Here is a 48,848-nt window from a genome sequence, read left to right on the forward strand (position 1 = left end):
CCCTCGCCGCGCAGCAGCTCGACCACCTGCGGGGAGACCCGCACCCGGCCGGCCGCCACCGCGGTGCGCGCGGTGGTGGCCTTCTCGGAGACGTCGACCATCCGGGCGGCGCCCTGGTCGTCGACGTGGGTGAGGCGGTCGCCGGGGGGAGGTGTCGTCACGGGGAACTCCAGGGGCGCGCAGGTCGAATACCGCGCTACCGTACCGTTCCCCGGTCCGGGGAGCCGATCAGGAGTCCAGCAACACCACGTCCACCTCACTGCCGGCCGGCAGCGCGGTGGTGTCCTCGGGAACGGTGATCAGGCAGTTCGCCCGGGCCAGCGCGCCGACCAGGTGCGACCCGGCGCCGCCCACCGGCTCCACCGTGCCGTCCGCCGACGAGTAGCGGCCGCGCAGGAACTGCCGGCGGCCGGCCGGGGAGCGCAGCGCCGCCGGGCAGAGCGCGCGGACGACCGGGCGGTGCACCTGCGCGGCACCGAGCATGGTGCGGATGACCGGACGGACGAAGAGCTCGAAGGAGATGTAGGCGCTCACCGGGTTGCCGGGCAGGGCGAGCAGCGGCACCCCGGCCGCGCCGCCGATCCGGCCGAAGCCCTGCGGCTTGCCGGGCTGCATCCGCAGGCGCCGGAAGTCGACGCCCCCGTAGGACTCGAAGACCTCCTTGACCACGTCGTACGCGCCGACGCTGACCCCGCCGCTGGTGACGATCAGGTCGGCCCGGCCGAGCTGGTCCTCCAGGACGGCGCGCAGCCGATCGGCCTCGTCCGGGACGGCGCCGACCCGGTAGGCGATGGCGCCGGCCTCCTGGGCGGCCGCGGTGAGGGTGAAGCTGTTGGAGTCGGCGATCTGCCCGGGGCCGACCGGCTCGCCGGGCTGGACCAGCTCGCTGCCGGTGGACAGCACCACGACCCGGGGCCGCGGGCGGACCTTCACGGTGGGCCGGCCGATCGCGGCGAGCAGGCCGAGTTGGGCGGGACCGAGCCGGGTGCCGGCCTCCAGCACCCGGGTGCCGGCCGTGACGTCGCTGCCGCGGCGGCGGATGTGCGCGCCCTCGGCGACCGGGCGCAGGACCCGGACCTCCTCGTCCGGGACCGGCGCGGTCATCGCGGCGGCGGCCACCCCGGTGCCGGTGCCGCCGTCGGTCCATTCGACCGGGGCGACGGCCCGGGCGCCGGGCGGCAGCGGGGCTCCGGTCATGATCCGGGCGGCCTGGCCGGGGCCGACCCTGGGCAGTTCGCCGGCGCCGGCCGCGATGTCGCCGACCACCGAGAGCACCGACGGGTAGGTGTCGGTGGCGCCCTCGGTGTCGGCGGTGCGGACCGCGTAACCGTCCATCGAGCTGTTGTCGAAGGGCGGCAGGTCGCCGTCGGCGATCACGTCCTCGTCGAGCCGGCAGCCCTGGGCCTCGAGCAGCTGGAGCTCGATCGCGGGCAGCGGGCCGACCGCGGCCAGCACGTCGGCGAGGTGCTCGTCCACCGTCCAGAGGCGGGGGGCCGCCGGGGCCGGGTCCGCTCCGGCGTCGCAGCAGGCGCTGGGCGTGGTGCTGGGCTCGGTGGACCCGGTCATCGGCGGCTCGCTCTCTGTCGTGGTCGGTCCTGCGTCAGGCCTGCATCTCGGAGCCGACGAACTCCCGCAGCCAGGAGCGGAACTCCGGGCCCAGGTCCTCGCGTTCGGCGGCCAGACGGACGATAGCGCGCAGGTAGTCGGCGCGGTCGCCGGTGTCGTAGCGACGGCCCTTGAAGAGCACGCCGTGCACCTGGCCGCCGTCCGCGGCCTCGCGGTTGGTCAGCTCGCGCAGGGCGTCGGTCAGCTGGATCTCGCCGCCGCGGCCGGGCGGGGTCTCCCGCAGCACGTCGAAGACCAGCGGGTCGAGGACGTAGCGGCCGATCACGGCGTAGGCGGACGGGGCCTCGCCGGGCTCCGGCTTCTCCACCAGGTCGGTCACCTGGAAGACGTCCTCGCCGAAGCCGTTCGCCTTGACGGCGGCGCAGCCGTAGAGGTGGATCTGGGAGGGGTCGACCTCCATCAGGGCGACGACCGAGCCGCCGAGCTGCTGCTGCACCTCGATCATCCGGGAGAGCAGCGGGTCGCGCGGGTCGATCAGGTCGTCGCCGAGCAGGACGGCGAAGGGCTGGCCGGCGACGTGCTGCTCGGCGACCGAGACGGCGTGGCCGAGGCCCTTCGGGTCGCCCTGGCGGACGTAGTGCATGTTGGCCAGCTCGACGGACTCGCGGACCCGGGCCAGCCGCTGCTCGTCGCCCTTGCGGACCAGCAGCTCCTCCAGCTCGTAGGCGCGGTCGAAGTGGTCCTCCAGGGCGCGCTTGTTGCGGCCGGTGACCATCAGTATGTCGGACAGGCCCGCGGCGGAGGCCTCCTCCACGACGTACTGGATCGCCGGCTTGTCGACGACCGGGAGCATCTCCTTCGGGGTGGCCTTGGTCGCCGGGAGGAAGCGGGTGCCCAGTCCGGCCGCGGGTACCACGGCCTTGGTTACCGGAACTCGGGAGTTGGTCGTCGTCATGCGTTTACCTTACTCAGGCACGTTTTCGCCCCGGCCGATCACCGGCGGCGGCTAGGACAGCACGTCGCGGGGCCCGGCCACAGTGGCTGGCGTATGGGTCGCGACCGGCTGGGCGAGGGGGTCCCGGCCGACACAGGCCGACAGACTACCCGCCTTTCCCGAACGGTCACGCTCGGCATCCGGTCCGTGATCGGACGGGCAACCGGCCTGCTCGGAGCGGTCGGTTCGGGGGCCATCGGTTCCCGGGCGGCCGGATTCCCCGGGCTGCCGGGACGAGAGCCGCCAGCAGTCGCCGCCGGCCGCCCGGGCCGCGGCGAGCGCCGCGTCGGCGGCGCGCAGCAGGACGGCCGCGTGGGTGCCGTCCTCGGGCAGCACGGCGATGCCGGCGGCGGCGGTCAGGCCGTTGCCGGCGGCGGGGCGGGACTCGCGCGGGCCGGAGGACCAGTCCAGCAGCAGGTGCCGGCGGACCGACCAGACCAGCCGCTCGGCGACCTGCGCGGCGCCCTCGGCCCCGGTGTCCGGCAGCACCACCAGGAACTCCTCGCCGCCGTAGCGGCCGAGGGTGTCGGCCCGGCGGATCTCCATCGCGAGCCGCTGGGCGAGGTCGCGCAGCACGGCGCCCGCCCGGGCCCGGCCGTGCTCGGCGACGACCGCGTCGAAGCCGGTGATGGCCAGCATCAGCACGGCGAGCGGGCGCGGGCCGTCGGCCTGCTCGGTGTGCTCGGCGCGGCGGGCCCGTTCGATCTCCCGGTCCAGGGTGAGCTGGAGGTGGCGGTAGTTCCACACACCGGTGAGCGGGTCGCAGGAGGCGGTGCGTTCCAGCTCGGCGCAGCGCTCCTCCAGTTCGGCGATCCGCCCGCGCAGCCGCTGGGCCCCGGCGGCGGCCCCGGCCCGCTCCCGCCGTCCGCGCAGTCCGAGGGCGGTGGCGCCGGCCAGTGCGGGGACGCTCAGTGCGGCCAGGGCCTGGACCAGCAGCGGGGTGGTCAATGGGGGGTGCCCTTTCGCGTGTCAGGCTCTGCGCGTCGACGGTGCGCAGGCCAGGAGGATCGGATGAACGAGGATCGGATGCCCAACGAGAAGAGCGACCTCAGGACACGGCTGTTGACGCAACGGCGCGAACTGGCCGCCGAGGAGCGCGCGGCGGCCGCCGGCGCGCTGGCCGCGCACGCCGGGGAGCTGGCCGCCGCGGGCGCCACGGTGGCCGCCTACGTCTCGGTGGGCGCCGAACCCGGGACGCGGCCGCTGCTGGACGCGCTGCGGGCGCGCGGGGTGCGGGTGCTGCTGCCGGTGCTGCTGGCGGACAACGACCTGGACTGGGCCGAGTACGCGGGGCCCGACGCGCTGGCCCCGGCCGGACGCGGGCTGCTGGAGCCGGTCGGCCCGCGGCTCGGGCCGCAGGCGGTGACCGGGGCCGCGGTGGTGCTGCTGCCGGGCCTGGCGGTGGACCGCTCCGGGCTGCGGCTGGGCCGGGGCGGCGGCAGCTACGACCGGGTGCTGGCCCGGCTGGCGCGGGCGGGCGCGCGGCCGGTGCTGGCGGTGCTGCTGTACGAGCACGAGCTGCTGGAGCGGGTGCCGGCCGAGCCGCACGACCGGCCGGTGGACCTGGCGGTGCTGCCCTCGGGGGTGCGCAGGCTGGGGTGAGAACGGCGGAGGCCCCGCTCCCTCGGGGGGAACGGGGCCTCCGGTGGCCGGGCCGTACGGGCGTCAGCCGGTGGTGAGCACCAGCTTGTGCTTGGTGGCCTTCTCGACCGCGTCCGGCGAGTAGGACCAGGTCAGCAGCTTGCCCTTGAGCCAGAGGTCGGTCTGGTCGTTGTAGTTGTCGTGGAAGGCGTGGCCGGAGGCGCCGCCGACGTTGATCCAGCGCGAGGAGTCGAGGTCGTTCAGGTCGACCACCATGCGCATCGACGGGATCCAGTCCACCTGGTAGCCGGCCGCCGCGTTCCAGCCGGCCGCGTCGACCGCCGCCGAGCCGCCGGAGAGCCGGTACGGGCCGCGGTTGAGCAGCTTGTGCACCGCGCCGGAGGCGATCGAGGAGTTGTCGGTGCCGAGAGTCTGCTCACGCAGCTCCAGCTTGTGCAGGCGGCCCCAGCTCCAGGTGGAGACGTCCTTGCTGAGCAGCGAGGTCAGCTCCTGGCGGGCGTTCTTCATCGCCTCCTGGAGCAGGTTGTTCAGGCCCTTCTGCTCCTTGTGCTGGTCGTCGATGTACGTCCACCACGAGCTGTCGGGCTTCTCCAGCTGCTGGCGGACCACCTCGGTCCAGCGGTCGCCGCCGTCCGGCTGGGCCTTGCCCGGCTCGCGGGTGCCGCACTCGGTGACGATCTTGGTGGAGCTGTCCGGCTTGGTCGGGTCGTCCTGCTGGCGGACCAGCAGGCAGTTGTCCTTGGCCCGCAGGTCGGCCGGGAACTTCTGGCCGAAGGCCAGGATCAGCAGCTGGCGCCAGACGCCGTTGTAGTAGGCGGCGGCGGCCGAGTCGGCGTCCTGGTGGAAGTTCCAGTCCTTCAGCAGGTCCTGGGCCTCGCGCACGTACGGGTCGCTGACCGGCTGCTTGAGCAGCAGCGGGACGAGCGTCTTGGCCATCACGCTGGTGTTGTCCAGCTGGAGGGTCTGCATGTCGTCCGGCGAGATCTTGCCGTTGTTCTTGAGCAGGCCCTCGATCTGGTCGGTGATCTCCTTGGCGCGGGTGCCGTACTCCCAGTCCTTGGTCAGGTTGTACTTGTAGCTCGGGTCCACCACGGCCTGGTTGGCGGTGACGATGTAGCCGGCCGAGGGGTTGAGGCTCCAGGGCAGCGCGGTGAAGGGGATCGGGTCCTTCCACTGGTACGCGGAGTCCCAGCCCGGCGAGGGGAGGGTGCCGTCGCCCTTGCCGCGGACCGGGATGCTGCCCGGGGCCTGGTAGCCGATGTTCTTGGCGTCGGCGTAGATCAGGTTCTGCGCGGGGACGGTGAAGTCCTTGGCGGCGGCGCGGAACTCGTCCCAGTTCTTCGCCTTGTCCAGTTCGAAGACGGCGTCCATGGTCTTGCCGGGGCTGAGCGCCGTCCACTGCAGGGCGACGCCGTAGCCGCTGGTGCCGCGGTCCGGGGCGGACTGGCCGTTGGGGGCGTACTTGCCGACGTTCTGCTGCTCGCTGCTCTGGTCGGAGATCAGCGGGGCGCCGGTCTGGGTGGTGCGGACGGTGATGGTGCGGTCCTCCCCGCCGGCGACCTTGATGGTCTCCTTGCGGAGGTCGAACTTCACGTCCTTGCCGTCCACCTGGTAGGTCTCCGGGCCGGTGACCTTCTCCAGGTAGAGGTCGGTGACGTCGGCGCCGAGGTTGGTGAAGCCCCAGGCGATGTCCTTGTTGTGTCCGATGATCACGCCGGGCATGCCCGCGAAGGTGAAGCCGGAGACGTCGAACTGGCAGGCCGGGGAGGCGGTCCGGCAGTGCAGGCCCATCTGGTACCAGACCGAGGGCAGGCCGGGGCCGAGGTGCGGGTCGTTGGCCAGCAGCGGCTTGCCGGTGGTGGTGTGCGAGCCCGCGACCACCCAGGAGTTGGAGCCGATGCCCTGGCCGGGGCGGCCGAGCAGCTGCGGCATCGAGTCGACCTGGTCGGTCAGGCCCTGCAGCATCGCCTTGGTGGCCGCCGCGCCCTGGGCGGTGGCGGCCGTTCCGGCGGCCGTCCCGGACTGCGGGGAGCCGTCGGCGGGGCGGTAGTTGTCGCCGGTCACGGCGCCGGTCTTCACGATGGTGCCGTTGCGGGCGTACGGATAGTCCGGGTACAGCTCGGCGATCTTGTCGGGGCCGAAGTCCTGGGCCAGCAGCGAGCGGTCGATCTCCTCCTGGAGGTTCCCCGAGAGGTTCCAGGCCATCGCCTTGAGCCAGGCCACCGAGTCGACCGGGGACCACTGCTCGGGCTGGTAGCCGCTGTTGACGACGCCGAGCAGGCCGTACTCCAGCGAGGCCTTCGAGCCGCCGGGGTGCTCGGCGAGCCAGGCGTTCACGCCGTCCGAGTAGGCCTGGAGGTGCTTCTTGGTCTCCGGCGACAGCTTGGTGTCGAACTCCTTCTGCGCCACCTGCCGCCAGCCCATGGTGCGGATGAACGCGTCGGTGTCGACCTGGCCGTCGCCGAACATCTCGGAGAGCCGGCCGGCCGTGATGTGCCGGCGGACGTCCATCTCCCAGAAGCGGTCCTGCGCCTGGACGTAGCCCTGGGCGCGGAAAAGGTCCTCGTCGGTGTCGGCGTACAGCTGCGGGATGCCGTTGGCGTCCCGCTTGACGTCGACGGGCGCGCTCAGGCCCGGCACCTTGACGCTGCCGTCGACCTCCGGGAAGGAGGCGCGGACCGCGGAGACCCCGCGGTAGCCGCCGTAGCCGGTGCCGGCCACCAGCAGCACGACCAGCACGATCACGATCAGACGGGCGCGCCGGAACTTCTTCGAGCGGGGCATCTGGGTCCTTGCGGTCCTGACTTCGGGGCGGGCGGGCGTGTCCAGGGCCTGCGGCCGTGACAGGGCACCACATTAGGCCGAGTCGGCCGGGCACCGTGAACGGGGGACCAAGCTAAAGATATGGCAAAATGTTAGACTGCGTAACGATCCGCAAGAGGAGCATTGACGACTTCTTAACGGGTCACCCCACAGCACCACCAGACACCCCGCCCGCCCATGCCTGCCCGAGGTGCCCCTGCGTGAACGTCTCCCACCTGAACCAGCTCCTGCTCGAGTCCTCCGTGATCCTGCTGTTCGCGGTGGGCGCCGTCCGCCTCTCCACCCGATCAGGGCTGCCGAGCCTGCTGATCTATCTCGGGATCGGCGTGGCGCTGGGACAGAACGGGATCGGCGTCACGTTCAACAACGCCGAGCTCACCCAGGTGCTCGGCTACGCGGCACTCGTGGTGATCCTCGCCGAGGGCGGCCTCAAGACCAGCTGGCGGGAGATCAAGCCGGTCATGCCGGCCGCGACCGTGCTCGCCACCGTCGGCGTCGGCATCAGCGTCTTCGCCACCGCCGCCGGCGCGCACTGGCTGGTCGGCCTGGACTGGCGCACCTCACTGCTGCTGGGCGCCATCGTCTCCTCGACCGACGCGGCCGCCGTCTTCTCCGTCCTGCGGATGGTCCCGCTGCCGCACCGGCTCACCGGCCTGCTGGAGGCCGAGTCCGGCTTCAACGACGCGCCCGTGGTCATCCTGGTCGTCGCCTTCGCCACCACCGGGGAACTGGACACCTGGTACGTCCTGATCGGCACGATCGCCGCCGAACTGGCGATCGGCGCCGCGGTGGGCCTCGCCGTCGGAAAGATAGGCGCCTACGGGCTCAAGCACGTCGCACTGCCCTCCTCGGGCCTCTACCCGATCGCCGTGATGGCGCTCACCGTGCTCGCGTACGCCGGCGGCGCGCTGCTGCACGGCTCCGGCTTCCTCGCCGTCTACATCAGCGCGGTGATACTCGGGAACTCCAAGCTGCCGCACGGCCCCGCCGTCCGGGGCTTCGCCGACGGACTGGCGTGGATCGGGCAGATCGGCATGTTCGTGCTGCTCGGACTGCTCGTCACGCCCGAGACCATGGGCGACGCGGTGGTGCCCGCGCTGGTGATCGGCGGAGTGCTGGTGTTCCTGGCCCGGCCGCTGTCGGTGATGGTCTCGCTCACCCCGTTCAAGGTGCCGGCCCGCGAGCAGGCACTGCTCAGCTGGGCCGGACTGCGCGGGGCGGTGCCCATCGTGCTGGCCACCATCCCGGTGGTGTCCGGCGCGCACCGGGCCGAGGACGTCTTCAACATCGTCTTCATCCTCGTCGTCGTCTTCACCCTCCTCCAGGGGCCGACCCTGCCGTGGGTGGCCAAGCGGCTGCGGATCGACGAGGGCGACATGGGCCAGGACCTGGGCATCGAGTCCGCCCCGCTGGAGAAGCTGCACGGGCACCTGCTGTCGGTCGCGCTCTCCCCCAGCTCGAAGATGTCGGGCGTGGAGATCAGCGAGCTGCGGCTGCCCAAGGGGGCCGCGGTCACCCTGGTCGTGCGGGAGGGGAACTCCTTCGTGCCGGACAAGGCGACGGTGCTGCGCGGCGGGGACGAGCTGCTGGTGGTCACCACGGACGAGGTCGGCGAGGCGGCGGAGCGGCGGCTGCGGGCCGTGGACAAGGGCGGCAAGCTCGCGGGGTGGCTGAACGGGCGGTGAGCGCGGGGGCCGGGCCGACTCGGCCCCCTTCACTGCTCGAACCGGCTGCTCCTGCTCGCCACGGCCGCTCCGGCTCGTCCGGCTCCTCCGGCCCGTCACGGCTGGGGCGGGCCGGAGGAGCCGGGGTCGGCCCAGGGTATCTACGCGCGTAACTGATACGATGGTTCGATCATCCGTATAACCACCGCTAGACCACCCCCAATATCTGCCTGACGCAGAGTTGGCGCGACCGCTCGGCGGCCGCGGTCCGGCTCCCGGCCACCACGCCGGACCGGCCCGGTATCTACCCCGGTCGACGCGCGAGAGGACGACTCTCGGCGCCGTCGGGGCCACACCATGCCCTGCCGCGCTACCAGGCAGCAGGAAGGACCGACCGTGACGGCGCGCCGAACGGTCGACACCGCCGCGGACCACGCGGCCACCCCCGCAGCTCCGGCCCCCGCCCGCGTCGGGTACGGCGAGCTGCTGCGCACGCCCGGGGCCTGGACGTTCCTGTCCCCCGCCCTGGTCGCGCGGCTGCCGTACGCGATGCTCAGCATGGGCATCCTGCTGCTCGTCACCCGGACCCACGGCTCGTACGGCACCGCCGGTACGGTCACCGCGGTCGCCGCCGTCGCCCAGGCCCTGGTCGGGCCGCAGACCGGGCGGCTCGCGGACCGCTACGGCCAGGCCGCGGTGCTCGTCCCGACCGTCCTGGTGCACGCGGCCTCGGTCGGCGCGCTGATCGCGCTCGCGCTCGGCCACGCGCCCGCCTGGAGCCTGTTCCTGGCCGCCGTCCCGGCCGGTGCGAGCGTTCCGCAGGTCGGCGCGATGGTCCGGGCCCGCTGGGTGGCCACGTTCACCGCGAACGGCGCCTCCGACGCCTCCGCGGCCCGGGTGAGCACCGCCTTCGCCTTCGAGTCCGTGACGGACGAGTTCACCTTCGTGATCGGCCCGATCCTGGCCTCCGGCATCGCCGCCCTCGCCAACCCGGCCACCGCCCTGGTCGCCGAGGCCGCGCTGACCCTCGTCGGCGGCCTGGCCTTCGCCGCCCAGCGGCGCACCGCCCCGGCCCGGATCGTGCCGCAGCCCGGCACCAAGCGCGCCTCGGCGCTCGCCTCCCCCGGCGTCCGCCTGCTGGCAGGGACCTTCCTCGGGGTCGGCGCGGTGTTCGGCGGCATGCAGGTGTCGGTGAACGCCTTCGCCGACTCGGTCGGACAGCACGACGCCGGCGGCACCGTGTACGGGATCTTCGCCGGCGGCTCGATGCTGGCCGGCGTGCTGTACGGCGTGATCGCCTGGCGGCGGCCGGTGCAGCAGCGGATGCTGATCAGCTACGCGCTGCTGGTGCTGGGCTGCTCGGTGCTGTGGGCGATGCCCAACCTGGTCGCGCTGACCGCCGCCGGGCTGGTCTGCGGACTGGCCATCGCGCCGACCCTGATCAGCGGCTACACCCTGGTCGAGACGCTGGTCGCGGACGGGGCCAAGACGGAGGCCTTCACCTGGCTGACCGGCGCCATCGGGCTGGGGCTGGCCGTCGGCTCGATGGCGGCGGGCCGGCTGATCGACGGGCACGGGCCCTCGACCGGGTTCCTGGTGCCGGTGGCCGGGGCCGGACTGGGGCTGATCGTGCTGCTCTCGCTGCGGCACCTGCTGGTGGCACCGGGACACGGGGCGGCCGTCGCGGGCACCGCTCCGGCCCGGGGTTCGGGCGACGTCCCGGCGGAGCACGGCGCTGCCGGGCGGCTGGTGGGCGCGGCCAAGGGCTGAGCGGGAGGCGGTCCGGCGGCCGGGCCCGGCCCATCTCACACCGGAGTCGCTGGACTGATCCCGCGGAATGCCGCATCATTGACCATCGTTAGCACTCATCAGGCGAGAGTGCCAGGAGGAAGACAAGTGCCCACGTACCAGTACCAGTGCACCGAGTGCGGCAACGGCCTGGAGGCGGTGCAGAAGTTCACCGACGAGGCGCTGACCACGTGCCCCGACTGCCAGGGACGACTCCGCAAGGTCTTCTCGGCCGTGGGCGTCGTGTTCAAGGGCTCCGGCTTCTACCGGACCGACAGCCGCTCGTCCTCCAGCAGCACGGTGGGCGCCGGTTCGTCGTCGACCCCCTCGACGTCGTCCGCCACGTCCACGTCCTCCTCGGCTTCGTCCTCGTCGTCGAGCTCCGGCTCCTCGTCGTCGTCCAGCCCGGCTCCGGCCGCGAGCTGACCTCGGCGCCGGGCCATCGGCCCGGGACGGCCCGCAGACCTCGGAGAGGCCCGTCGGCCCCGCTTCCACGCGGGGACGGCGGGCCTTTCCGCGTTTCCGCCGGCTCCGGCCGTCGGCCTCCCTCGCCTTCCCCTCTTTCCTCTCCTTCCCCGTTCTTCCCCCGCTGTGGCCCCGTGGGCTTTCCGTCATCCCGGACGGGCCGGGGCAACTCGTGCGGGTGAACGAAGTTGTCCACAGGGCCCGGTTTTCCACAGGCCTGGGGAAAGTGCTGTCCGAGTTCGCCGGAAACGCTCATCGTGTGGGCATCCGGTCCGCGAGGGGCCGGGCCGCCGACACTCCGGAGGTGCGTCGATGACGACCGCGAACTTCTCCCTGCCCCTGCCCCTCCCGCTGCCCGCGCCCGCCGTACCGCCCCGGCAGGAGCTGCCGGGCTTCCCGCCGATCCGGCGCGGGTGCGGCGGGTGGCACCGCTGGCGCAGTGCGGTGCGACGGCGGGCCGGGGTGCCCGTCCTGGTGCTGCTCGCGGTGGCGGCGGCGCTGGCGCTGGGGCCCGCGCGGGCCGGTCTGCCGCCGCCCCAGGGGGGCGCGCTGGGCCGGACGGGTTGTCAATCCGGGGCTGCGGAAGATCACCCGTAACCGGGGGGCGACTTCGTCGTTCGAGGCGGCATGAAGGGCTTCAAGGAATTCCTGCTGCGTGGAAATGTCATCGACCTCGCCGTGGCCGTGGTCATCGGCGCGGCTTTCACCAACATCGTCAACGCCTTCGTCAAGGGCGTGATCAATCCACTCGTCGGCGTCTTCGGGACGAAGGACCTCGCGTCCTACAGTTCCTGCCTCAAGGGGCCCTGCGAGGTGAGCCCGACCGGCGAGGTCACGTCCGGAATCCTCATCCTGTGGGGATCGGTGCTCAGCGCCGCGCTCCAGTTCCTGATCACCGCGGCGGTCGTCTACTTCGTACTGATCGTGCCCATGAACAAGCTGGCGGCCCACCGCAAGACCCTCGCCGAGAAGACGGCGGACCTCGAAGCCAAGGAGGTCACCCTGCTGACCGAGATCCGCGACGCGCTGGTCGCGCCGCTGCGCTGACCGACGGGTGCCGGTCGGCGCCCGGTCCCCGTTCCTCAGCCCCCGTGGTGCGGCGGGCGCTGGCTCAGGTACCAGTCCAGCCCCCGTCCACCACCCTCCCCCGCCCCGGGGCGGGCACCCCAGCCCGCATCGGTGTCGTCGCTGGACTGCTGGTCCAACGGGTCCCGGAAGACCAGCCGGGCCTTGGCGGCCGCAGCCTCCCGGGGCTCCTGCGCCCGGGCCTGCTCCTGGCCCTTTTCCTGCCCCTGCTCGCTCACGCCGTCCACTCCGTCCACTCGTCCCTCCCCTCCAGCCTAAGAGCCCTGCGGCACGCCTCGGGCCCCGGTGCGGAACGCTCCGCGCCAGGGCCCGGGTGAGGGCTCGGCCCATCGGCCCGGCCGGTCCGTCGGGCGACCTGCCAGGAGCGTCGGGCGGGCTGTCGGGCGGCCTGCCAGGTGGAACTGCCGGGCAGCCTGTCGGGTGGCCTGTCAGGCGGCTTCGAAGCCCGCGTGGTCGGCGATCTTCTTCAGCTCGGCCAGCGCGTGCTTCTCGATCTGGCGGATCCGCTCGCGGGTGAGGCCGTGCTGCTTGCCCACCTCGGTGAGGGTGCGCTCGCGGCCGTCCTCCATCCCGTAGCGGGAGCGGATGATCGAGGCGGTGCGGTCGTCCAACCGCCCGATCAGGTCGTCCAGTTCCTCGCGGCGGAGCATGACCATCACGGCGTCCTCGGGGGACGTGGCCCCGGTGTCCTCGACGAGGTCACCGAACTGGGTCTCGCCCTCGTCGTCGACCGACATGTTGAGGCTGACCGGGTCGCGCGCCCAGTCCAGCACGTCCTTGATCCGGGCCTCGGTGGTGTCCAGCTCGGCCGCGATCTCGGCCGGCTCCGCCTCACGGCCCAGCTCCTTGGACTTCTCCCGCTGCACCCGCCGGATCCGCCCGAGCTCCTCCACCAGGTGCACGGGCAGCCGGATGGTGCGGGACTGGTCGGCGATGGACCGGGTGATCGCCTGCCGGATCCACCACGTCGCGTACGTGGAGAACTTGAAGCCCTTGGCGTAGTCGAACTTCTCGACGGCGCGCACCAGGCCCGCGTTGCCCTCCTGAATGAGGTCCAGCAGCGGCAAACCGCTGCGCGGGTAGCGACGGGCGACGGCGACCACGAGCCGGAGGTTGGACCGGATGAAGACGTCCTTGGCGCGCTCGGCGTCGGCGGCTATCGTCTCCAGCTCCTCGCGCGTGACGCCGTCGGGGAGTCCGCCCTCGTCCATCAGGTGCTGGGCGTACACGCCGGCCTCGATCCGCAGCGAGAGCTCGACCTCCTCGGCGGCATCGAGCAGGGGTGTCCTGGCGATCTCGTCGAGGTACATGCCGACCAGGTCGCGGTCGGCCTCAAGGTTGGTCGGGCGGGCCGCGCGACTCCGGTCGGCCCTGTCGCGAACGACGGCACGGGTGGCCATGCTTGCTCCCTTTGCTGGTATTGCCGAGGTCTGCCTGCCTGCCTCGTGAGGGCAAGAAGTGCGAGCCCCTGGAGGCACACACGTAACGATCCAACGAACAGAATCCGGACAACATTCCCAAGTCACTCAGATTCTTCCCGGCGATGCAGTATCCTGCCGGTTTTCACCCCGGCCTCGAACGCTGAGTGACCGGTCGGGCGCGTCCCGTGCCATCGGCCGACCGTTCCGGGAGCGATGTCTTCACTCGACCCACACGCTGCCGCCGCCCACTTGTTGAACCCGCGAACGGCCGCCGGCGTTCCCCGCGTTCCCCGCGTTCCGCCGCCGCACGCACCCCGGCACACGCAGGTCCTCCTCACAAACGATGCCGAATCGCTATCACTCCGGCTCTTGCCCGGCACGGGACACTGGGAAGGTGTCAGTCATGCACCTGACCAACAGCACGAACCGCCTCACTGCGCGTAACCGCAGTCTCCTTCGGGACACCGCGCTCGCGCTGGGCTGTGCCGCGCTGTTCGGCCTGCTGGCCGCTCCGGTGACCGGCCAGTGGCACCCGCTGGTCCGCTTCGACCAGGAGTGGATCGGCGAACTGCACACCTACGCCCGGGAACACCGGGTGTGGACCGCCTCCGTGCAGACGCTCTCGGACATCGGCGGCACCGTCACGATGCGGACGCTGCTCGGAATCGCCGCCGGGTGGCTCTGGTTGATCGGCGCACGGGTGCTGGCCGGCTGGGTGGCCGCCCAGGCCCTGGTCGGCTGGGGCGCCCAGTGGGCGCTGAAGCAGGCCTTCGACCGCGGCCGCCCCTCCTTCACCGATCCGGTCTCGCACGCCGACGGCCCGGCCTTCCCCTCCGGACACGCCATGGCCTCGGCGATCACCTGCGCCGTCCTGGTCGGCCTGCTCTGGTACCGGGTCCGCCGGCGCGGCCGCACCGCCGCCTGCCTGGTGGCGGCGGCCACCGTGCTGACCATCGGCTGGACCCGGATCGCGCTCGGGGTGCACTGGCCCAGCGACGTCCTGGCCGGCTGGCTGGCCGCCGGCATCGTGCTGGGCACCGTGACCGCCGTGATCCAGGTCTGGCGCCCCGGCGCCCTGGCCCGGGACGTACGGCGGGTCAACTGGCGCACCAGGGACCGGGTCCAGCGGGTCGTCGTGTCGGCCGGGCGCCCCTCGCGCACGGCCGCCCCGCTGGACGAGGACGGGCCGCACGGCCCGCCGGAAGAGGTCCCGGGTGACCCGTTCGGACGGGCCGACGAGACCGTCCACTGAGGCCTCGTCACCCCACGGCCCGCTCCCGGCCACCGCCGGCCACCGCCGGCCACCGCCGGCCACCGCCGGCCACCGCGCTAGCGTGGCGGCCATGCCCGACACCACCGCCCCCACCGCCCCCATCTCCCCCGCCGCGCCCGCCGGTTACCCCGAGCGCCCGCTGCGGATCGCCGCCGTCCAGGCCCAGGCCGTGGCCGGTGACATACCCGCCAACGTCGCCCAGGCCGCCGAACTGATCCGCGAGGCCGCCCGGGCCGGCGCCCGGCTGGTGCTGTTCGCGGAGAAGGTCCTCTCCGGGTACGAGCCCGAGCTGATCAGCGCCGACCCCGTCAAGTACGCCGTCCAGCCCGGCGATCCGCGCCTCGCGCCGATCGCCGAGGCCTGCCGCGAGACCGGCACCGCCGCCATCGTCGGCGCCGCCGTACGGGACGGCGCCGACCTGCGCGTCTCCGCCCTCGTCCTGGGCCCGGACGGCGAGTTCGTCACCCGCTACGACAAGCAGCACCTGTTCCACAGCGAACGCGAGCACTACCGCCCCGGGACGGCCGGCTGCACCCTGGAACTGGACGGCTGGCGGCTCGGGCTCGGCGTCTGCTACGACTCCGGTTTCCCCGAGCACGCCCGGGCCGCCGCACTCGACGGCTGCCACGCCTACCTGGTCGGCGCGCTGTTCAGCATGGGACACGGCCACCACGAGTCCCGCACCTGGTTCCCGGCCCGCGCGCTCGACAACACCCTCTACACGGTGCTCGCCAACCACATCGGCCGCACCGGCGGCTGGCACACCTGCGGCGGCAGCGCGGTCTGGGGCCCGGACGGCCGGCTGATCGCCGAGGCGAGCGAGGACCGGCGCGAACTCGTCGTCGTCGACCTCGACCCGGACGTCCTGCGCCGCACCCGCGAAACCGAGTCCCTCCTCGCCGACCTCGCCCTCGCCACCGCCCGCCCGCAGGCCCCCCGGGCCCGCTTCACCCTGGCCTGACGCACCTCGGCGGCCGCCCCGGCCGGGGGCGTCAGGGCACGGGGCACGCTCGGCTCCGGTGCACCGGCCGCGGCCCGGTCAGGAGGCGCGCATCGCCGCCACCGCGGTCATCCGTCCGACCCGGCGGGCCGGCAGCACCGCGGCGGCCAGGCCGACCAGGACGGTCAGGGTCAGGGCGGCCAGCACCGGCAGGACGGGCGGGGTGCCGACCGTTCCCAGCGTCGAGGTGATCGAGCGGGCGGCCGCCCAGCCGTAGGCGACGCCCAGGCCGGTGCCGACCAGCGCGCCGGCCAGGGAGAGCAGCAGCGCCTCCAGGGTGAGCATCCGGCGCAGTTGCTCGCGCGACATCCCGATCGCGCGCAGCATGCCGATCTCGCGGGAGCGTTCGCTGATGCTGAGCATCAGGGTGGCCGCGACGCCCAGGCCGGCGATGGCGACGGAGAAGGACAGCAGGACCATGCTGACGGTCTTCAACCGGTCCAGCAGCGAGCGCAGGGTGTCCGCCTGGGCAGCCGTGTCGGCGACGGTCACCTGCGGGTGGTCGGCGAGGGCGCGGTCCAGGGCCCGGCGGGCGGTCGGCCGGTCGTCGCCGGCGGCCGGGGAGATCCAGGCCGTGGTGACGGGCGCGCCGGGGGCGAGGCGGTCCAGGGTCGTGGGCGTCACCAGCAGGGTGGCGCCGCTCTGCAGGGTGAACGGCAGGCTGCTGCGGCCGGGTTGGAGTCTCAGCTCGACGCCGCCGGCCCGCCGCGCCCCGGTCTCGCCGAGTCCGCTCAGTGCGGTGCCCTCGGTGAGTGCGCGGGCCCGCTCCACGTCGTCCGTCGAGGAGTTGAGCCGGGTGGGGTCGACGGCGGCGACCACGGTGGGCCGGCCGTCGAGGTCGACGGTGGCCGAGCGGACCGGGGTGACGTTCAGCCCGTGGTCGGCGCCGAGGGCACCGAGTGCCCCGGCGGGCAGGGCGCCACCGCCGGTGGCGGCTGCCGAGAAGACGCCGGGCTGGCGCGCGGACACCACGGGCACCAGCGACTGCGAGGTGATGTCGAGCGCGGTGACCGCGCCGACCATCACGGTCACGCCGAGCAGCAGCGCCGAGCCGGTGGCCCCGGTGCGGCCGGGGTTGAGCCGCAGTTGCTGGGTGGCGAGCCGGCCGGCCGTCCCGCCGAGTCTGCGGGCGGGGCGGCCCAGTACGGCGACGACCGCGGGCAGCACCCGGTGGGACAGCCGCAGCACACCGAAGAAGTTGGCGATGGCACCGACGGTGACGGCGAGCAGCGACAGCGGCGGCGGGGTCAGCGCCCCGGCCACCAGCAGCGCCGTGCCCGCGAGCAGCAGGCCGGAGGTCCGGACCGCGGCCCGCGCCCTGGCCGCCCCGCCGGCCGGAGCGGGGGTGCCGCCGAGCGCGGCGATCGGCGGCACGGCCGCGGCGGCCTTCGCCGGACCGCGTACGGCCAGCAGGGTCAGCAGCACGCCGAACAGTCCGGCCAGCAGGCAGGTCAGCGGGGTGGGCATCAGCGACAGGTGCACCGGTCCGAGGTCGAGCCCGCCGACCACGGCCGTGCCGAGCGCGCCGAGGGCGACCCCCAGCAGCACGCCCGCCGCCGAGGCGCCCGCCCCGAGCAGCAGTCCCTGGCGGCGGATCAGCCGGCGCAGCTGCTGCCGGTCGGCGCCCACGCAGCGCAGCAGGGCGAGCTGGCGGGTCCGCTGGGCGAGCACCACCGTGAAGGTGTTGCCGACCACCATCCGCGCCACCGCGAGCGCGATCAGGACGAAGGAGAGCGCGGCGACCAGCACCACGCCGTACATGGTGTTGCTCTGCCGGGTCGCCTCGGTGACCGAGGCCGCGCGGGTGTGCACCTGGACGTCGGTGCCGAGGGCGGCGCGCAGGGCGTCGACGGTCCCGCTCCGGGAAGCGCCGGGGGTGGCCCTGACGTCGAGTCGGTCGGTGGTGACGCCGGTCGCGTAGCCGGCGACCGCGCTCGCCGGGACGCCGATGATCGGGGCTCCGGCGAGGCTCGGGGCGCCCCGCTCGTCCAGGGTGCCGACCAGCCGGGCGGTGGCGGCGGTGCCGTCGGCCCGGGTCAGGTGGACCTCGGCGCCCACGGCGGCGTCCAGCCGGTGCGCGGTCCCGGTGTCGAGCAGCACCTCGCCGGGGCCGGCGGGCCAGCGGCCGTCCTTGAGCAGCTGCCATCGCAGCGCCGGGTCCTCGGCGACGGCGCTGACCGTGGCGGTCCGGTCGAGCGGCCGCCCGTCGGCGGCCAGCACGGCGCTCCTGCCGGTCAGCCGCGGGGCCACCGCGGCCACCCCGGGGGTCTGCCGCACCTGCTCGGCGGCGGCCGCGTCCAGCCCGCCGGCCGCGGCCTTCCCGGTCGCCTGGATCGCCTTCCCGGTCACCTGGATGTCGCCGGGGCCGACCTCGGCGGCCGCGGTCTGGCTGTAGGAGTCCACCAGTGCCCCGCTGCCGCTGACGGAGGCGATCAGGAAGGCCACCCCCAGGGCGATCGCGGCGCCGCTCAGGAGCAGTTGGCGCAGTTGGCCGCGCAGCTCGGCCACGGCGTATCGGTAGGTCGTCATGGTTCCCCGGCTCGTCCGCCCTGACCTGGAACGGTGCTCCGGCAGGGGTCTCGACGAGCCTAGGAGCGCGGCGGCCACGCCCCGTCAGCACGAGGTCTGTTTCATGATCAAACCGTGGGCGCACGGCGGCCTCCGCCGCCTCCTCCCGGAGAGGTACGCCGCCCCTGACGCCGGCCGGTCCGCCCGCCGCCGGTCGCACCCGACGGTCGCACCCGGCGGGCGGCGACGGGCGGCGCCGGGCCCGGGAACGCCGCAGGCCCCCCGCCCGGAGTGGGCGGAGGGCCTGTGACCTGCGTGTTCGCTGTGCCCCAGGCAGGATTCGAACCTGCGACACCGGCTTTAGGAGAGCCGTGCTCTATCCCCTGAGCTACTGAGGCGCGGCCCGGGTGCTACCAGGCCGTTCACAGCGTACCGGATCAGGGGTGGGGCGCGGGGTGACGGAGGGGGTGCGGGCGGGGTGTGGGCGGCCGACGGGGTGTCAGGGCGGTTCAAGTAGCCTGCCGGGCAGGGTGGGATCCGCCCCGGCACGCCTCGCTAAGGAGACGAAGGACCTGATGAAACCTGCTGTGCACCCGGTGGGCCGGCTGTTGGGGCAGGTGTGGGTGTGGCCCTCGGTGGTCATGCTGGCGGTGGGCGGGTACCGGCTGGGGACGCCGGACCTGTGGCGGGACGAGATGGCGACCTGGACGGTGGCCACCCGCTCCCTGGGGGACCTGCTGCGGCTGCTCCAGCACGTCGACGCCAGCAACGGCGCGTACTACCTGCTGATGCACGGCTGGACGGCGGTGTTCGGCGACTCGACGGTCTCGCTGCGAATACCCTCCGTGCTGGCGATGGCCGGGGCGGCGGCGTTCGTGGCGCTCACCGCCGAGCGGCTGTTCGGCAGCAGGGTGGCGGCGGTCGGGGCCGGGCTGCTGTTCACCGTCCCCCCGGAGATCTCCCGCTACGCCCAGGAGGCGCGCTCCTACGCGCTGGTGACCTGCGCGATCGCGGCGGCCGCGTACTTCCTGCTGCGGGCGCTGGAGCGGCCGACCTGGCGGCGCTGGGCGCCGTACTGCGTGGCCATGGCGCTGGCCGGCGCCGGGCACCTGGTGTCCTTCAGCACGGTCGCCGGGCAGGTGGCGCTCCTGGCGCTGCACCTGTGGCGCACCCGCCCGGAGGCGGACCGGCGGCTGCTGTGGCAGTACCCGCTGGCGGTCGCCGTGGCGGCGCTGCCGGTGCTGCCGGTGGTGCTGCTGGGCAGCCGGCAGTCGGACCGGCAGCTGGGCTGGATACCGACCCCCTCCCTGCGCGGCCTCGCCCACTTCGGGGAGCGCCTCTTCGGCTCGGACGTCGTGTTCTACGCCTTCGTCCTGCTGGCGCTGCTGGCACTGGCGCTGCCCGGCCGGCGGATCCGGGCCTGGCAGGCGCTGCTGCTCGCGGAGCTGCCGGTGGTGGGCGTCTGGCTGGTGTCCCGCCTGACCGACACCTCGTACTTCCTCGGGCGGTACCTGCTGTTCACGGTGCCCGCCTGGGCGGTGCTGGCCGGCGGCGGCGCCGGGGCGGTGTACGGCGCGATGGCGGCTCTGGCCCGGCGACGCGGCCGGGCGCCCCGGGGGGCCGTCCCGGCGGCCGGGTTGCTGACGGTCGCCCTGCTCGCGGTACCGGCCGTGGCGTCGCTGCCGCAGCAGCCCGAGGTGCGGTACGTGGGCTCGCACAACGGCTCGGAGGAGCCGTTCAAGGCGGCGGCCCGGGAGATCTCGGCCGGATACCGCTCCGGGGACGGGATGGCGGCCCCGCTGGGCGACCAGTCCTGGGCGCTGGCCTGGCCCGGCGTCGACTACTACCTGCCCTCGGACGTACGCCCCTATCCGGTCTTCGTCGCGCAGAGCGCCGACGACGCCGGGGAGCTCTCGCCGATGCCCTGCCCGCAGCCGGCGGACTGCCTGGGCGGGGTGTCCCGGATCTGGCTGCTGGTCCTCGGTGACACCCAGGACCCGCTGGGCGCGATGCCCACGGACCAGGCGCAGGTGCTCCGCGCCCAGTACGGCGACCCGGACCGGGTGACGCCGCTCGGCGGTCTCACGCTCGCGCTGCTCGACCGGGACGCCTAGGCCCTCTCTTTCGGATCACGCCAGGCGGTCGCCGCCGGAGCACGCACCTCGTCGGCTTGTCGTCGGTCGCCGATGCTCCGCATGGACTCCCTCCTCCGCACCGCCGATGCACGCACTCCAACGACGCCCACTGGTCCGACGTGATCCGAAAGAGAGGGCCTCCGGCGGAGAAGGAGGAAGGGGAGCCGGTGCGGACCGGCTCCCCTTCTTCTTCTGCGTTCGATGCCTCAGCGGCTCAGTGGCCTGGCGGCCCGGCGGCTCACCTCAGCGGCTCACAGCGTGCGCAGCAGCCGGGACTGGATGGACGGCGGGTTCAGGTCGGACTGGAGGGCCACCGGGACCTCCGCCTTGCCGTCGCCCGCGCCCACCCGGAGCACGCCGACCTCCGTGCCGGCCGTCGCCCTGTGGTCGACCTTCGAGGTGTCCAGGGTGACCGTGCCGGTGATGCCGGGGAAGCCCGCCACCACCAGGTCCTTGGTCGCGACGACCGCGACCTTGCCGCCGAGCCCGTCCTCCACCGAGCCGACGACGTCGCCCTTCTTCACCACGGTCTGGCCGGTCACGCCGTTCTGCGCGGCCTGGATCTGCTTGCCGCTGACCTTCAGCACGGTCGGCAGGATGCCGTCGCCCGGGTTGGGCGAGGTGGCCTGCTGGCCCAGCGTGACGCCGAGGATCAGCCGCTGCACGCCGCCGATCTCCTTGTAGGCGGCCCACATCAGGCAGCCGCCGGCCGGGGTGCTGGAGCCGGTCTTGACGCCGATGACGCCGGCCTTCGGGTTGATCAGGTTGTTGGTGTTGGAGATCTTCACGTTGTTGAAGTTGGTCTCCGCGGTGGAGACGATCTGCCGGAAGATCTCGTCCTGCATGACCTGCTCGGCCAGCTTCAGCTGGTCCTTGGCGGTGGACTTGGTGTCCGCGCTGAAACCCGCCGGGTCGGCGTAGATGGTGTTGGCCATGCCGAACTTGGCCGAGGTGTCGTTCATCAGCTTGACGAACTCGGCCTCGGAGCCGGAGTGGAAGCGGGCGAGCAGCCGGGCCACGTTGTTGGCCGAGGGCAGCATCAGCAGTTCCAGTGCCTGGTACTCGGTGAGCACCTGGCCCTCGGTGAGCGTCACCCGGGACTCGTCGACGTTGCCGGACTCCTGCGCGGCCTGCTTGTCGACGGTGATCTTCGGGCCGCTCTCCCCCTTCTTCAGGGGGAACTTCTGGAGGATCAGGTAGGCGTTCATCACCTTGGTGACACTGGCGATCGAGGACGGCGTCTCCTGGCCCGAGCTGCCGAGGCTGCCGACGCCGACCACCTCGGCGGCGGACTGGCCCTTGGTCGGCCAGGCGAGGTCGAGCACGTCGCCGGAGAAGTTGTAGCTGCCCGCGGCGGTCATCTTCAGCTTGGGGTCCGGCAGCGGGCGCAGCAGCTGGGCCACCGCGAGCGCGCCGAGCACCACGGCGAGGAAGACCGTCCAGATGGTCACCCGCTTGAGGGCACGCCGCAGCGGCGACACCGGGCGGGCGTTGAGGGAGGCCAGGACCTCCATCGCCTCGGCGGTGTTCTCCGGCGACGGCAGCGGCTCCGGTGCGGGCAGCGGCTCGGGCTTGGGCAGCGGCGGGACCGGCGGCACCGGCCGCGGGTCGGGCTCCGGCAGCGGCTTCGGGGCCGGCACGGGCGCGGGCACGGGGGCCAGCTTCGGCAGCGGCTTCGGGCCGGGGGTCGGCTCCGGCTCGGGAACGGGCCCGGGCTCCGGACGCGGCTCGGGCTTCGGCTCCGGCACGGTGCCGGCCGGGGCGGCGGTGCCTGCGGCGGAGGCGCGCGGCGGCGCGGGCTTCTCCAGCTTCTCGGCCCGGTCCGGCCGCTGACCGGGCTGCCCGGTCCTGGTCAGCGCGAGGGTCATGGAGCCAATGGCGGGAGCGTCCTCGGCGTCGGCGTCCCCGGTGTCCTCCGGGTCGTCCTCGGTTCCGGCGTCCCCGGGCTGCCCGGTCTTCCCGGCCTTCTCGGCCGGGCCGGTCTGCTCGGCCTTCTCGGTCCGCTCCGCGCCGTCGGCCTCGTCGGTGCCGTCGGGCTTGCGCGCCTTGTCGGCCTTGCGGGCGTTGTCCGTGTTGCGGGCGTTGTCGGTGTTGTCGACGTTGTCGGCCGCTTCGCCGGCTGCCTTCTCCGCCTCGTCCGCCGTCCCGGCCGGTGCGGCCGAGGGCCCCGAGCCGCTCTCGGAGCCGGTCTCGGAGTCGTCCTCGGAGCCGGTCTCCCCGGACGGCTCGGCCGCCTTCTGCCCGGCCTTCCCCGACGCCGTGGCACCCGTCCGCATGGCGAGACGCGGGTCGGCGGCGACCGGACGCCCGGTGGGCTCGGTCTCCTCCGCGGTTTCCGGCGAAGTCGTCTTCTCCCCCTCCCCACCTTCGGAACTCCCCTTGCCGGCGGCCTTCACCAGCTCATCGGGCAGCCGCAGCGCGGTGGTGCTGTTGTCCACCGGCAGCCGCAGCATCGTCGTCCGGCTGTCCACATCCCGGACGCGGAGCTGTACGGTCGAGCCGCCCTTGGGCGCCGCCTCCGGAGCGTCGGCGGGCGCCTTCGGGGCCGCCTCGCCGGAGGCCTCCGCGGGGCTGTCCGAGGAGGTGTCGGAGGAGGTCTCGGCGGTCGCCTCGGCGGCGGCTGTCGCCGACGGCCCGTCAGCAGCCGTACCGGAGCCGCCCTCGGCCGGCCCGGCGGCGCCTGCCGCCGTACCGGTCCGTTCGCGCTCGCGGTCGCGCTGCCGCTCGTCGCCGTCCCTCAGCACCCTGTCGGGGGACTCGCCCACGTATCCCAGCCTCCTCAACGCCCGGCGGGGCACCGGCGAACCCGATTTCGGGAAGCCGACGCCCCGCCCCGTGTACCTGTACAGTCTCCGCCACCGGCGGCCGTTCCGGCCGCACACACCCCGCCCGACCGGCGCTTATTGTCGCCACCCGGTCGCGCCGCGGCCTGTTCACCGATCAGACGCAGGGCCCGCCGCCGCCGGTTCCGCACCTTCACCGCAAGGTCACGATTCGGAGGCGTACTCGACAAGCCCGTGTGAGAGGCGTCACCCTGTCTCTCATCCACGCGGGGAGGCTTGGATGGGCAAGAGCCGCAGAACTGTTCCCGAGGAACTCTTGCTGCTCGCTTTGGACCCGACCACGGGTACCACGGCGCAGCCGCAGACCCTCGACCTCGGACTCGCCGGGGCGCAGCTCGTCGAGCTGTCCCTGGCCGGACGGATCGTACCGGAGGGAGACCGGATCGCCGTCGTGCTCGCACGACCGACCGGCGACCCGACCCTTGACCACGCACTGGAACTGTTGCGCCGACGCGGCAGTCCGGTTCGCGCGGCGCACTGGATCGGCGGGCCCCGGTTGGGGCTGCGGCAGACCTATCTGGCGCACCTGGAGCGCTGCGGCATGGTCACGGCCGTGCCGGGCCAGGTGTGCGGGGTGCTGCCGACGACCCGGTACCAGGCGTCCGACGACTGCACCAACGCCGCGATCAAGCAGCGGCTGGACACCGCGATCCGCACCGGTGTTCCGCCGGATCCGCGGACGGCCGCGCTCGCCGCGCTCGCCCACTCGGTCGGGCTGGGCAAGCACCTGTACCCGGGCAACGAGGGCCGCTCCTCGCGGTCGCGGTTGCGCGACCTGATCCGGTACGACCCGCTGGGCGGGATGGTCGCGCACGCCGTGATGGATGTGCAGAACGGCCTTCCGGCGCAGCAGAACCGTTCTTCCCAGGGTCCCGGGGCCGCTGCCGGCCGCCCCGGCGCCCGTACGGCGGGCCGGGGTTCGGGCGGGCGGGTCCCCGCCTCCCGGGTCGGCGTCCGCTGACCCGGGAGGGCACCAGAACCCGGGAAGGCACCAGAACCGGGGAGGGCACGAGGGCCGGGGAGTCCTGGAGGGCTTCGCCGGTCGCAGCGGTCCGCACGGCCCGGCGGGCAGCCATCACGGCGCCCGACACCACCGGCCGCGCACCCGGCGGCGCACGCCGTCCCCCTCGCACCGCCCGAAGGCGCTGAGCGCCCCGACGCACCACCGGTGCCACCGGCACCACCGGCACCACCAACAGCACCGAGGGGCGGTCGCCCCGCGACGCGAGTCGCCCGGCGACCGCCCCTTCGCCGTCCCCGGACGCCCGGCAACCGCCCGCCCCCGCACCTGCCGGGGCAGGTGCGGGCCGGTCCGGGGGCGGCCTCCGCAGTACCTGTCCGAGTCGTCCGAGCCGCATTACCACCTGGGGGCTTTCGCTGTCTCGCGGAAGTGCTTTTCCGATGATCTGTGCTACCGCGCTGCTGTGATTCCCCGGCGCCGACCTGGCCCAAGGTGACATGCTGCTCCAAGTCAGGGGGGTTGGTCCCAATGTCCGAAGTGTTCCGAGGGCTGCCGCTCCAACGAGCACCAGAGGTCCGGCCGGAGGTCGAAGTGTCCGCCAACGTCAATCCCACCGTGCGCCGCCGGCGCCTCGGTTCGGAGCTGCGCAAGCTCCGCGAGGGCCTGGGCATGACGGCCGAGGAGGTCGCCGGCCGGCTGATGGTCTCCCAGTCGAAGATCAGCCGGCTGGAGAACGGCCGCCGCAGCATCAGCCAGCGCGATGTGCGCGACCTCTGCGACGTCTACAACGTGCCCGACGACCAGCTGCGCACCAGCCTGATGGAGATGGCCAAGGAGTCGCGCCAGCGCGGATGGTGGCACGACTTCAACGACATGCCGACCCCGTACAGCGTCTACATCGGACTGGAGGCCGAGGCCTCCTCGATCCGCGCGTACGAGTCCTCCTTCGTCCCCGGCCTGCTGCAGACCGAGCACTACGCCCAGGCCGTGGTCGAGGGCACCCAGCCGGACACCGACGCGGTCGCCGTGCAGCGCCGGGTGCAGGTCCGGATGAAGCGCCAGGAGCGCATCCACGGCGAGAACCAGCTGGGCAGCCTGTGGACCGTCATAGACGAGGCGGTGCTGCGCCGCGAGGTCGGCAGCAAGGCCGTGATGGCCCAGCAGTTGCAGCAGATGCTGGAGCTCAGCCAGCGCGCGAACATCACCATCCAGGTGATCCCGTTCTCGCACGGCGCCCATCCCGGCATGACCGGGACATTCTCGCTGCTGGAGTTCCCGGAGTCAGCCGATTCCACAGTTGTCTACTTCGAAGGTGTGACGAGCGATCTCTACCTGGAGAAGGAGGCGGACGTGCGCCGCTATACCGGTCTGTACGACTACCTGAGAGCGGCCGCACTCGGTGTCTCGGAGAGCCGGTCGCTGATAGCCGACATCGAGAAGGAATTCCACGAATGATCACCCCGTCCGAGTACGGAACCCGTTGGCGCAAGAGCAGTCACAGCGGGGGCCAAGGCGCCTGCGTGGAGATCGCCGTCCCAGGCGCGGGGGAGGTGGCCGTCCGGGACTCCAAGGACCCCCGGGGGCCCCAGCTGCGCTTCTCGGCCGATGCCTGGAACGCCTTCGCCTCGGCGGTGGGGGACGGCGCCTTCGGCGGCCTCCCGGACTGACCCTCCCCGCCCGGTTCCGCACTCGGACCAGTTGCCCGTAGCGGTGGCCGTCGCCCCTCGGCGGCGGCCGGCGCTACGGGCAACTCCCGTTCCTGGCTGCTTCCGTTCCGCCAGGCCCCGTTCCGCACGGCTCCCGGTCCTCCCGGGTCCGCCGGCTTCCGTTCCGGGAGCCCGGGTCGGTCAGCCCGTCACCGGGTAGCGGGTGGCCCAGTTGGCGCCCTCCGGGGTCCGCCGGTCGTGCAGTTCGGTGCCGTGCACCAGCTCCAGCACGAAGTCGTCGGCGAGTTCGAGGATCGCCCCGCGCCCTTCCAGTCCGGCCAGCAGGCCCGGCGGCAGCGCGGTGTCTCCGTGCAGCGCCCCGAGCAGGTTGCCGCAGATCGCGCCGGTGGAGTCGCTGTCCCCGGAGTGGTTGACCGCGAGCAGCAGGCCCGAGCGCACGTCGTGCGCGACCAGGGCGCAGTAGACGCCGATCGCCAGCGCCTCCTCGGCCACCCAGCCCTCCCCCAGCGCCTCGACCCGGTCGGCGGACGGCTCACCGGCCCGCACCGCGTCCAGGGCGGCCCGCAGCGCGGCGGTGGTCTCCTCGTGCGCCGGCCGCTCGGAGAGCAGGGCGAGCGCCAGGTGGACGCCCTCCTCCAGGGTGCCGCCGCGGGCGACGGACTGGACGATCACCGCGAACGCGCCCGCCGCGAGGTATCCGGTGGGGTGGCCGTGGGTGAGCACCGAGCACTCCACCGCGAGTTGGAACACCAGGCCCGGCTCCCAGGTGGTGAGCAGTCCGAAGGGCGCCGCCCGCACCACCGTGCCGCAGGCCTTGGAGTGCGGGTTCTTGGGGGCCTCCAGGGTGCCGAGCCGCTCGGCGTCGGCCCCGCCGAGGCCCGACAGGCAGCCCTGTCCGGGGGCGCGCTGGGCGTAGAGCCACTCCTCGCGGCCGAGCCAGCCGAGGTCGGGGCGGCGCTCGTCCGGGCCCCAGTCGCGCTGGGTGGCGGCCCAGCGCAGGTAGGCCAGGTGGAGGTCGGTGGGCGGGTGCCAGCTGCCGGTGTCGCGCCGGATGTGGGCGCGGATCAGCCCGTCGACGGTGAAGAGGCTGAGCTGGGTGTCGTCGGTGACGGCGCCGGTGCGCCCGTACGCGGGGACGTAGCCGGTGACGCCCTGCGGGCCGTGCTGGGCCCGGATCTTCTCCAGCGACTCGAACTCGACGCCGGCGCCGAGCGCGTCCCCGACGGCACCGCCGAGCAGACAGCCCCGCACCCGGCTGCGGTAGTCCTGCTGCTGGGCGCGTGACCACAGTGGCATCACGACGGGGCGCCTTTCCTCGGGTGTGGGGTCCGCGCGTCGCTCGGCCCGGAGCGCGCCCTGGCACTGTATTCGAAGAGCCGATCGAATCGGCTCCTCCCCAAGGGTTCGGTGCCCCCGTCCCGGCCGCCGTGCGGGCGGCGGCCGGGACGGCAGGGGTGTCAGTCCAGCACCGGCAGCAGCTCCGGCAGGTGCCCGTCCGAGGCCAGCGCCGCGGCCCGCCGCTCGGCCGGCACCTCGCCGTAGGTGGTGGTGCGCTGGCGGTGCGGGCGGCCCGCGGCCTCGGCGATCGCCTGGAGGTCGCGCACCGACTTGTAGCTGCCGTACGCCGAGCCGGCCATCCGCGAGATGGTCTCCTCCATCAGCGTGCCGCCGAGGTCGTTGGCGCCCGAGCGGAGCATCTCGGCCGCGCCCTCGGCGCCCAGCTTGACCCAGCTGGTCTGGATGTTGGGGATGTGCGGGTGCAGCAGCAGCCGGGCCATCGCGACCACCGCGCGGTTGTCCCGGGCGCTCGGGCCGGGCCGGGCGATGCCGGCCAGGTAGACGGGCGCGTTGGTGTGGATGAACGGCAGGGTCACGAACTCGGTGAAGCCGCCCGTCCGTTGCTGGATCCCGGCGAGCAGCCGCAGGTGGCCGAGCCAGTGCTTCGGGGTGTCCACGTGCCCGTACATCATCGTGGACGAGGAGCGCAGTCCCAGTTCGTGCGCGGTGGTGACCACCTCGACCCAGGTGGCGGCCGGCAGTTTGCCCTTGGTGAGCACCCAGCGGACCTCGTCGTCCAGGATCTCGGCGGCGGTGCCGGGGATGCTGTCCAGGCCCGACTCCTTGGCCCGCTGCAGCCAGTCCCGGATCGACAGCCCGGTGCGGGTCGCGCCGTTGACGACCTCCATGGGCGAGAAGGCGTGCACGTGGATGCCGGGCACCCGCTCCTTCACCGCGCGGGCGATGTCGAAGTAGGCGGTGCCGGGCAGGTCCGGGTGGATGCCGCCCTGCATGCAGACCTCGGTGGCGCCCACCTCCCAGGCCTGCGCGGCCCGGTCGGCGACCTGCTCCAGGGAGAGGGTGTAGGCGTCCGCGTCGGTGCGGCGCTGGGCGAAGGCGCAGAAGCGGCAGCCGGTGTAGCAGACGTTGGTGAAGTTGATGTTCCGGGTGACGCAGTAGGTGACGTCCTCCCCGACCGTGTCGCGGCGGACGTCGTCGGCGATCCGGCAGAGCGCGTCCAGGGCCGGGCCGTCCGCGTGGAACAGGGCCAGCGCCTGGTCGTCGGTCAGTCCGGTCGGGTCGTCGGCGGCCACCGCGAGGGCCTCCCGCAGGTCTCCGGCGAGGCGCTCGGGCGCGCCCTTCGCGAGCACCTGCTCGCGCAGCACCTCCCAGTCGCCGTACACGTCCTCGAAGTCGGCCCGGCGGTCGCCGGTGCGGCCCTCGGTGTCGATGGTGGCGTGCAGGTCGGTGCGGCCGTACGACTCCGGCAGGTCCTCGGGCTCCTGCCAGGGCAGGCCGCGGACCACCGCGTCCGGGTCGGCCAGGCCGGTGGCCGGGTCGGCCAGGGCGCGGACGTGCGGCAGCACCCGCGGGTCGAGCCAGGGTTCGCCGCGGCGCACGTACTCGGGGTAGACGGCGAGGCGCTCGCGCAGTTCGAAGCCGGCCGCCGCCGAGCGCTCGGCCAGCCGCTCGATCTGCGGCCAGGGGCGCTCGGGGTTGACGTGGTCCGGGGTGAGCGGGGAGACCCCGCCCCAGTCGTCGATGCCGGCCGCGATCAGCCGCTCGTACTCGCCGTCCACCAGGTTGGGCGGGGCCTGGAGGCAGGCGGCCGGGCCCATCAGGTGCCGGGCGACCGCCACCGTGGCCACCAGCTCGTCCAGTTCGGCGTCCGGCATGCCGCGCATCGCGGTGTCCGGCTTGGCCCGGAAGTTCTGCAGGATCAGTTCCTGGACGCCGTGGTAGGCGCGGGAGACCTTGCGCAGCGCGAACAGCGATTCGGCGCGCTCCTGGTACGTCTCGCCGATGCCGATCAGCAGGCCGCTGGTGAACGGGACGGAGCTGCGCCCGGCGTCCTCCAGCACCCGCAGCCGGACGGCCGGCTCCTTGTCCGGGGAACCGTGGTGCGGGCCGCCGGGCTCGCTCCACAGCCGGGTGGCGGTGGTCTCCAGCATCATGCCCATGGAGGCGGAGACGGGCTTGAGCCGCTGGAAGTCGGTCCAGCTCAGCACCCCGGGGTTGAGGTGCGGCAGCAGGCCGGTCTCCTCCAGGATGCGGATCGACATGGCGCGCACATAGGCGATGGTGTCGTCGTAGCCGTGCGCGTCCAGCCACTCGCGGGCCTCCGGCCAGCGGTCCTCGGGCTTGTCGCCGAGCGTGATCAGGGCTTCCTTGCAGCCGAGTTCGGCGCCCCGGCGGGCCACGTCCAGCACCTCGTCCGGGGACATGTACATCCCGTGGCCCTCCCGGCGCAGCCGGCCGGGGACGGTGACGAAGGTGCAGTAGTGGCACTTGTCGCGGCAGAGCCGGGTGAGCGGGATGAAGACGCTCTTGGAGTAGGTGATGACGCCGGGACGGCCGGCGGCTTCGAGGCCCGCGTCCCGGACCCTGGCGGCACTCGTACAGAGGTCCAGCAGGTTCTCGCCTCTGGCCTGGAGCAGCACGGCGGCCTCGGTCGTGTCGAGGGCGACGCCGTCCCGGGCGCGGCGCAGGGCTCGGCGCATCGCGTTCTCGGTCGGCGGGGTGCTGGCGTCCATGGCGGTTCCGTCCATGGCGCGACCCTACGCCAGGCGGTGGTACCGCGGGTGGACCCAACCCTGAGGCCGTCTCAGGGTCGGCGTACCCAAGAAGGTCAACCCGATCTGGACCCACAGGGCGATGACGGCGGCGCCGCGGCGGCCTCTAATGGACGAGCAAGGCCAATCACACGTGTTCGCGGAGGAGTTGAGACGCCATGACCAACGAGAAGGCGGCGGGGGACGATCTGGACGGCGGTGCGCCGTACCGCTCCCGGCGACGCGTCCTGATGCGCGCCGGGGTGCCGGTGGCGGTGGTCGCGGTGATCGCCGCAGGGGTGGGGCTGGTCCCGGCGCTGGCGGCCGACGGCGCGCCCGACCTGCCGACGCTGACGTCGGAGCAGCTGGTCGCCAAGGTGCTCGGGTCGGAGGCCCAGACGCTGTCCGGGACGGTGTCGATCAGCACCGACCTCGGGGTGCCCGGCCAGCTGCTCGGCGCGGCCGGCGGCCTCGGCGGGGCGGTCGGCGGGCACGGCGGTAACGGCGGGGGCTCCGCCGCGGACCCGCAGTCCAAGCTGCTCGGCCTGCTCGGCGGGGACCAGACGCTGCGGGTCGCGGTGGACGGCCCGGACCGCCAGCGGGTGGACGTGCTGGAGAACATGGCCGGCTACACCCTGGTCCGCAACGGCGACCAGGCCTGGGCCTGGGACAGCTCGTCCAACTCCGCGGTGCACATGACCGGGCGGGCGGCCGCCGCCGAGCGGCACGGCAAGGCGCCGCTGTCCGAGCTGCCGACCACCCCGCAGGATGCCGCCAGGCAGTTCCTGACCGGGAGCGCCGGCACCACCTCGGTGACCGTCGCCGGGACGGCCAAGGTGGCCGGGCAGAACGCCTACGAGTTGAGCGTGAAGCCCACCCAGTCCGGTTCGACCCTGGCCGAGGTCCGGATCGCGGTGGCCGCCGACAACGGGGTGCCGCTGGCGGTGGCGGTGAAGTCCGTCGATGGCAGCACCGTGCTGAACGTCCGCTTCACCCAGGTGTCCTTCGCCAAGCCGGCCGACAAGACCTTCGACTTCTCCGCCCCCAAGGGCGCCAAGGTGACGGAGCAGAAGGCCGGGGACGTGGCCGAGGGCGCGCCGGGCGACGCCCGGGAGCACCGCGGCACCGGGGCGCCCGAGGGCGTCGACGTGATCGGCGAGGGCTGGACGACGGTCGTCTCCACCCGGCTGCCCGACGCGGCGGACGGGGCGCCGAAGGCCGACGCCAAGGGCGGCAAGCACGGCGGCCGCGGGAACGGGGCGACGCAGTCGCTGAACCCGCAGGCGATGGTGAAGTCGCTCGGCAAGCCGGTCGCCGGCGGCACCCTGGTGAGCACCAAGGTGCTCAACGTCCTGCTCACCGACGACGGCCGGGTCCTGGCCGGCGCGGTGACCCTGCCGGTGCTCCAGCACGCCGCCGGGGTGAACTGACGGATGACCAAGGCTCCCGTAACGGGGGACGTTACGGAGTCGGCCGGGGGTACGGGCGCGGTGCCGCGTCCGGCCCCCGCGCCCGTCCCATCCGCTTCCCCCGCCTCCTCTCCCGCCTCCGCCGCCTCCCCGGCCGCTCCGGCCTCGCGTGAGGCCGCCGACGACGTCATCCGGACCCGCGGCCTGACCAAGCGCTTCCGCGGCGGCCAGCTCGCCGTGGACGGCCTGGACCTGGCCGTGCCGCGCGGCTCCGTCTTCGGCTTCCTGGGCCCCAACGGCTCCGGCAAGACCACCACCATCCGGATGCTGATGGGCCTGATCGCCCCCACCTCGGGCGCGGCCAGCGTCCTCGGCGAGCCGATGCCGCAGTCCGTCGCCACCGTGCTGCCCCGGGTGGGCGCGCTGATCGAGGGCCCGGCCCTGTACGGCTTCCTCTCCGGCCGGGACAACCTGGCGCGCTTCGACGCCGCCGACCCGACCGCCGACCCGCGCACCCGCCGGCAGCGGGTCGAGACGGCGCTGGAGCGGGTCGGCCTGAGCGCCGCGGCGGGCAAGAAGGCCCGCGCGTACTCGCTGGGCATGAAGCAGCGCCTGGGCCTGGCCTCCGCGCTGCTGCAGCCGCGCGAACTGCTGGTGCTGGACGAGCCGACCAACGGGCTGGACCCGCAGGGCATGCGGGAGATCCGGACGCTGGTCCGGGAGGTCGCGGCGGAGGGCACCACGGTGTTCCTCTCCTCGCACCTGCTGGACGAGATCGAGCAGGTCTGCACCCACGCCGCGGTGATGTCCCGGGGCCGGCTGGTGGTGCAGGGCACCGTCGCCGAGCTGGCCGCCCGGGCGCAGGGCCGGCTGGTGGTCCGCACCCCGGACGTGGCACGCGCCGCGGAGGTGCTGGCGGCCCACCGGGTCACCGCCCTGGTGCCGGGCGAGGACCGGGTGGACGGCGAGCCGGGCGTCCTGGACGAGGAGGCGCTGCCCAGGCTGTGCGCGGCGCTGGTCGAGGCGGGGGTGCGGGTGCACGGCTTCGGGCTGGAGCGGGGCACGTTGGAGGACGCCTTCGTGGCGCTGACCGGGGAGGGCTTCGATGTCGCGGGCTGAGGCGCTGTCGCGGGCCGGGGTGCCGCCGATCGGCACCGGCCGCCGGCCGCAGACGGCGGCCGGGTTCCTGGCGCTGTTCCGCAGCGAGCTGCACCTGACCTTCCGCCGGATGCGCACCAAGGTGCTGCTGGGCATCCTGGCGGCACTGCCGATCCTGATCGGGGTGGTGGTCAAGCTCAACACGGACAGTCCGCACGAGGGCGGCGGCGGTCCGAGCTTCATCGCGCAGACCACGCAGAACGGGCTCTTCCTGGTCTTCACCGCGCTCGCGGTGGCGCTGCCGGTCTTCCTGCCGATGACCGTCGGCGTGGTCGCCGGGGACTCGGTGGCGGGCGAGGCGGCCGCCGGGACGCTGCGCTACCTGCTGGTCGCCCCGGCCGGGCGGACCAGGCTGCTGGCCGCCAAGTTCACCGCCGGGCTGGTGTTCTGCGCGGCCGCCACGGCGGCGGTCGCGGTGACGGCGCTGGCCGCGGGCGCCGCGCTCTTCCCGCTCGGCCGGGTCACGCTGCTCTCCGGGGACACCATCGGCCTCGGCGACGCGCTGCTGCGCGCGCTGCTGGTGGCCCTGGTGGTCGCGGCCTCGCTGGCCGGGCTGGTGGCGATCGGGCTGTTCGTCTCCACCCTCACCGGCAGCGGCATCGCGGCGATGGCCGCCACCGTCGGGCTGGTGATCACCGTCCAGATCCTGGACGTCTTCCCGCAGCTGCACGCCGTCAGCCCGTTCCTGTTCTCCCACTACTGGCTGAGCTTCGCGGACCTGCTGCGGGCGCCGATGTACTGGGACGGCGTGCTGAAGGACCTCGGTCTCCAGGCCGCCTACGTCGCCGTGTTCGGCTCGGCGGCCTGGTCCCGCTTCACCAGCCGGGACATCAGCGTGTGACGGCCGCCTCGGCGGGTGCGGGCTGCGGCCGTGCCGCGGCCCGCACCGCGCGGTCGGCCCGCACCTGGCGCAGCGCGTCCCAGGTCAGCAGCGCGAGCGCGGCCCAGACCAGGCCGAAGCCGGCCCAGCGGGCGGGCGGCATGGACTCGTGGAACACCGCGACGCCGATCAGGAACTGGAACACCGGCGCCAGGTACTGCAGCAGCCCGAGCACGGTGAGCGGCACCCGGACGGCGGCCGCGCCGAAGAGCAGCAGCGGGATCGCGGTGATCACCCCGCTGAGCATCAGCAGCCCGGAGTGCCCCCAGCCGTACGAGCCGGCCACCGTGTGCCCGAAGGTGCCGCGCCCGCTGACTTCCAGGTAGACCAGGTAGCCGAGGGCGAACGGGAACATGAAGGCGCTCTCGGCGGCCAGGCTCTCCAGCCCGCTCAGCCCGACCTGCTTCTTCAGCAGGCCGTAGGTCGCGAAGGAGAGCGCCAGGGTGAGCGCGATCCAGGGCAGCTGCCCGTACGCGACGGCCAGCACCGCGACGGCGGCGGCGCCGATGCCCACCGCCGTCCACTGCGCGGTGCGCAGCCGCTCCTTGAGCACCAGGACGCCGAAGCCGATGGTGACCAGGGGGTTGATGAAGTAGCCGAGGCTGGTCTCGACCACGTGCCCGGCGTTGACGGCCCAGATGTAGACGCCCCAGTTGACCGAGATCACGGCGGCCGCGCCGGCCAGCATGGCGAGCCGGCGGGGCTGGCGCAGCAGCGGGCGTATCCAGCCCCAGTGCCGCTGGGCGATCAGCAGCAGGACGACCGCGACCAGGGACCAGACCATCCGGTTGGCCAGGATGTCGTCGGCGGCACCCGGTTCCAGCAGCGGCCAGAACAGCGGGAAGAGCCCCCAGATGCCGTAGGCGGCGACGCCGGACCAGAGGCCCCGGCCGTAGTCCTGCTGGTCTGTTCCCGCCATGGCCGAGTGCCTTCCCGCGCGCGTGTGTCGAGGCGACGGTAGCGGGCGGGAGGGCGGGCTGTCATCTCCGTTTCCGGATTTTGGTCATGACATTGCTCGCGGGCCGGACGGCTCCGCCGCTCCGGGGCCCGGAGCGGCGGCGCGGCGGAGCGGGAGTCCGGAGTGGCGGCGCGGGAGTCCGGGCCCGCGGTGCCTCAGGAGTTCAGGGCCGCGCGGACGGACTCGGCCAGCGGGACGGTCGGACGGCCGATCAGCCGGGCCAGGTCGCCCGGGGTGCCGGCCAGCTCGCCGCGCGCGATGCCCGCGTCCACGTCCACCAGGGCCTCGGCGAAGCCCTGCGGCAGGCCCGCGCCGACCAGCGCGTCCAGGTGCTCGGCCGGGGTGACGTCCCGGTGCTCGACCGGCCTGCCGGAGGCCTTCGCCAGCTCGGCGGCCAGCTCGGGCAGGCTCCAGGCGGCGTCGCCGCTCAGCTCGTACACCTCGCCCCGGTGCCCCTCGCCGACCAGGACGGCGACCGCCGCGGCCGCGTAGTCCGCGCGCGGGGCGGTGGCGACCCGGCCCTGCCCGGCACTGCCGAGCACCACGCCGCGCGCCACCGTGCCGGCCACGTCGCCCAGGTAGTTCTCGGTGTACCAGCCGTTGCGCAGGAAGGCGTGCGGCAGGCCGGAGGCGAGGATCAGCTCCTCGGTCGCCTTGTGCTCGTCGGCCAGCCGGAAGGTGGCCGCACCCGGGATGCTGGTGTAGGCGAGCAGCGCGACCCCGGCGGCCTTGGCGGCCTCCACCACGGCCCGGTGCTGCGGGATCCGGCGGCCGACCTCGCTGCCCGAGATCAGCAGCACCCGGTCGCCCCCGGCGAACGCGCCGGCCAGGGTCTCCGGCTTGTCGTAGTCGACCACCCGGACGGTCACGCCGCGGGCGGCCAGGTCGGCGGCCTTCTCGGCGGAGCGGACGGCGACGGCCACCTCGCTCGCGGGGACCTGGGCCAGCAGGCCCTCGACGACGAGACGGCCGAGCTGGCCGGTGGCACCGGTGACGACGTACATGGTGTGCTCCTCAGGGGTTGCTGCGGGGTTCTGGCCTCGAAACTCACCCTAGGGGTGGCACTAACCTTTCGAAAGTACGCACTTCAAAGTAGGGTACTGACATGAAGGTAAGCGAGCTGAAGGCCGGCGGGCTGCCCCCCGCCGACGTCTTCGACCGGATGTGCCCGTCCCGGGGCGTGCTGGAGCACGTCACCAGCCGCTGGGGCGTGCTGGTGCTGGGCGCGCTGAACGAGCGCGGCTACCGGTTCAGCGAACTGCGCCGCAAGGTCACCGGGGTCAGCGAGAAGATGCTCGCCCAGACCCTCCAGACGCTGGAGCGGGACGGCTTCGTGCTGCGCGAGGCGCACCCGGTGATCCCGCCGCGGGTCGACTACAGCCTCACCCCGCTGGGGCGGGAGGCGGCGGAACTGGTCGCGGCGCTGGCGCACTGGTCGGAGCGGCGGGTGCCGGAGGTCGAGACGGCCCGCCAGGAGTACGACGGGCGGGCTACCGCCCCGCGATGAGGGCGTCGAGCCCGTCCAGGACCCGGGCCAGACCGAAGGCGTAGGCGTGGTCCGGGCTGTACGCGCCGCCGTGCGCCTCGCCGGCCGCGGCACCCACCCGGGCGGCGACCGGGTAGCGCTCGGGGTCGAAGACCCGGGCGAGCAGCCCGGCGTTGGCCGCCCACCACTGCGCGTCGGTCATCGCGCTGTCCTGCCGGGCGGCGCGCTCGTCGGCGGCCATCCGGGCGCAGGTCTGGACGAAGCCGAGCAGGTGGGTCAGCGCGGCGTCCAGGTCGACGTCGGAGAGCCCGGTGCCCTCGAAGGCACGCAGCTCGTACTCGTACTTGGCCATCAGGCCGGGCCCCAGCGGCGGACGGCTGGTGGAGACGGCGGCGACCCACGGGTGGGCGCGGTGCAGCGCCCGGTTGTCGTCCGCGACGGCGGTGACCCGGGAGCGCCAGCCCTCGTCGGCGGGGGTGCTGCGGGGCATCGTGGCGTAGACGGTGTCCAGCATCAGGTCGAGCAGCTCGGCCTTGCCGGGCACATAGGTGTAGAGCGCCATCGGGGAGAGCCCCAGCTCCTGGGCGACCCGGCGCATGGTGACGGCGTCCGCTCCTTCGGCGTCGGCGAGGGCGATCGCGGTGGTGGCGATCTCACCGGTCGAGCGCGCCTGCCGGGGCCCGCGCCGGCCGGGCTTCTCCTCGGCGGTGAGCCCCCAGAGCAGGGCGAGGGTGCGTGCCGGGTCTCCTGCGCTGCTGCGGTCGCTCGCCATGGGGCCATCGTTTCACGCACCGGCAGGGGCCTTGACGGCGTGGGCGGCTACCGTCTCAGCATGACCAGCCCGACCAACCCTCCCGGTCCGCCCGGCCTGCCCGGCGTGCCCGGCGCGTCCGGCGTGCCCGGCTCGACCGGTCCGACCGGTCCGACCGGCGCGTCCGGCCCCGAGCCGCTGCCCGGGACGGACACCGCGCAGACCCTCCGCCCGCGGGTGACCTGCCGCCGCTGCCACCGGCCGCTGCACGACCCCGAGTCGCGGATGCTGCGGCTGGGACCGGAGTGCCGGGACCCGGCGGAGCGGGTCGCGCGGTTCGACGTCGACCAGGAACCGCTGCCGGGGATGGGTTAGGGCCGCCCCGGCCCCGGCCCCAGACCTGGCCTCAGACCCGGCCTCGGACCTGGCGCCTCAGCCCCGGCCGAAGAGGCGGCGCAGGCGGCCGGGGCGGGGCTCCGCCTGGGCGGCCCGCTCGGCCTCCGACCGCTCCGCCGCCTCCGGTTGCCCCGCGGGCCCCGAGTGCCGCGCCGTCCCCGAGTGCTCCGTCGCCTCGGCCTGGTCCGCCGCCTCCGGTGCGGCCTCCGCCCCCGCGTCGGCGGCGTCCTCCTGCTCCATCAGGTGCCGGGCGAGCGCGCGGTCCTCGTCGGACGTCCAGGGCGCGGCGAGCACCAGCGCGGACAGCGAGCGGAGGATCGTCACCGCCCGGGTGCGGCGGGCCCGGGCGCCGTGGTGCAGCCGCTGCTGGAGCAGGGCGGCGACGTCGGCCCGGGTCTGCGGCTGGGTCCAGCCGATCGCGACCAGCGCGAAGCCGGCCGCCTCGACCACCCAGTCCTCCGGCCCGAGCAGCAGGTCGCGCAGCACCCGGCGGCGCTCGGAGCCGGCCCAGGGCTGGTCGGTGCGGTGGTGGGCGATGCCGAGGCAGGCGAAGACCTGGACGGCCCGCACCCAGAGTTCGGGCTGGTGGGCGAGCAGGGCGCGGCCGAGTTCGTCCTCGCGCGGCACGGGCGGGTGGACCAGGACGCCGAGCAGGTCGTCCAGCGGCAGTCCGGCCAGCCGGACGGCGTGGTCGTAGGCGGCGGGGACGGTCGGCCAGAAGATCTCGGCGGTGGCGCGGACGAGTTCGGCGCTCCGCGGCGCGGGCGGGGCGACGGCCGGGCGCGGGTCGGTGCCGTCCCAGGCCCAGATTCGGGTGGTGGGTTCGGTCAGCGGCAGCCGGGGGTCGGGCTCGCCGACGGCCCGGTAGCCGACGGTGGAACGCGGCAGCGCGAGCCGGACGGCCAGCACCGAGCTGGGCGGCTCGACGGTGGAGGCCGTGCAGTCGATCTCGGTGTCGCGGCCGGTGTCGTGGGCGGCGAGCACCTGGTGCAGCACGTTGACGGTGGCCTCGGTGGCGCCGGAGACCAGGCCGAGCCAGGGCTCCCGGTGGCTCAGCCGTTCCAGCAGTTCCTGGGCGTACTCGTGCTCGGGGTGGGAGCGGTGGTGGTCGGCCAGGCCGAGCAGGTGCGCCGGGTCGCCGTCGAGGGCGTGGCGCAGCCCGTACCGGGCCGGGCCCGCCTTGGGGTGGTCGGGCTCGGCGGCGAGCACCCGGTCGAGCCAGGGCAGGCCTTCGGCGGGGCGCCCGAGGGCGCCGTACAGCTCGGCGACGTCGACGGCGAGGTAGCTGCTGGAGTCGTCGCGGTCCGGTGCGGCCCGGGCCAGCTCGGCCTCCCAGACGGCGAGCGCCCGTTCCGGCCGGCCGGCCGAGCGCAGGGCGTTGCCGAGCATCACTGCGGTCAGGTAGCCGGGGGCCAACCGGTGGGCCCGATCGGCGAGTTCGACGGCGCGGTCGGTGTCGCCGAGCCGGCGGGTCAGGCCGGAGGCCATCGCCAGCAGCGGCACGTGGTCCTCGTGCCGGGCCAGGACGGCCTGCACGAAGTCGTGGAACGGCCGTACGGCTCCGGCCGGTTCGGCCGGGAGCGGGTCGGGCAGCGCGCCGGTGGCGCGGGCCACCGCCTGGGCGACGGCGTCCGGGTCGACCAGGCCGGGCAGGTCCTCGCGGGCGAGCCAGGCGGCGTGCGCCCAGGGGCGGGCCGGCTCGTGCTGGACGGCGGAGGCGAGCAGGCCGACGGCGGTGTCCCAGTCCCCGGCGGCGGCCTCCACGTGGGCCCGGCAGGCCACCGTGCCGAGGTACACCTGGCCGTCCAGCGGGAACAGCTCGCGGGCCGCGGCCGGTCCGCCCGCCGCCGCGCACAACTCGGCCAGTGCCTCGTGCAGTTCGGGCAGCTGGGGGTCGGCGAGGATCGCGTCGCCGAGGTGGTCGGCGGCGTGGGCCAGGTCGCCGGAGTCGATCGCCAGCCGGGCGAGGGCGACCTCGCCCTCGGCGGCCAGGCGCTCGTCGCCCGTGTCGTCGGTGTGCCCGCTCATTCGCCCCTGCTCCCCGTTCCCCCGGTGGTGCCGTCCTGCTCGGAAGGAGGCTATCCGGTGCGGCCGACAGCCCGGTGGGCCCCCACCGGCGGGCGGCGTCCATCGACCGGACCGGATACGACCCGTACGAGTGGTTTAGACCTCCGATGGCCATATTTGATGCTTTCCGACCGCGAGGATGGCGGAGGCTCTTCGCACGCGAAGTGCCAATCCTGCCAACGGAATCGAGGAGATCGATGAAGCTCTCGCGCACCCTGTCCCTGGCGGCCTCCGCCGCCGTGCTGAGCACCCTCGCCGTCGCCGGCCAGACCGCCCCGGCCTCCGCCGCCGGATCCTTCGTGGTCTCCGAGGCCCAGTTCAACAAGATGTTCCCGAGCCGGAACTCCTTCTACAGCTACCAGGGCCTCACCGACGCCCTGGGCGCCTTCCCCAAGTTCACCACCACCGGCGACACCGCCACCCGCAAGCGCGAGGCGGCCGCCTTCCTCGCCAACGTCAGCCACGAGACCGGCGGCCTGCGGTACGTCGTCGAACAGAACACCGCCAACTACCCGCACTACTGCGACAGTTCGCAGCCGTACGGCTGTCCGGCCGGGCAGTCCGCGTACTACGGGCGCGGACCGCTCCAGCTGAGCTGGAACTTCAACTACAAGGCGGCCGGCGACGCCCTGCACATCGACCTGCTGCACGACCCGTACCAGGTCGAGAAGAACCCGGCGACGTCCTGGAAGACCGCCCTCTGGTTCTGGAACACCCAGAGCGGCGCCGGGCGGATGACCGCGCACGACGCCGTCGTCAACAACAAGGGCTTCGGCGAGACCATCCGCACCATCAACGGCGCGCTGGAGTGCGACGGCAAGAACCCGGACCAGCGCAACGCCCGGATCAACCTCTACAAGCAGTTCGTCGGCGTGCTGGGCACCGACGTAGGCGGCGGCAACATCTCCTGCTGACGGTTCGCCGGGGAGCGGGGGCCTGGGGCCCCGGAGCGGGACGTCGACGCGGAGTGGGAAGTCGGCCGGGCCGACTTCCCACTCCCCGGCCCCCGGTGAGCGGCGGTACTGCCGGATGTCCCTGCAGCGGCGCCCGGGCCGGCGGTTCAGCGCGGCACCGGGGTGGCGCCGGTCGCGGCCAGCGAGAGCTCCCAGAGGCGGGCCGCCCCGTCCGGGTCGAGGGCGTACGGGCGGACGCCGCCGTCGTCCATCGGGGTGTCCGGGCCGCTGACGCGGGCGACCTCGCAGTCCTCCAGGTAGAGCCCGCCGCGGCCGTCGAGCAGTGGGGAGGTGGCCGCCCACAGACCGGTGGCCGCGCCCTGGGAAGGGGACTTGAAGTCCGCGCCGATCACGTTTCCCCGGTCGTCCACCCAGCCGCGCTCGACCTGCTCCCGCCGGGTCATCTCCCGCTGGAGCCCGGTGATGATCTTCCCGGGGTGGAGCGCGAACGCCCGGACGCCGTCGCCCCGGCCGAGCGCGTCGAGGTGCACGGCGAACAGCGCGTTGGCGGTCTTGGACTGGCCGTACGCCAGCCACTTGTCGTAGCCGGTGCGGAAGTGCGGATCGTGCCGGCGGATGTCGGTCAGGGCGTGCCCGGCGGAGCTGTTGACGACGACGCGCGCGCCGTCCGGGGCGGCGGCCAGCAGCGGGTACAGCTCGCAGGCGAGGAGGAAGTGCCCCAGGTGGTTGGTGGCGAACTGCCCCTCCCAGCCCGGCCCGACGCACCGCTCGGGGGTGGCCATGACGCCGGCGACGGCCAGCAGCAGGTCGAGGCGGTCCGTGGCCTCGCGGATCAGCCCGGCGGCGGCACGGACGCTCACGGGGTCGGCGAGGTCCATCGGGACGACCCGGCCGCCGGTTCCGGAGAGTGCGGCACGGGCGGTGTCCGGGCGGCGGGCCGGGACGATCACGGTGGCCCCGGCGGCGGTCAGCGCCCGGGTGGTCTCAAGGCCGAGGCCGGAGTAGCCGCCGGTCACGACGGCGGTGCGGCCGGAGAGGTCGAGGCCCGCCAGGACGTCCTCGGCGGTGCTGGTGGCGGAGAAGGGCGAGCCGGTCGGCTGCTGGCCGACGACGGCCTTGCTGGTGGTGGTCATGGCGACGACGGTAGGAAGTGGAGCGCGGTCTAGATCAAGCCCCGCGAGCCCGCTCCTATGCTCTGACGCCATGACGGAACTCAGCATCGGCGAAGTGGCCGAGCGCACCGGGCTCAGCGTGCACGCCCTGCGCTTCTACGAGCGCGAGGGCCTGCTGGTCGGCCCGGTGCGGCGCACGGCGGGCGGGCGCCGGCGGTACGCCGTGCTCGACGTGCAGTGGCTGGAGATCTGCATCAGGCTGCGCGAGTCCGGCATGCCGCTCGCCGACCTCCGCCGCTTCGCCGACCTGGTGCGGCAGGGCCCGGGCAACGAGGCCGAACGGCTGCGGCTGCTCGACACCCACCGGCAGCGGGTCGACGAGCGGATCCGGGAGCTGGAGGAGTGCCGCTCGCTGATCGCCTGGAAGACCGCCGTCTACGCCGACCACCTGGAGCGCGGCGAGGCCGCCGGGCTCTGGGACCCGACGGCCTCGCCGGCGGCTCCCGGTCAGTCGTCCTCGCCCTCGTCGAGGTCGTAGGGCGGGATGGTCCAGCGCAGGACCGTGCCGCCCGCACTGTCGGCTTCGAGGGTGACCGGGAAGGCCTGGCCGCAGTCCCGCCCGCCGTGGTGCCGGACGGCGTGGTCGCCCGGGTCCCAGTCGATCCCGAGCACCTGGCAGCCGCCGACCTCGATCGCGCCCACGTGCAGCGGGTGGTGCAGGCCGGCCCGCCGGAAGCGGAGGTAGTCGACGTGCTTATCCACCATGGTGGCCACTCCCCTGCCGTGCAGGCCGCCCTGCCAGGTGCCGATCTCGGCCTCCCGCGCGACCGCCTCCGCGACCGGGAGGTCGAGCCACCCGTACGGCCCGTCCTCCCCGCCGTGCGGGGAGAGCCGCTCGCCGCCGAACCGCTCGTGCGCGTCCTTCCCGTACCGGCCCCAGAAGGAGAGGTCGGCGAGTCCGTCGGCCGGTTCGTGCTCCAGCCCCGTCCAGGCGTCCAGCCCCACGGCGTCGCCGACCGCCATGCCGCCCCGGTCGACCGGCAGGTCCCCGAGCAGCACCGGCACCGCCGGGTCCGCGCCCGCGGGCCAGGGCAGGCCGAGGGCGATCTCCAGCGTCGCGATCGTCGGCTCCTCGTCGAAGGCCGAAGGCTCCGTGGTGGCCCGCACCGCCAGCGGCCGGTCGGCGGCGGCCCGGACGGCGACCGCCTCGTACTCCCACTCCTGGAGGTGCCCGCCGCCCGCCTCCGCCGCGGCCGCGGCGCGCACCGACAGCGGCTCGCCCACCCTCGGCCACTCGTCGATCCAGCTGGCCATCGCCAGCACCACCACCCCGGAGGGCGCCGTGACAAATCCCAGGTCAACGAAGGTTTCGGACATCCGCCGATTATCTCCGGGCAGGACGTCGGCCTCGTCGCATAGCCTGGCCCGGTGAATCTCGACGATCTCGCTTGGCAGCGGCAGTTCGACGGCGGAATAGAGCCCGCCATGGCGGAATACCTGGCCCGCCAGGGGCAGTTGGAGCTGCTGATCGAGACCGCCCGGGACCGCGGTGAGTGGTTCTGCGCCGAGGTGGCGGTCAGCGAGCTGTGCGCGGTGGGGGAGTTCGAACGGGCCCTGACGGTCCTGGAGCCTTTCGTCGCGGTCGGCTGGCCGTTCGCCGTACGGGAGTCCGCCACGATCATGGTCCGGCAGGGCCGGATCGAGGAGGGGCTGGCGCTGGTGCGTCCGGACGCGGCCGGCCTGAAGTCGGCGCACGACTGCCGGTGGTTCGCCGAGGCACTGGTGGAGGCCGGGCGGGTGGATGAGGCCGTCGAGATGCTCACACCCCACCTCGGGGAGCCCTGGATCGTGGAGTCCCTGGTCCATCTGACCAGGGGGGAGCATCGTGACGCCCGTGTCCTGGAGCTGCTCGCCCCGTGCGCCGAGCGGGCCCTGGGCGGCACGGCGGACTGCCGGTGCTCCGCGGCCGGGGGTCGGCGCGAGTGCCGGCACCAGCCGGAGGCGGTGCTGGTGCTGTACAGCCGGGTCCTGGAGCGGATGGGCCGGGCGGACGAGGCGATCCGGCTGCTGGGCCCGGCCCTGCCCGTCGTCCCGCGCATCGCCTGGCGGTACGCGGAACTCCTCGCCGGCCAGGGCCGGTTCGAGCAGCTTCGCGAGCTGGCCGCCGGCGAGCACGCGGAAGACGCCCTGAACCGGTACGCGGACGCGCTGGAGGAGCAGGGGCGGGTCCGGGAGGCCGAAGCCGTCCTGCACGAGGCCCTCGAAGCGGACGGCCGGCACGCCCGTCGGCACCTCATGGCCTTCCTGGCCCGCCAGGGACGCCTCGACGAGGCCGTCGACGTCGGACGGCCCACGTACGAGCACGCCGAAGAGAACCTCCTCCACGAGGCGATCGAACTGCTGATCAAGGCGGGCCGCCCGGAGCGGGCGCTGGAGCTCGTCGACGGCCTCGGCACCGCGTACGTCGACGCGCATTCCGATGTCCTGCGCTACACCCGGCTGCGCCTGCTCGCGAAGGCCGGGCGCTGTGCCGAGGGCATCGCGGAGGCGCGGGCCCTGAGCGAGCGGGAGCCCGGCCAGTGGGACACCACGCTGGCCTGGCTGCTGGATCAGGACGGCCGGCCGGACGAGGCCCTCGACCTGCTCCGGTCGTCCACCGAGCACGGGGCCCACCGAGCGGTTGCCGAGACCCTGGCCAGGCAGGGCCGCTACGCCGAGGCCGTCGCCGCCGTCCCCACGGTGTCCGCCCAGCGCGAGGCCTGGGATCGGCGCTGAGACAGGAGGCCGCCGACCGACCTGGATATTTCAGTGAGAGAAATATCCAGGTGGACGGAGGCGTTCCGGCATGAGCAGGCGCGGGAGGTCCGCGCGAGGCTGGAAGGAGTGCGGCGCCGTGCGCGTGGAGATCTGGAGCGACATCAACTGCCCGTGGTGCTACGTCGGCAAGGCCCGGTTCGAGCAGGCGCTGGCGGCGTTCCCGCACCGCGAGGAGGTGGAGGTCGTCCACCGCTCCTTCGAGCTGGACCCGCGGGCGCCGCACGAGGCCCGTCCGGTGCTGCCGCTGCTCGCCGCCAAGTACGGGATGAGCCTGGAGCAGGCCGAGGCGGCGGAGGCCCGGATCGCGGAGAACGCGCACGCCGAGGGCCTGCCCTACCTGCGTGAGGGGCGCGACGCGGCGAACTCCTTCGACATGCACCGCCTGCTGCACTTCGCCGCGGAGCACGGCCGGCAGGGTCAGCTGCTCGACGCGCTGTACCGGGCGAACTTCGCCGAGGAGCGGTCGGCCTTCGAGGCGGGCCGGCTGGTCGAGCTGGCGGTCGACGCGGGGCTGGACGGCGAGGCGGCCGCGGCCGTCCTGGCCGACCCGGAGGCGTACGCGGAGGCGGTGCGCGAGGACGAGGCCACGGCGAGCGCCATGGGGGCGACGGGCGTGCCGTTCTTCGTCCTGGACCGGCGGCTGGGCGTCTCGGGCGCTCAGCCCGCGGAGACGTTCGGTCGAGCGCTGGAGCAGGCCTGGGAGAGCCGGGTCGCCCTGCCGCTGACGCCACTCGCGCCCAAGGACTGAGCAGCCGCGGAGCGGGAAGTCGGCCGGACCGGCTTCCCGCGCTAGCGGCCGAGGGAGTTGAGGAACTCCGGCCGCAGCCGCCAAGGGCTGCCGTCCTCCGTCTCGACGTAGTAGACGGGCCCGACGTGGCCGCCGTCGCGGTCGTCGGCCACGACGAAGCATTCGAGGACCACACCCCGGGTGCCCAGGATCTCCGTGCCCAGGTGGCCGAGCTCCGGGCGGGGCGGATCCGGGGTGGTCAGCTCCACCCGCTCACCGTGGGCGAACGTGGCTTCGTCGGGCCAGGGAGTCGTCATGGCTGCAGGTTACGCGCCCCTGCTCGGCGGCCGCCGCCGGACCGCGGCGGCTACTCCCGCACGAACCCGTAGCTCCGCTCTACCTTCGCCACGTGCAGCGTGTAGCGCTCGTACCACTCGGCCCGCCCGCGCTTCTGCGCCGCGCGGTGCTCGGCGTTGGTCCGCCACTCCGTGAGGGCCTCGACGTCGCGGAAGTACCCGACCGTGACGGACAGCCCGCCGGGAGTCTGCGCGTGGTCCATCCCCAGGTACCCCGGGATGTCCTTCACCAGCTCTTCCATGCGGTCGTTGGTCTCGCTGTAGCCGGTCCGCTCCTCAGTGGGCACCGCGGTGAAGACCACCGCGTAGTAGGGGGTTTCAAAGGCCTCGACGGGCACGACAGGCGCATTCGCATCATTGCTCACAGCGTCACCGTAGGACGGGACCCGCCCCGCGTACCAGCGTCTTTGCCCAACGGGATCCACAAGGGATCCAGCTCTTTGCCAAGCCGCCCGGGCTCCTCCCAAGAGCAACACCGGGGCGAACGCCGGCAGGTGCGGGTCCTAGTCGTAGAAGAACTGGCGGAGGTCCTCGACCGAGCCCGGGCCGAAGAGGAACGCCTCGAACCCGATGACCGCGCGGGGCGGTGGCGGCCCGTCGGCCGACAGCCTCCGCAGCCAGGCCTCGCCCTGCTCCCCCACCGCGTGGACGGCGGAGAGCAGTTCGGCCATCCCCGCCGGGCGGGGTGGGACCACTCCGGTGACGGGGACGAGGTCCCAGCCGCCCGCCCGGGCGGCGAGCCGCAGCACGCCCGCCCAGGTGGCGATCCGGCAGAGCCGGTTGCGCAGGGGCAGTTCGACGGACGGGTCCAGGTATCCGAGTCCGACGGTCGCGGCGGCGAGGTCGTCCATCACCTGCCGTTCGACGGCGGTGCGGGTCCAGAGACCCTCCTGGGCGTCCTCGATGGCGGCGTGCCACCACTCCCAGGCGCTGTCGAGACGCGCCGTAACCTCGTCCACCCGGCGGGGTAGCAGACCGGTCGGCGTCGGAGATCCGGACGTGCCGCTCTGCGATCGGTGGAGGTAGAACAGCTCCGGGTCGCCCTCGTCCAGGCCGTGGAGAAGGCCGGCCTGCCGCCACCCGGCCCGTTGCAGCAGGCGCCGCATCGGATGGTTGGAGACGTTGGTCGAGGTGAACAGCTTCGGGGTCTCGCAGGAGGCCGCCACGGCGTCCAGCAACCGACGGCCGACACCGGTGCCACGAGCGGACGGTCCGACCATCAGCATCGTGACGAAGCCCTGCTCGAAGAACGTGTACTCCACGACGCAGTAGCCGAGCGGGCCGGACGCGCCTTCCGCCACGAACACCGGGCTGATCGGGCCCTGTCGGCACCACCCGCGGATGCTCGCCGCCCGGTCCTCGTCGCCTTCGAGCGCGACCGAGTCGATACCGACCAGCGCGTCCGCGTCGGCTTCCCTGCCGCGCCGCACGACGAACTCGCCCAGGTCCACTGCGTCCATGGGGACATGCTGCCAGTTCGGGCCGATGCCACCGCCTACCGCGGGCCGGGGGCGGCGCCGGCGCGGGAATTCAAGCGGGTGGCCCGCCAGGGGGAGTTGCGGCCGGCGGCCTCGCGGTAGGCGACGCGCTGGACGGCGAAGAGCAGACGGTAGAGATTGAGGGCGGTGTCGGAGTCGTCGGCCGCGAACCCCAGGTGGTGGACGAAGTCTTCGAGCTTGGGCCAGTCGAAGTCGTCGGGGACGGGCGGGGCGACGGCGACGCCGAAGACCGTGTTGAAGGCTGCGGCCACGGCGTAGTTGGCGGCGGCGAGGGCGTTGGCGACGTCGGGGTCGGTGGCGGGGTCGGGGACGCACATGGGGGGCTCCTGTTCGTCGGGCTTTGCAAGGTTGCGCGCGGAGGTCACCGGCGATCGCGGTCGTGGCCGACGTCGAAGAGGAGCGTGAGGAGGTTGAAGAGGGTGGAGGCGGGGGCCGTGTTGAAGCGGACGAGGACCCGGCCGTCCAGGGTCCTGTCCGTGCCGGCCGACGGGAAGACCAGGCCGAACTCACGGCCGCGCTCCTGGAGTTCACCGAGGAGGCTGCGGACCTGGTCCTCGGTGTAGGCCCGGATGCGGGGGTCGGTGGGCTGCATGGGGTAGCGGCGGCGGGTCACGCGGAGGCCTCCAGTTCGAACCAGACGACCTTGCCCTGCTTGCGGGGCTCGGCGCCGAAGCGGTGGGTGAGGGCCTGGACGAGGAAGAGGCCCCGGCCGGAGAGGGAGAGCAGGTCATCGGGGAGGCGGGGCTCCGGGAGGACCGGGCTGTTGTCGGCGACCGAGACCCGGAGGCGGTGATCGGCGAGGGCCAGGACGACCACGGGTGCAAGGGTGCCCCCGTGCCGCCAGGCGTTGACGAAGACTTCATGGAGGGCGAGTTCGGCGTCGGAGATGACGGACGGTCGCCACCCCGCGGAGGTGAGCAGGTCGGAGAGCTCGGTACGAGCGCTGGACCAGTCGGGAGGGTTGCAGGCACGCATGAGAGACCCCAGGGGAGGAGGAGGGGAATCGACGAAGCAGACACTCCGTCATGTGATCGGTGCAACACTGAGAGTAGGGCGATAGGTGTTATGCGTGCAACCAGATCGCCGAGATACCTCGCCCACCTTGGCTAAGCTCACTCGTGTGGGTGGAGACTGGCCCGATACGGAAGGAATCCCCCTTGGCACTCAGGACCCAAATCAGCGAGCGACAGCGGCGGTTCGGCGCTGAGCTGAGGAGGTTGCGCGAGGCAGCGGGCCTGGCGGTCAAGGACGCCGGCGCCCTCATCGGCATCGCGGGCCCACAGCTCAGTCACATCGAGGCAGCGCGCACGGCGCTCGACCCTGAGCGGCTCTCGGTCTTGCTCGGTGGCTATGGGTGCACGGATGAGACCTACGTCGGTCTTCTGCACGATCTCGGCGCGAGCGACGGGAAGGGCTGGTGGACCAGCTTCAAGGGCCAAGTACCCGCTCTCGCACTCGACCTGGCAGAGTCCGAAGATCGGGCCGTCCGACTCGATAACTACGAGACACTCCACATCCCAGGCATCCTTCAACTGCCTGCCTACACCGAAGCGGTCTACGCCGACGGCACCGGCAAGTGGAACACTGCACGACAGATCGAGTTCCGCATGGCGCGACAGCGGATCCTGACCGACGAGAAGCAGCGGCAGTTCCGCTTCGTCATCCATGAGGCGGCACTGCGCATGCGGTTCGCGGGAGATGAGGTCATGCGAACCCAGCTGATCCATCTGATGGAGATCGCGGAGCTTCCAAACGTGGACCTCCAAGTCATGCCGTTCACTGCACCGAAGAGCGCGCCCTTCTCCGCCTCATTCATGCTCTGCGACCCCGGCTGCCCCGAACTCGCGACTGTCATTCTGGACGGCCCGAAGCGAGCGGAGCACATTGCTGAACAGACTGAGCTGACGGCCTACAGCCAGATGTTCCAACAGCTCAGTGCACATGCCCTACCGGCAGCGGACCGGGAGATGGCGTTGCGCGGACACCCCAACCGCGACTCGTGGGGGCTCCTGCATCATCTTCTCTATCTGCTTCAGTCATGAAAGGCCCATGATGTCCCACACCTTCTGGCAGAAGTCCTCATACAGCAACGCCGAAGGAGGCAATAACTGCCTTGAGCTGGCTGCTGGCACCGACGGCCTCTGCCATCTCCGCGAATCCGACGCCCCCGACATCATCGTCACCATGAGCACCGCCCAGCTCCGCGCCTTCCTCCTCGGCGCCCAGGCCGGCGAGTTCGACCACCTCGTCTGAACCCGGCCCCGCCCGCTCGCCGCTCCGGCGAGCGGGCGGTCCTCATTCCAGTGCCTGTTCCGAGGCATTCGACCGTCCCAGAAACGAGAAGAACCCCCATCCGGATCCCGGATGGGGGTTCTTCTGAATAATTGTTCGGCGGCGTCCTACTCTCCCACAGGGTCCCCCCTGCAGTACCATCGGCGCTGTAAGGCTTAGCTTCCGGGTTCGGAATGTAACC

The 48,848-nt window shown here is 73.5% G+C and carries 46 protein-coding genes, 1 tRNA gene and 1 rRNA gene (1 of these 48 running past the window's edge); 23 read left to right on the forward strand and 25 right to left on the reverse strand.

Annotation, left to right across the window (positions count from 1 at the left end):
- From moaC to ACFVUY_RS31745, 4 genes are all read right to left on the reverse strand, one after another.
- Nucleotides 1-101, reverse strand: partial view of a cyclic pyranopterin monophosphate synthase MoaC gene (gene moaC, locus ACFVUY_RS31730; RefSeq protein ID WP_387735772.1) — the 5' end (the start) only. It extends 340 nt beyond the left edge of the window; only the first 101 of its 441 coding nucleotides appear in the window; the start codon lies at nt 99-101; its stop codon lies off the left edge, out of view.
- 127 nt (nt 102-228) lie between these two features.
- Entirely contained in the window at nt 229-1,566 is a 1,338-nt protein-coding gene (glp, locus tag ACFVUY_RS31735) for a gephyrin-like molybdotransferase Glp (RefSeq protein WP_387735710.1), read from the reverse strand.
- 34 nt (nt 1,567-1,600) lie between these two features.
- Entirely contained in the window at nt 1,601-2,521 is a 921-nt protein-coding gene (gene galU / locus ACFVUY_RS31740; RefSeq protein WP_359899794.1) for a UTP--glucose-1-phosphate uridylyltransferase GalU, read from the reverse strand.
- 51 nt (nt 2,522-2,572) lie between these two features.
- Nucleotides 2,573-3,508 carry a GGDEF domain-containing protein gene (locus ACFVUY_RS31745; RefSeq protein WP_387692666.1) on the reverse strand — a complete coding sequence of 312 codons (936 nt, stop codon included), beginning with the start codon at nt 3,506-3,508 and terminating at the stop codon, nt 2,573-2,575.
- Between the two features lie 63 nt (nt 3,509-3,571).
- Between ACFVUY_RS31745 and ACFVUY_RS31750 the strand changes: the two genes are divergently transcribed.
- Nucleotides 3,572-4,162, forward strand: coding sequence for a 5-formyltetrahydrofolate cyclo-ligase (locus tag ACFVUY_RS31750; protein ID WP_387692668.1), 591 nt, complete (start codon nt 3,572-3,574; stop codon nt 4,160-4,162).
- A 63-nt stretch (nt 4,163-4,225) separates the two neighbouring features.
- Here the strand turns inward: ACFVUY_RS31750 and ACFVUY_RS31755 are convergent, their stop codons facing one another.
- Nucleotides 4,226-6,946: a penicillin acylase family protein gene (locus tag ACFVUY_RS31755; protein WP_387735713.1), complete on the reverse strand. Its 2,721-nt coding sequence runs from the start codon at nt 6,944-6,946 to the stop codon at nt 4,226-4,228.
- 239 nt (nt 6,947-7,185) lie between these two features.
- On the opposite strand from ACFVUY_RS31755, the gene ACFVUY_RS31760 reads away from it, so the two are divergent.
- The 5 genes from ACFVUY_RS31760 (at nt 7,186) to mscL (ending at nt 11,949) form a co-directional block, all read left to right on the forward strand.
- Nucleotides 7,186-8,670: a potassium/proton antiporter gene (locus ACFVUY_RS31760; protein WP_387735716.1), complete on the forward strand. Its 1,485-nt coding sequence runs from the start codon at nt 7,186-7,188 to the stop codon at nt 8,668-8,670.
- 375 nt (nt 8,671-9,045) lie between these two features.
- Nucleotides 9,046-10,419: an MFS transporter gene (locus tag ACFVUY_RS31765; protein WP_387735719.1), complete on the forward strand. Its 1,374-nt coding sequence runs from the start codon at nt 9,046-9,048 to the stop codon at nt 10,417-10,419.
- Nucleotides 10,420-10,545: 126 nt separating this feature from the next.
- Nucleotides 10,546-10,863 (forward strand): FmdB family zinc ribbon protein, encoded by a 318-nt coding sequence (locus ACFVUY_RS31770; protein ID WP_359899804.1) that lies wholly within the window; start codon nt 10,546-10,548, stop codon nt 10,861-10,863.
- A gap of 351 nt (nt 10,864-11,214) precedes the next feature.
- Nucleotides 11,215-11,499 (forward strand): hypothetical protein, encoded by a 285-nt coding sequence (locus ACFVUY_RS31775; protein WP_380539245.1) that lies wholly within the window; start codon nt 11,215-11,217, stop codon nt 11,497-11,499.
- A gap of 30 nt (nt 11,500-11,529) precedes the next feature.
- Nucleotides 11,530-11,949, forward strand: a complete 420-nt coding sequence (mscL, locus tag ACFVUY_RS31780) for a large conductance mechanosensitive channel protein MscL (protein WP_387692676.1) — start codon at nt 11,530-11,532, stop codon at nt 11,947-11,949.
- Nucleotides 11,950-11,984: 35 nt separating this feature from the next.
- Here the strand turns inward: mscL and ACFVUY_RS31785 are convergent, their stop codons facing one another.
- Both ACFVUY_RS31785 and ACFVUY_RS31790 read right to left on the reverse strand, forming a co-directional pair.
- Nucleotides 11,985-12,206, reverse strand: coding sequence for a hypothetical protein (locus tag ACFVUY_RS31785; protein ID WP_387692678.1), 222 nt, complete (start codon nt 12,204-12,206; stop codon nt 11,985-11,987).
- A 210-nt stretch (nt 12,207-12,416) separates the two neighbouring features.
- A complete protein-coding gene (locus ACFVUY_RS31790) occupies nt 12,417-13,388 on the reverse strand; it encodes a sigma-70 family RNA polymerase sigma factor (RefSeq protein WP_359899812.1) in 972 nt (323 codons plus the stop codon).
- Nucleotides 13,389-13,812: 424 nt separating this feature from the next.
- On the opposite strand from ACFVUY_RS31790, the gene ACFVUY_RS31795 reads away from it, so the two are divergent.
- Both ACFVUY_RS31795 and ACFVUY_RS31800 read left to right on the forward strand, forming a co-directional pair.
- Nucleotides 13,813-14,661: a phosphatase PAP2 family protein gene (locus tag ACFVUY_RS31795; protein WP_387735721.1), complete on the forward strand. Its 849-nt coding sequence runs from the start codon at nt 13,813-13,815 to the stop codon at nt 14,659-14,661.
- Between the two features lie 91 nt (nt 14,662-14,752).
- On the forward strand, nt 14,753-15,643 hold the full coding sequence (locus ACFVUY_RS31800) for a carbon-nitrogen hydrolase family protein (RefSeq protein ID WP_387735723.1): 891 nt from the start codon (nt 14,753-14,755) through the stop codon (nt 15,641-15,643).
- Between the two features lie 78 nt (nt 15,644-15,721).
- Here ACFVUY_RS31800 and ACFVUY_RS31805 read toward each other — a convergent pair whose 3' ends face one another.
- Both ACFVUY_RS31805 and ACFVUY_RS31810 read right to left on the reverse strand, forming a co-directional pair.
- Nucleotides 15,722-18,211 carry an FtsX-like permease family protein gene (locus ACFVUY_RS31805; RefSeq protein WP_387735725.1) on the reverse strand — a complete coding sequence of 830 codons (2,490 nt, stop codon included), beginning with the start codon at nt 18,209-18,211 and terminating at the stop codon, nt 15,722-15,724.
- Nucleotides 18,212-18,515: 304 nt separating this feature from the next.
- Nucleotides 18,516-18,588: transfer RNA gene (locus tag ACFVUY_RS31810), tRNA-Arg, on the reverse strand.
- A 177-nt stretch (nt 18,589-18,765) separates the two neighbouring features.
- On the opposite strand from ACFVUY_RS31810, the gene ACFVUY_RS31815 reads away from it, so the two are divergent.
- Nucleotides 18,766-20,304 carry a glycosyltransferase family 39 protein gene (locus ACFVUY_RS31815; protein ID WP_387735727.1) on the forward strand — a complete coding sequence of 513 codons (1,539 nt, stop codon included), beginning with the start codon at nt 18,766-18,768 and terminating at the stop codon, nt 20,302-20,304.
- Between the two features lie 272 nt (nt 20,305-20,576).
- Here ACFVUY_RS31815 and ACFVUY_RS31820 read toward each other — a convergent pair whose 3' ends face one another.
- Complete coding sequence (locus tag ACFVUY_RS31820) at nt 20,577-23,090, reverse strand: hypothetical protein (RefSeq protein WP_387735729.1); 2,514 nt, start codon at nt 23,088-23,090, stop codon at nt 20,577-20,579.
- 298 nt (nt 23,091-23,388) lie between these two features.
- Here ACFVUY_RS31820 and ACFVUY_RS31825 point away from each other — a divergent pair, with 298 nt between their 5' ends.
- The 3 genes from ACFVUY_RS31825 to ACFVUY_RS31835 all read left to right on the forward strand — a co-directional run bounded on the left by ACFVUY_RS31825 (nt 23,389) and on the right by ACFVUY_RS31835 (nt 25,796).
- A complete protein-coding gene (locus tag ACFVUY_RS31825; protein ID WP_387692690.1) occupies nt 23,389-24,129 on the forward strand; it encodes a GPP34 family phosphoprotein in 741 nt (246 codons plus the stop codon).
- A 591-nt stretch (nt 24,130-24,720) separates the two neighbouring features.
- Complete coding sequence (locus ACFVUY_RS31830) at nt 24,721-25,584, forward strand: helix-turn-helix domain-containing protein (RefSeq protein ID WP_387692692.1); 864 nt, start codon at nt 24,721-24,723, stop codon at nt 25,582-25,584.
- Nucleotides 25,581-25,796 carry a DUF397 domain-containing protein gene (locus tag ACFVUY_RS31835; protein WP_359899826.1) on the forward strand — a complete coding sequence of 72 codons (216 nt, stop codon included), beginning with the start codon at nt 25,581-25,583 and terminating at the stop codon, nt 25,794-25,796. The genes ACFVUY_RS31830 and ACFVUY_RS31835 overlap by 4 nt, the downstream gene beginning before the upstream one ends.
- 180 nt (nt 25,797-25,976) lie before the next feature.
- Here ACFVUY_RS31835 and ACFVUY_RS31840 read toward each other — a convergent pair whose 3' ends face one another.
- Nucleotides 25,977-27,092 carry an ADP-ribosylglycohydrolase family protein gene (locus ACFVUY_RS31840; protein WP_387735732.1) on the reverse strand — a complete coding sequence of 372 codons (1,116 nt, stop codon included), beginning with the start codon at nt 27,090-27,092 and terminating at the stop codon, nt 25,977-25,979.
- A 161-nt stretch (nt 27,093-27,253) separates the two neighbouring features.
- Nucleotides 27,254-29,842, reverse strand: coding sequence for a bifunctional FO biosynthesis protein CofGH (locus ACFVUY_RS31845; protein WP_387735734.1), 2,589 nt, complete (start codon nt 29,840-29,842; stop codon nt 27,254-27,256).
- A 182-nt stretch (nt 29,843-30,024) separates the two neighbouring features.
- Here ACFVUY_RS31845 and ACFVUY_RS31850 point away from each other — a divergent pair, with 182 nt between their 5' ends.
- The 3 genes from ACFVUY_RS31850 to ACFVUY_RS31860 are packed head-to-tail and all read left to right on the forward strand — an operon-like array spanning nt 30,025 to nt 33,253.
- On the forward strand, nt 30,025-31,275 hold the full coding sequence (locus ACFVUY_RS31850) for an outer membrane lipoprotein carrier protein LolA (protein WP_387735736.1): 1,251 nt from the start codon (nt 30,025-30,027) through the stop codon (nt 31,273-31,275).
- A 60-nt stretch (nt 31,276-31,335) separates the two neighbouring features.
- On the forward strand, nt 31,336-32,373 hold the full coding sequence (locus ACFVUY_RS31855; RefSeq protein WP_387692701.1) for an ABC transporter ATP-binding protein: 1,038 nt from the start codon (nt 31,336-31,338) through the stop codon (nt 32,371-32,373).
- A complete protein-coding gene (locus ACFVUY_RS31860; RefSeq protein WP_387692703.1) occupies nt 32,360-33,253 on the forward strand; it encodes an ABC transporter permease in 894 nt (297 codons plus the stop codon). Before ACFVUY_RS31855 ends, ACFVUY_RS31860 begins: the two co-directional genes overlap by 14 nt.
- Here the strand turns inward: ACFVUY_RS31860 and rarD are convergent.
- Together rarD and ACFVUY_RS31870 are read right to left on the reverse strand one after the other, a co-directional pair.
- Nucleotides 33,243-34,211 carry an EamA family transporter RarD gene (gene rarD, locus ACFVUY_RS31865; RefSeq protein WP_387692705.1) on the reverse strand — a complete coding sequence of 323 codons (969 nt, stop codon included), beginning with the start codon at nt 34,209-34,211 and terminating at the stop codon, nt 33,243-33,245. The genes ACFVUY_RS31860 and rarD overlap by 11 nt on opposite strands.
- A 194-nt stretch (nt 34,212-34,405) precedes the next feature.
- A complete protein-coding gene (locus ACFVUY_RS31870) occupies nt 34,406-35,254 on the reverse strand; it encodes an SDR family oxidoreductase (protein WP_387735739.1) in 849 nt (282 codons plus the stop codon).
- A 101-nt stretch (nt 35,255-35,355) separates the two neighbouring features.
- On the opposite strand from ACFVUY_RS31870, the gene ACFVUY_RS31875 reads away from it, so the two are divergent.
- Nucleotides 35,356-35,757: a helix-turn-helix domain-containing protein gene (locus ACFVUY_RS31875; protein ID WP_359899842.1), complete on the forward strand. Its 402-nt coding sequence runs from the start codon at nt 35,356-35,358 to the stop codon at nt 35,755-35,757.
- On the opposite strand, the gene ACFVUY_RS31880 is transcribed toward ACFVUY_RS31875, so the two are convergent.
- Entirely contained in the window at nt 35,741-36,508 is a 768-nt protein-coding gene (locus tag ACFVUY_RS31880) for a TetR/AcrR family transcriptional regulator (RefSeq protein ID WP_387735740.1), read from the reverse strand. The genes ACFVUY_RS31875 and ACFVUY_RS31880 overlap by 17 nt on opposite strands.
- A 60-nt stretch (nt 36,509-36,568) precedes the next feature.
- On the opposite strand from ACFVUY_RS31880, the gene ACFVUY_RS31885 reads away from it, so the two are divergent.
- Complete coding sequence (locus ACFVUY_RS31885) at nt 36,569-36,862, forward strand: DUF6011 domain-containing protein (RefSeq protein ID WP_387735742.1); 294 nt, start codon at nt 36,569-36,571, stop codon at nt 36,860-36,862.
- A gap of 57 nt (nt 36,863-36,919) precedes the next feature.
- On the opposite strand, the gene ACFVUY_RS31890 is transcribed toward ACFVUY_RS31885, so the two are convergent.
- Entirely contained in the window at nt 36,920-38,911 is a 1,992-nt protein-coding gene (locus ACFVUY_RS31890) for a tetratricopeptide repeat protein (protein WP_387735744.1), read from the reverse strand.
- A 236-nt stretch (nt 38,912-39,147) separates the two neighbouring features.
- On the opposite strand from ACFVUY_RS31890, the gene ACFVUY_RS31895 reads away from it, so the two are divergent.
- The gene (locus ACFVUY_RS31895) at nt 39,148-39,864 is read left to right on the forward strand and encodes a chitinase (protein ID WP_387692714.1); all 717 of its coding nucleotides are present in this window, start codon (nt 39,148-39,150) and stop codon (nt 39,862-39,864) included.
- A gap of 146 nt (nt 39,865-40,010) precedes the next feature.
- On the opposite strand, the gene ACFVUY_RS31900 is transcribed toward ACFVUY_RS31895, so the two are convergent.
- Nucleotides 40,011-40,997 (reverse strand): SDR family NAD(P)-dependent oxidoreductase, encoded by a 987-nt coding sequence (locus ACFVUY_RS31900; protein WP_387735747.1) that lies wholly within the window; start codon nt 40,995-40,997, stop codon nt 40,011-40,013.
- A gap of 70 nt (nt 40,998-41,067) precedes the next feature.
- Between ACFVUY_RS31900 and ACFVUY_RS31905 the strand changes: the two genes are divergently transcribed.
- Nucleotides 41,068-41,514, forward strand: a complete 447-nt coding sequence (locus ACFVUY_RS31905) for a MerR family transcriptional regulator (RefSeq protein WP_387735749.1) — start codon at nt 41,068-41,070, stop codon at nt 41,512-41,514.
- Here the strand turns inward: ACFVUY_RS31905 and ACFVUY_RS31910 are convergent.
- Entirely contained in the window at nt 41,484-42,353 is an 870-nt protein-coding gene (locus ACFVUY_RS31910) for a hypothetical protein (RefSeq protein WP_387692720.1), read from the reverse strand. The genes ACFVUY_RS31905 and ACFVUY_RS31910 overlap by 31 nt on opposite strands.
- A gap of 51 nt (nt 42,354-42,404) precedes the next feature.
- Between ACFVUY_RS31910 and ACFVUY_RS31915 the strand changes: the two genes are divergently transcribed.
- Nucleotides 42,405-43,751, forward strand: a complete 1,347-nt coding sequence (locus ACFVUY_RS31915) for a tetratricopeptide repeat protein (RefSeq protein WP_387735751.1) — start codon at nt 42,405-42,407, stop codon at nt 43,749-43,751.
- A gap of 118 nt (nt 43,752-43,869) precedes the next feature.
- Complete coding sequence (locus ACFVUY_RS31920; protein WP_387735753.1) at nt 43,870-44,541, forward strand: DsbA family oxidoreductase; 672 nt, start codon at nt 43,870-43,872, stop codon at nt 44,539-44,541.
- A gap of 41 nt (nt 44,542-44,582) precedes the next feature.
- Here the strand turns inward: ACFVUY_RS31920 and ACFVUY_RS31925 are convergent, their stop codons facing one another.
- The 6 genes from ACFVUY_RS31925 to ACFVUY_RS31950 form a co-directional block, all read right to left on the reverse strand.
- On the reverse strand, nt 44,583-44,837 hold the full coding sequence (locus ACFVUY_RS31925; protein WP_387735756.1) for a hypothetical protein: 255 nt from the start codon (nt 44,835-44,837) through the stop codon (nt 44,583-44,585).
- Between the two features lie 50 nt (nt 44,838-44,887).
- Nucleotides 44,888-45,241, reverse strand: a complete 354-nt coding sequence (locus ACFVUY_RS31930) for an antibiotic biosynthesis monooxygenase family protein (RefSeq protein ID WP_387692728.1) — start codon at nt 45,239-45,241, stop codon at nt 44,888-44,890.
- A gap of 138 nt (nt 45,242-45,379) precedes the next feature.
- Nucleotides 45,380-46,336: a GNAT family N-acetyltransferase gene (locus tag ACFVUY_RS31935; protein ID WP_387735758.1), complete on the reverse strand. Its 957-nt coding sequence runs from the start codon at nt 46,334-46,336 to the stop codon at nt 45,380-45,382.
- A gap of 35 nt (nt 46,337-46,371) precedes the next feature.
- Entirely contained in the window at nt 46,372-46,692 is a 321-nt protein-coding gene (locus tag ACFVUY_RS31940; protein ID WP_387735760.1) for a hypothetical protein, read from the reverse strand.
- 44 nt (nt 46,693-46,736) lie between these two features.
- The gene (locus ACFVUY_RS31945) at nt 46,737-46,988 is read right to left on the reverse strand and encodes a hypothetical protein (RefSeq protein WP_387692734.1); all 252 of its coding nucleotides are present in this window, start codon (nt 46,986-46,988) and stop codon (nt 46,737-46,739) included.
- A complete protein-coding gene (locus ACFVUY_RS31950) occupies nt 46,985-47,350 on the reverse strand; it encodes an ATP-binding protein (protein WP_387735762.1) in 366 nt (121 codons plus the stop codon). The genes ACFVUY_RS31945 and ACFVUY_RS31950 overlap by 4 nt, the downstream gene beginning before the upstream one ends.
- Before the next feature lie 182 nt (nt 47,351-47,532).
- Here ACFVUY_RS31950 and ACFVUY_RS31955 point away from each other — a divergent pair, with 182 nt between their 5' ends.
- Nucleotides 47,533-48,417: a helix-turn-helix domain-containing protein gene (locus ACFVUY_RS31955; protein WP_387735764.1), complete on the forward strand. Its 885-nt coding sequence runs from the start codon at nt 47,533-47,535 to the stop codon at nt 48,415-48,417.
- A 7-nt stretch (nt 48,418-48,424) separates the two neighbouring features.
- Entirely contained in the window at nt 48,425-48,628 is a 204-nt protein-coding gene (locus tag ACFVUY_RS31960) for a DUF397 domain-containing protein (RefSeq protein ID WP_387735767.1), read from the forward strand.
- 133 nt (nt 48,629-48,761) lie between these two features.
- Here ACFVUY_RS31960 and rrf read toward each other — a convergent pair.
- Nucleotides 48,762-48,848 (reverse strand): 5S ribosomal RNA (gene rrf / locus ACFVUY_RS31965); the annotation flags it as partial.

Source organism: Kitasatospora sp. NPDC058063 (assembly GCF_042885395.1).
Classification (GTDB): Bacteria; Actinomycetota; Actinomycetes; order Streptomycetales; family Streptomycetaceae; genus Kitasatospora; species Kitasatospora lactacystinica.

What these genes read in the sequence shown, in the direction of transcription:
- glp (WP_387735710.1), bottom strand. Translation starts at nt 1,566, where the DNA reads ATGACCGGGTCCACCGAGCCCAGCACCACGCCCAGCGCCTGCTGCGAC.
- galU (WP_359899794.1), bottom strand. Translation starts at nt 2,521, where the DNA reads ATGACGACGACCAACTCCCGAGTTCCGGTAACCAAGGCCGTGGTACCC.
- ACFVUY_RS31750 (WP_387692668.1), top strand. Translation starts at nt 3,572, where the DNA reads ATGAACGAGGATCGGATGCCCAACGAGAAGAGCGACCTCAGGACACGG.
- ACFVUY_RS31755 (WP_387735713.1), bottom strand. Translation starts at nt 6,946, where the DNA reads ATGCCCCGCTCGAAGAAGTTCCGGCGCGCCCGTCTGATCGTGATCGTG.
- ACFVUY_RS31775 (WP_380539245.1), top strand. Translation starts at nt 11,215, where the DNA reads ATGACGACCGCGAACTTCTCCCTGCCCCTGCCCCTCCCGCTGCCCGCG.
- mscL (WP_387692676.1), top strand. Translation starts at nt 11,530, where the DNA reads ATGAAGGGCTTCAAGGAATTCCTGCTGCGTGGAAATGTCATCGACCTC.
- ACFVUY_RS31790 (WP_359899812.1), bottom strand. Translation starts at nt 13,388, where the DNA reads ATGGCCACCCGTGCCGTCGTTCGCGACAGGGCCGACCGGAGTCGCGCG.
- ACFVUY_RS31795 (WP_387735721.1), top strand. Translation starts at nt 13,813, where the DNA reads ATGCACCTGACCAACAGCACGAACCGCCTCACTGCGCGTAACCGCAGT.
- ACFVUY_RS31800 (WP_387735723.1), top strand. Translation starts at nt 14,753, where the DNA reads ATGCCCGACACCACCGCCCCCACCGCCCCCATCTCCCCCGCCGCGCCC.
- ACFVUY_RS31805 (WP_387735725.1), bottom strand. Translation starts at nt 18,211, where the DNA reads ATGACGACCTACCGATACGCCGTGGCCGAGCTGCGCGGCCAACTGCGC.
- ACFVUY_RS31815 (WP_387735727.1), top strand. Translation starts at nt 18,766, where the DNA reads ATGAAACCTGCTGTGCACCCGGTGGGCCGGCTGTTGGGGCAGGTGTGG.
- ACFVUY_RS31825 (WP_387692690.1), top strand. Translation starts at nt 23,389, where the DNA reads ATGGGCAAGAGCCGCAGAACTGTTCCCGAGGAACTCTTGCTGCTCGCT.
- ACFVUY_RS31835 (WP_359899826.1), top strand. Translation starts at nt 25,581, where the DNA reads ATGATCACCCCGTCCGAGTACGGAACCCGTTGGCGCAAGAGCAGTCAC.
- ACFVUY_RS31840 (WP_387735732.1), bottom strand. Translation starts at nt 27,092, where the DNA reads ATGCCACTGTGGTCACGCGCCCAGCAGCAGGACTACCGCAGCCGGGTG.
- ACFVUY_RS31845 (WP_387735734.1), bottom strand. Translation starts at nt 29,842, where the DNA reads ATGGACGGAACCGCCATGGACGCCAGCACCCCGCCGACCGAGAACGCG.
- ACFVUY_RS31850 (WP_387735736.1), top strand. Translation starts at nt 30,025, where the DNA reads ATGACCAACGAGAAGGCGGCGGGGGACGATCTGGACGGCGGTGCGCCG.
- ACFVUY_RS31860 (WP_387692703.1), top strand. Translation starts at nt 32,360, where the DNA reads ATGTCGCGGGCTGAGGCGCTGTCGCGGGCCGGGGTGCCGCCGATCGGC.
- rarD (WP_387692705.1), bottom strand. Translation starts at nt 34,211, where the DNA reads ATGGCGGGAACAGACCAGCAGGACTACGGCCGGGGCCTCTGGTCCGGC.
- ACFVUY_RS31870 (WP_387735739.1), bottom strand. Translation starts at nt 35,254, where the DNA reads ATGTACGTCGTCACCGGTGCCACCGGCCAGCTCGGCCGTCTCGTCGTC.
- ACFVUY_RS31875 (WP_359899842.1), top strand. Translation starts at nt 35,356, where the DNA reads ATGAAGGTAAGCGAGCTGAAGGCCGGCGGGCTGCCCCCCGCCGACGTC.
- ACFVUY_RS31880 (WP_387735740.1), bottom strand. Translation starts at nt 36,508, where the DNA reads ATGGCGAGCGACCGCAGCAGCGCAGGAGACCCGGCACGCACCCTCGCC.
- ACFVUY_RS31885 (WP_387735742.1), top strand. Translation starts at nt 36,569, where the DNA reads ATGACCAGCCCGACCAACCCTCCCGGTCCGCCCGGCCTGCCCGGCGTG.
- ACFVUY_RS31890 (WP_387735744.1), bottom strand. Translation starts at nt 38,911, where the DNA reads ATGAGCGGGCACACCGACGACACGGGCGACGAGCGCCTGGCCGCCGAG.
- ACFVUY_RS31895 (WP_387692714.1), top strand. Translation starts at nt 39,148, where the DNA reads ATGAAGCTCTCGCGCACCCTGTCCCTGGCGGCCTCCGCCGCCGTGCTG.
- ACFVUY_RS31900 (WP_387735747.1), bottom strand. Translation starts at nt 40,997, where the DNA reads ATGACCACCACCAGCAAGGCCGTCGTCGGCCAGCAGCCGACCGGCTCG.
- ACFVUY_RS31905 (WP_387735749.1), top strand. Translation starts at nt 41,068, where the DNA reads ATGACGGAACTCAGCATCGGCGAAGTGGCCGAGCGCACCGGGCTCAGC.
- ACFVUY_RS31910 (WP_387692720.1), bottom strand. Translation starts at nt 42,353, where the DNA reads ATGTCCGAAACCTTCGTTGACCTGGGATTTGTCACGGCGCCCTCCGGG.
- ACFVUY_RS31925 (WP_387735756.1), bottom strand. Translation starts at nt 44,837, where the DNA reads ATGACGACTCCCTGGCCCGACGAAGCCACGTTCGCCCACGGTGAGCGG.
- ACFVUY_RS31935 (WP_387735758.1), bottom strand. Translation starts at nt 46,336, where the DNA reads ATGGACGCAGTGGACCTGGGCGAGTTCGTCGTGCGGCGCGGCAGGGAA.
- ACFVUY_RS31940 (WP_387735760.1), bottom strand. Translation starts at nt 46,692, where the DNA reads ATGTGCGTCCCCGACCCCGCCACCGACCCCGACGTCGCCAACGCCCTC.
- ACFVUY_RS31950 (WP_387735762.1), bottom strand. Translation starts at nt 47,350, where the DNA reads ATGCGTGCCTGCAACCCTCCCGACTGGTCCAGCGCTCGTACCGAGCTC.
- ACFVUY_RS31960 (WP_387735767.1), top strand. Translation starts at nt 48,425, where the DNA reads ATGATGTCCCACACCTTCTGGCAGAAGTCCTCATACAGCAACGCCGAA.